General features: G+C 65.4%; 41 protein-coding genes and 1 pseudogene (1 of these 42 only partly in view). 12 read left to right on the top strand and 30 right to left on the bottom strand.

What is annotated here, in order from left to right:
• Positions 1 to 405 carry the 3' portion of a GNAT family N-acetyltransferase gene (locus HZR81_RS04660; protein ID WP_133456613.1) on the top strand. The gene continues 96 nt to the left of window position 1, outside the view, so the window shows 405 of its 501 coding nt (coding positions 97-501); its start codon lies beyond the left edge, outside the window; it ends in the stop codon at positions 403 to 405.
• Between the two features lie 15 nt (positions 406 to 420).
• Here the strand turns inward: HZR81_RS04660 and wrbA are convergent, their stop codons facing one another.
• Together wrbA and HZR81_RS04670 are read right to left on the bottom strand one after the other, a co-directional pair.
• Positions 421 to 1,020: an NAD(P)H:quinone oxidoreductase gene (gene wrbA, locus HZR81_RS04665; RefSeq protein WP_014820960.1), complete on the bottom strand. Its 600-nt coding sequence runs from the start codon at positions 1,018 to 1,020 to the stop codon at positions 421 to 423.
• Between the two features lie 83 nt (positions 1,021 to 1,103).
• The gene (locus HZR81_RS04670) at positions 1,104 to 1,802 is read right to left on the bottom strand and encodes a pirin family protein (protein WP_133456612.1); all 699 of its coding nucleotides are present in this window, start codon (positions 1,800 to 1,802) and stop codon (positions 1,104 to 1,106) included.
• A gap of 227 nt (positions 1,803 to 2,029) precedes the next feature.
• On the opposite strand from HZR81_RS04670, the gene HZR81_RS04675 reads away from it, so the two are divergent.
• Positions 2,030 to 2,371 (top strand): FKBP-type peptidyl-prolyl cis-trans isomerase, encoded by a 342-nt coding sequence (locus HZR81_RS04675; protein ID WP_003299726.1) that lies wholly within the window; start codon positions 2,030 to 2,032, stop codon positions 2,369 to 2,371.
• A gap of 46 nt (positions 2,372 to 2,417) precedes the next feature.
• Here HZR81_RS04675 and mdoH read toward each other — a convergent pair whose 3' ends face one another.
• From mdoH to HZR81_RS04705, 6 genes are all read right to left on the bottom strand, one after another.
• On the bottom strand, positions 2,418 to 4,994 hold the full coding sequence (gene mdoH / locus HZR81_RS04680) for a glucans biosynthesis glucosyltransferase MdoH (RefSeq protein WP_500127443.1): 2,577 nt from the start codon (positions 4,992 to 4,994) through the stop codon (positions 2,418 to 2,420).
• On the bottom strand, positions 4,987 to 6,513 hold the full coding sequence (locus tag HZR81_RS04685; RefSeq protein WP_208218692.1) for a glucan biosynthesis protein G: 1,527 nt from the start codon (positions 6,511 to 6,513) through the stop codon (positions 4,987 to 4,989). The genes mdoH and HZR81_RS04685 overlap by 8 nt, the downstream gene beginning before the upstream one ends.
• A gap of 183 nt (positions 6,514 to 6,696) precedes the next feature.
• Entirely contained in the window at positions 6,697 to 8,988 is a 2,292-nt protein-coding gene (gene bglX / locus HZR81_RS04690) for a beta-glucosidase BglX (protein WP_500127468.1), read from the bottom strand.
• Positions 8,989 to 9,084: 96 nt separating this feature from the next.
• A complete protein-coding gene (locus HZR81_RS04695) occupies positions 9,085 to 9,864 on the bottom strand; it encodes a PhzF family phenazine biosynthesis protein (protein ID WP_200599796.1) in 780 nt (259 codons plus the stop codon).
• Between the two features lie 144 nt (positions 9,865 to 10,008).
• Positions 10,009 to 10,719, bottom strand: a complete 711-nt coding sequence (locus tag HZR81_RS04700) for an LrgB family protein (protein ID WP_125896975.1) — start codon at positions 10,717 to 10,719, stop codon at positions 10,009 to 10,011.
• Positions 10,716 to 11,081 (bottom strand): CidA/LrgA family protein, encoded by a 366-nt coding sequence (locus tag HZR81_RS04705; RefSeq protein WP_125853363.1) that lies wholly within the window; start codon positions 11,079 to 11,081, stop codon positions 10,716 to 10,718. The genes HZR81_RS04700 and HZR81_RS04705 overlap by 4 nt, the downstream gene beginning before the upstream one ends.
• A 300-nt stretch (positions 11,082 to 11,381) precedes the next feature.
• On the opposite strand from HZR81_RS04705, the pseudogene ccoG reads away from it, so the two are divergent.
• Positions 11,382 to 12,799: pseudogene (ccoG, locus tag HZR81_RS04710) on the top strand (cytochrome c oxidase accessory protein CcoG).
• 34 nt (positions 12,800 to 12,833) lie between these two features.
• Entirely contained in the window at positions 12,834 to 14,240 is a 1,407-nt protein-coding gene (gene mapR, locus HZR81_RS04715; protein WP_500127469.1) for a GntR family transcriptional regulator MpaR, read from the top strand.
• A 9-nt stretch (positions 14,241 to 14,249) separates the two neighbouring features.
• On the opposite strand, the gene HZR81_RS04720 is transcribed toward mapR, so the two are convergent.
• From HZR81_RS04720 to HZR81_RS04730, 3 genes are all read right to left on the bottom strand, one after another.
• Complete coding sequence (locus HZR81_RS04720; RefSeq protein ID WP_500127444.1) at positions 14,250 to 15,590, bottom strand: sensor domain-containing protein; 1,341 nt, start codon at positions 15,588 to 15,590, stop codon at positions 14,250 to 14,252.
• A 136-nt stretch (positions 15,591 to 15,726) separates the two neighbouring features.
• Positions 15,727 to 16,521 (bottom strand): MBL fold metallo-hydrolase, encoded by a 795-nt coding sequence (locus HZR81_RS04725; protein ID WP_500127445.1) that lies wholly within the window; start codon positions 16,519 to 16,521, stop codon positions 15,727 to 15,729.
• 5 nt (positions 16,522 to 16,526) lie between these two features.
• On the bottom strand, positions 16,527 to 17,120 hold the full coding sequence (locus HZR81_RS04730; RefSeq protein WP_500127470.1) for a glutathione S-transferase family protein: 594 nt from the start codon (positions 17,118 to 17,120) through the stop codon (positions 16,527 to 16,529).
• Positions 17,121 to 17,271: 151 nt separating this feature from the next.
• Between HZR81_RS04730 and HZR81_RS04735 the strand changes: the two genes are divergently transcribed.
• Complete coding sequence (locus HZR81_RS04735) at positions 17,272 to 17,832, top strand: TetR/AcrR family transcriptional regulator (protein ID WP_500127446.1); 561 nt, start codon at positions 17,272 to 17,274, stop codon at positions 17,830 to 17,832.
• 32 nt (positions 17,833 to 17,864) lie between these two features.
• Here the strand turns inward: HZR81_RS04735 and HZR81_RS04740 are convergent, their stop codons facing one another.
• Both HZR81_RS04740 and HZR81_RS04745 read right to left on the bottom strand, forming a co-directional pair.
• On the bottom strand, positions 17,865 to 20,945 hold the full coding sequence (locus tag HZR81_RS04740; RefSeq protein ID WP_436785403.1) for an efflux RND transporter permease subunit: 3,081 nt from the start codon (positions 20,943 to 20,945) through the stop codon (positions 17,865 to 17,867).
• Between the two features lie 5 nt (positions 20,946 to 20,950).
• Positions 20,951 to 22,051: an efflux RND transporter periplasmic adaptor subunit gene (locus HZR81_RS04745; protein ID WP_500127447.1), complete on the bottom strand. Its 1,101-nt coding sequence runs from the start codon at positions 22,049 to 22,051 to the stop codon at positions 20,951 to 20,953.
• Positions 22,052 to 22,145: 94 nt separating this feature from the next.
• Here HZR81_RS04745 and HZR81_RS04750 point away from each other — a divergent pair, with 94 nt between their 5' ends.
• A complete protein-coding gene (locus tag HZR81_RS04750) occupies positions 22,146 to 22,781 on the top strand; it encodes a TetR/AcrR family transcriptional regulator (RefSeq protein WP_500127448.1) in 636 nt (211 codons plus the stop codon).
• 27 nt (positions 22,782 to 22,808) lie between these two features.
• Here the strand turns inward: HZR81_RS04750 and HZR81_RS04755 are convergent, their stop codons facing one another.
• The 7 genes from HZR81_RS04755 to ppc form a co-directional block, all read right to left on the bottom strand.
• Positions 22,809 to 23,585, bottom strand: coding sequence for a class I SAM-dependent methyltransferase (locus tag HZR81_RS04755; protein WP_500127449.1), 777 nt, complete (start codon positions 23,583 to 23,585; stop codon positions 22,809 to 22,811).
• Positions 23,586 to 23,656: 71 nt separating this feature from the next.
• Complete coding sequence (locus HZR81_RS04760) at positions 23,657 to 24,349, bottom strand: extensin-like domain-containing protein (protein WP_500127450.1); 693 nt, start codon at positions 24,347 to 24,349, stop codon at positions 23,657 to 23,659.
• A gap of 68 nt (positions 24,350 to 24,417) precedes the next feature.
• On the bottom strand, positions 24,418 to 25,275 hold the full coding sequence (locus HZR81_RS04765; RefSeq protein ID WP_500127471.1) for a DUF72 domain-containing protein: 858 nt from the start codon (positions 25,273 to 25,275) through the stop codon (positions 24,418 to 24,420).
• Between the two features lie 11 nt (positions 25,276 to 25,286).
• Positions 25,287 to 25,631 carry a hypothetical protein gene (locus tag HZR81_RS04770; RefSeq protein WP_500127451.1) on the bottom strand — a complete coding sequence of 115 codons (345 nt, stop codon included), beginning with the start codon at positions 25,629 to 25,631 and terminating at the stop codon, positions 25,287 to 25,289.
• Positions 25,632 to 25,695: 64 nt separating this feature from the next.
• On the bottom strand, positions 25,696 to 26,373 hold the full coding sequence (gene tsaB / locus HZR81_RS04775) for a tRNA (adenosine(37)-N6)-threonylcarbamoyltransferase complex dimerization subunit type 1 TsaB (protein WP_500127452.1): 678 nt from the start codon (positions 26,371 to 26,373) through the stop codon (positions 25,696 to 25,698).
• Between the two features lie 132 nt (positions 26,374 to 26,505).
• A complete protein-coding gene (adk, locus tag HZR81_RS04780; RefSeq protein WP_200595601.1) occupies positions 26,506 to 27,153 on the bottom strand; it encodes an adenylate kinase in 648 nt (215 codons plus the stop codon).
• 243 nt (positions 27,154 to 27,396) lie between these two features.
• Positions 27,397 to 30,036: a phosphoenolpyruvate carboxylase gene (gene ppc, locus HZR81_RS04785; RefSeq protein ID WP_500127453.1), complete on the bottom strand. Its 2,640-nt coding sequence runs from the start codon at positions 30,034 to 30,036 to the stop codon at positions 27,397 to 27,399.
• A 251-nt stretch (positions 30,037 to 30,287) separates the two neighbouring features.
• Between ppc and HZR81_RS04790 the strand changes: the two genes are divergently transcribed.
• The 3 genes from HZR81_RS04790 to lptF all read left to right on the top strand — a co-directional run bounded on the left by HZR81_RS04790 (position 30,288) and on the right by lptF (position 32,125).
• Positions 30,288 to 30,629, top strand: a complete 342-nt coding sequence (locus HZR81_RS04790) for a hypothetical protein (protein WP_063539977.1) — start codon at positions 30,288 to 30,290, stop codon at positions 30,627 to 30,629.
• A 270-nt stretch (positions 30,630 to 30,899) separates the two neighbouring features.
• Positions 30,900 to 31,292 (top strand): DUF4398 domain-containing protein, encoded by a 393-nt coding sequence (locus HZR81_RS04795; RefSeq protein ID WP_500127454.1) that lies wholly within the window; start codon positions 30,900 to 30,902, stop codon positions 31,290 to 31,292.
• A gap of 50 nt (positions 31,293 to 31,342) precedes the next feature.
• Entirely contained in the window at positions 31,343 to 32,125 is a 783-nt protein-coding gene (gene lptF, locus HZR81_RS04800) for an OmpA family protein (RefSeq protein ID WP_500127455.1), read from the top strand.
• Between the two features lie 68 nt (positions 32,126 to 32,193).
• Here the strand turns inward: lptF and HZR81_RS04805 are convergent, their stop codons facing one another.
• From HZR81_RS04805 to recJ, 10 genes are all read right to left on the bottom strand, one after another.
• On the bottom strand, positions 32,194 to 32,517 hold the full coding sequence (locus HZR81_RS04805) for a PA3694 family proteiin (protein ID WP_102840090.1): 324 nt from the start codon (positions 32,515 to 32,517) through the stop codon (positions 32,194 to 32,196).
• A gap of 64 nt (positions 32,518 to 32,581) precedes the next feature.
• Positions 32,582 to 33,328, bottom strand: a complete 747-nt coding sequence (locus tag HZR81_RS04810) for a TIGR00266 family protein (protein WP_270053479.1) — start codon at positions 33,326 to 33,328, stop codon at positions 32,582 to 32,584.
• Positions 33,329 to 33,386: 58 nt separating this feature from the next.
• Positions 33,387 to 34,046 carry a Bax inhibitor-1 family protein gene (locus HZR81_RS04815; RefSeq protein ID WP_500127456.1) on the bottom strand — a complete coding sequence of 220 codons (660 nt, stop codon included), beginning with the start codon at positions 34,044 to 34,046 and terminating at the stop codon, positions 33,387 to 33,389.
• A gap of 52 nt (positions 34,047 to 34,098) precedes the next feature.
• Positions 34,099 to 35,394, bottom strand: a complete 1,296-nt coding sequence (locus HZR81_RS04820; protein WP_110776403.1) for a flavohemoglobin expression-modulating QEGLA motif protein — start codon at positions 35,392 to 35,394, stop codon at positions 34,099 to 34,101.
• 90 nt (positions 35,395 to 35,484) lie between these two features.
• Positions 35,485 to 36,987: a lysine--tRNA ligase gene (gene lysS / locus HZR81_RS04825; protein WP_133456592.1), complete on the bottom strand. Its 1,503-nt coding sequence runs from the start codon at positions 36,985 to 36,987 to the stop codon at positions 35,485 to 35,487.
• Between the two features lie 63 nt (positions 36,988 to 37,050).
• A protein-coding gene (prfB, locus tag HZR81_RS04830) for a peptide chain release factor 2 (protein ID WP_100218733.1) occupies positions 37,051 to 38,146 on the bottom strand; the annotation gives its coding sequence in 2 pieces (ribosomal slippage) (positions 37,051 to 38,073 and positions 38,075 to 38,146; 1,095 coding nt in all).
• Positions 38,147 to 38,270: 124 nt separating this feature from the next.
• Entirely contained in the window at positions 38,271 to 38,987 is a 717-nt protein-coding gene (locus HZR81_RS04835; RefSeq protein WP_110776401.1) for a tellurite resistance TerB family protein, read from the bottom strand.
• Positions 38,988 to 39,029: 42 nt separating this feature from the next.
• Entirely contained in the window at positions 39,030 to 40,139 is a 1,110-nt protein-coding gene (locus HZR81_RS04840; protein ID WP_500127457.1) for an NADH:flavin oxidoreductase/NADH oxidase, read from the bottom strand.
• 93 nt (positions 40,140 to 40,232) lie between these two features.
• Positions 40,233 to 42,326 carry a molybdopterin oxidoreductase family protein gene (locus HZR81_RS04845; RefSeq protein WP_500127458.1) on the bottom strand — a complete coding sequence of 698 codons (2,094 nt, stop codon included), beginning with the start codon at positions 42,324 to 42,326 and terminating at the stop codon, positions 40,233 to 40,235.
• A 128-nt stretch (positions 42,327 to 42,454) separates the two neighbouring features.
• Positions 42,455 to 44,170: a single-stranded-DNA-specific exonuclease RecJ gene (recJ, locus tag HZR81_RS04850; protein ID WP_500127459.1), complete on the bottom strand. Its 1,716-nt coding sequence runs from the start codon at positions 44,168 to 44,170 to the stop codon at positions 42,455 to 42,457.
• A gap of 261 nt (positions 44,171 to 44,431) precedes the next feature.
• Between recJ and HZR81_RS04855 the strand changes: the two genes are divergently transcribed.
• The 3 genes from HZR81_RS04855 to HZR81_RS04865 are packed head-to-tail and all read left to right on the top strand — an operon-like array spanning position 44,432 to position 46,790.
• Positions 44,432 to 45,181 (top strand): 5-oxoprolinase subunit PxpA, encoded by a 750-nt coding sequence (locus HZR81_RS04855; protein WP_500127460.1) that lies wholly within the window; start codon positions 44,432 to 44,434, stop codon positions 45,179 to 45,181.
• A complete protein-coding gene (gene pxpB / locus HZR81_RS04860; protein WP_500127461.1) occupies positions 45,178 to 45,882 on the top strand; it encodes a 5-oxoprolinase subunit PxpB in 705 nt (234 codons plus the stop codon). Before HZR81_RS04855 ends, pxpB begins: the two co-directional genes overlap by 4 nt.
• Positions 45,879 to 46,790 carry a 5-oxoprolinase subunit C family protein gene (locus tag HZR81_RS04865; RefSeq protein WP_500127462.1) on the top strand — a complete coding sequence of 304 codons (912 nt, stop codon included), beginning with the start codon at positions 45,879 to 45,881 and terminating at the stop codon, positions 46,788 to 46,790. The genes pxpB and HZR81_RS04865 overlap by 4 nt, the downstream gene beginning before the upstream one ends.

Raw genomic sequence — 46,790 nt, forward strand, 5'->3', positions numbered from 1 at the left:
CGCGAGCACTTCGGCAAGGTCTTCGAGCCGCTGTTCGAAAGCGCCGGCTTCTATGTCTTCGAAGACGATGGCGTGGTGCAAGGCTTCTACAAGGTGCAACGCCATCTGGGCCGCGCCGCCCATGTCGCCTACCTCGGCACCCTGGCCGTCGCGCCCGAGGTGAGAGGCAGCGGCCTGGCGCGACGGATGATGCAGGAAGCCCTCGACAAGCTGGCCGCCAGCGGCATTCGTCGTGTGGAATTGACGGTGGAAGCGGACAACCCGCGGGCGATCGCCTTCTACGAGCGCTTCGGCTTCGTCCACGAAGGCACGCAGCGCGCTGCCTACAAGCGCAGCAGCGACGACGGCTTCGTCGACGAACTGATGTATGGCCTGTTGCTGGGACCCGGGCGGGTCCCAGCATAGGTACTGCGTCGTTCGTCAGCCCTTGAGCTTGCTGGTGATCTTCGCCACGTGCTCACCCTGGTAGCGTGCGATGGCCAGTTCCTTCTCCGAAGGCTGACGCGAGCCGTCGCCACCGGCGATGGTCGTGGCGCCATAGGGCGTGCCACCGTTGGTTTCGGAGATGTCGAAGAACTCGCTGATGCCATAACCGGTCGGCACGATGACCATGCCGTGGTGCGCCAGGGTGGTCCAGGTCGAGGTAATGGTCATCTCCTGCCCACCGCCGGTGCCGGTCGAGGCGAACACGCTGGCGACCTTGCCATGCAGCGCGCCCTTGGCCCACAGGCCGCCGGTGCGGTCGAGGAAGTTGCGCATCTGCCCGGACATGTTGCCGAAGCGGGTCGGAGTACCAAAGATGATGCCGTCGTAGTCCGGCAGCTCATTCGGATCGGCGATGTCGGCGGGCTGATCGACCTTGCCGCCGGCGTTGCGGAAGGCGTCTTCCGGCATGGTTTCCGGCACGCGCTTGATCGTCACCTCGACGCCGGGAACGCGGCGTGCGCCCTCGGCGACGGCATTGGCCATCGTTTCGATGTGGCCGTACATGGAGTGATAGAGCACGAGAATCTTCGCCATCTTGCTTTCCTCTTTCGGTGGGTGAGTCTGAATAACGTTGTGGATGGGATAACGCGCCAGGCGGGTCGTTCCGACGGTGGCCGTCAGAGCGACTCGACCAGGACGACTTCGCTGTCTTCCACGGCCCTGATGCTCAGCCGTGTTTCATCATGCACGGCCACGCCATCGCCGGCGGCAATCGCGAGTCCATTGACCTCGATCTGGCCGCTGGCCGGCACCAGGTACGCCCTGTGTCCTGCGGCAATGACGTAGTCGGCGCTCTGCCCTGCTGCAAGCGTAGCCGCTGCCAGCCTGGCTTCAGCACGAATCGGCAGCGCGTCGTCATCGCCGGGCAGACCACTGGCGAGCGTGACAAAGGCGCCGGCGCGCTCGCCGCTGGGGAACTGTCGAGTACCCCAGGCCGGCGGCAGCCCGGTCTGCTGCGGGTGAATCCATATCTGGAAAATGCGTGTCTCCACGTCCTCCAGGTTGTACTCGCTGTGCACGATTCCGGTGCCGGCACTCATCACCTGCACATCGCCGGCGACGGTACGGCCGCGGTTGCCGAGGCTGTCTTGATGGGTAATGGCGCCCTGGCGGACGTAGGTGATGATTTCCATGTCCCGGTGCGAGTGCGGTTCGAAGCCGGACTGCGGCGCGATGCTGTCGTCGTTCCAGACGCGAAGACGGCCCCAGCGCATGCGCTCGACGTCGTGATAATCAGCAAAGGAAAAGTGGTGGCGGGCGTTCAGCCAGCCGTGCTGCGCATGACCAAGCCGGGCATATGGACGTAGTTCGATCATCTCGCTCTCCGCAATTCGGGTCACCGGGACGACCCCGGCCAATGAAGGAGATGATCCATTCAATCAGATCGATAATGTTTGCAATTTTCAGCCAATAACTATCGATTCTGCCGATAGTTAAGCCGGGCAACTGGCATCGGTAAACCGGCACGACAGCCGGCCTCTTGCCCGAAGCGCGTTTACCTGCCACAAAGCGCTCCCTCTTTCAGCTTTCAGGAAGCGCACGAATGAACGATGAATTGCTGGTCGAAGACATTCAGCTCGGCGACGGCAAAGCGGTGGTCAAGGGCGCGCTGATCACCACCCAGTACCGCGGCACGCTGAGCGACGGCACGGAGTTCGACAGCTCCTACACGCGCGGCAAGCCATTCCAGTGCGTGATTGGCACCGGCCGGGTCATCAAGGGTTGGGACATCGGGCTGATGGGCATGCGGGTCGGCGGCAAGCGCAGGCTGTTCGTGCCAGCTCATCTGGGTTATGGCGAGCGCCAGGTCGGCGCGCATATCCCGCCCAATTCGGATCTGCATTTCGAGATCGAGCTGCTGGAAGTGCTGACGCGCGACGACTGATCAGCCTTTCTGGCGCCCCCTGCGGGCCGCCAGAAAGTCGCAGGTATCAGGCCTCGCCCGCGAGGTCCGGGCGCGCCACACCTCGAGGATACTGCTCCCGATAGCGCGCCAGCCAGACGGCCCCGGCCGGATCTTCCCAGGCGTGACGGTGCAGCAGCGCCATGCCGTCCGGATCGTTCAGCAGGCGCCAGCGCGCCGCCTCGGCATCCGCGCCATCGGGCCCGGCGGCCAGCGCCTTGCCCAGGCGCTGCTCGCGTAGATGTTCCGCCGACGGCACGACCTTGGCGTGACGCGCACGGGCCATGGCGCAGACCAGCGCGTTGTACAGCGGATCGACCACCGCGACGAGGAAGCCTTCGCGCAGCGCGTTGGCCTGGTTTTGCTGCTGGTACAGGTCGGTATTGGCCAGCTCGGTGGGCGGTGCGTATTCCTCCGGGATCAGGAACAGCTTGCTGCGCCGCGCAGCCAGGCCTAGACCGGTTCGGCTGGTGATCACCGAGACCGGCGCCGACAGGATCAGCGACACCACGATCGGCGCCAGCCACCAGAGAAAGGCTGCATCCAGCCAGGCGACCAAGGCCGTCCAGAGCACACCGATGACAATCTGCGAGCCGTGCCGGCGCAGCGCTTCGCCCCAGGGGGTGGCGTCGTCGCCGCGCTGCGGCGATTTCCACTGCACCGACCAGCCGAGGAACGCGGCGGTGACGAACACGCTGTGAAAGAGCATGCGCACCGGCGCCAGCAGCACCGAGAACAGCGTTTCGATCAGCATCGACAGCACCACCCGCAGCCGCCCGCCGTAAGCCTGGGCGCCCTGGATGCAGACCAGCAGCACACTGAGCAGCTTGGGCAGGAACAACAGCGTCATGGTCGCCGAGAACAGCGCGATGGCTTCCTGCGGATGCCAGCGCGGCCACAGCGGGTAGAGCTGGTTCGGCTGCAGGAAGTACTCCGGCTCCATCAGCGTATGGATCGCCAGCAGGCCGGTGGACAGCAGCAGGAAGAGGAACCACAGCGGCGCCGACAGGTAGGACATCACCCCGGTGAGGAACACCAGGCGATGCACCGTGTGCACGCCGCGCACCATGAACAGGCGGAAGTTCATCAGGTTGCCGTGACACCAGCGGCGATCGCGCTTGAGCTCGTCGAGCAGGTTCGGCGGCAGCTCTTCGTAGCTGCCCGGCAGGTCGTAGGCGATCCACACGCCCCAGCCGGCACGGCGCATCAGCGCGGCTTCGACGAAGTCGTGGGAAAGGATCGCCCCGGCGAACGAACCGGTGCCGGGCAACGGCGCCAACGCGCAATGCTCGATGAACGGCTTCACGCGAATGATCGCGTTGTGGCCCCAGTAATGCGATTCACCCAGCTGCCAGAAGTTGAGCCCGGCGGTGAACAGCGGACCGTAGACGCGCGTGGCGAACTGCTGCAGCCGCGCATAGAGGGTGTCCATGCCCGACGCCTTGGGCGCAGTCTGGATGATGCCGGCGTTGGGGTTGGCCTCCATCAGTCGCACCAGGCTGGTCAGGCATTCGCCGCTCATCACGCTGTCGGCATCCAGCACCACCATGTAGCGGTAGCTGCTGCCCCAGCGACGGCAGAAGTCGTCGATGTTGCCGCTCTTGCGCTTCACCCGGCGCCGACGGCGACGGTAGAAGATGTGGCCGAAGCCATCCACCGCACGGCACAGCTCGACCCAGGCCTTCTGCTCGGCGACGCAGGTATCCGGGTCGTTGCTGTCGCTGAGCACGAAGATGTCGAAATGCTCGAGCTCACCGGTTGCCTTGAGCGACTCGTAGGTCGCACGCAGCCCGGCGAACACACGCGGCACATCCTCGTTGGCGATCGGCATCACCAGCGCCGTACGCGCCTCGGCCGGTATCGCTTCGGTGCCGGGGCTGCTGGCCGAGATGCTGTAACGGTCCCTGCCGCGCAGCAGCTGGAAGAAGCCCATCAGCGCGGTCCAGAAGCCCACCGAGACCCAGCAGAACAGCAACGCGAAGAGCAGCAGGATGCTGGTCTGCACCACATAGGGAAGGATCTGCCGAGCCGACTCGGACAGCGGCTGGACGAACACTTCCTGCATGTCGACCAGGAACCAGCCCTGGTAAGGCAGCACCGCCTTCATCTGCCAGGTGGCGAAGGCGGTCTGGCCGAGCATCAGCACCAGCAGCGCCGCGCGGCGCAGGGCGGCAACTCGGCGCCAGCGTGCCTCGTCGAGCGGCTGCGGGCTGGGTTCGACCTTGCGCCGCGGGATCGCCCGACCCAGCAGCCGGCGCCAGCCGCGGCGCAGGATATTGGTATGCCAGGGCTCCGGGACCATGCGCGTACGCACGATCGGCGGGGTCGACTGCACATAGGCGCGCCCCTGATGATCCTCGGCGATCACGCCAGCGCGGTCGAACAGATCGCCCCAGCCCAGCCGCAGTCGCGCGACCACCGAGTCGAGCAGACGCCGCGACGGGCTGCGTTGCGCGCTGGTCTCGGCAGACAGTTCATCATGCAGCGCGAACAGGCCGCCCTGCTCCGCCGCCTGCCGGTATCTGGCCGGATCCTCGACTTCGTTCAACGCCAGGCCATCGCAATAGCTTTGCGTCAGGCCAGTCACTGCATGCTGCTCATTCATGGGGAGGAATCTGGTAGGTCCAGGTTTCGGAAAGGGTCTTGTCGCCATCGACCAGCGCTGCACGCATCTCGACCGGGCGCGCCGGGTCGCGCACCTTCACGCGCAGCGTCAGGCGCCAGCCCTTGGTGACGGTGTTGTAGCGCAGGCTGTTTTCCACCAGCTCGGCGTTGTCATCGACGCTGACGCGCGTGCTCACCGGCGCATCCTCGGCGAGCTTCTCCAGCACCGGCCCGACGAAATCCACGATCAATGCGGTGCTGCCGTCGGGCTGGCGGATCAGGTTGGCCTGCTTGACGTCGCCGGTGGAGATACGGGTCTGCTGCACCCACGCCAGCTCAGGATCGTGCAGGCTCGGCTCGTCCATGGAGAAGTGCAGGCGGTATTCCAGATCCAGCGACTGGCCGGGCTCAGGCTGCTTTTCCGGCGACCAGAAGGCGACGATGTTGTCGTTGGTCTCGTCAGGCGTCGGGATCTCGATCAGCTCGACGTGGCCCTTGCCCCAGTCGCCGCGGGTCTCGACCCAGCCGCTCGGGCGCAGCTCGTAGCGGTCGTCCAGGTCTTCGTAGCGGTTGAAGTCACGGGTGCGCTGCATCAGCCCGAAGCCGCGTGGGTTCTCCACGCTGAACGCACTCACGGCCAGCCGCTTCGGATTGTTCAGCGGGCGCCAGATCCATTCGCCATTGCCGGCATGGATCGCCAGGCCCTCGGAGTCATGCAGCTGCGGACGGAAGTTGGTGACATTGCTCGGCTGGTTGGCGCCGAACAGGAACATGCTGGTCAGCGGCGCAATGCCGAGCTTGCCGACCTGCTCGCGCAGGAACACCTTGGCCTGCACGTCCAGCGTGCTGTCCTTGCCCGGTGTCAGCACCATACGATAGGCGCCGGTGGCGCGCGGCGAATCGAGCAGCGCGTAGATCACCAGGTTGCGCCGGTCAGGCTGCGGCCGCTCGACCCAGAATTCGCGGAAACGCGGAAACTCCTCGCCGACCGGCAGCGCCGTGTCGATCGCCAGCCCGCGCGCAGAAAGTCCGTACCACTGCCCCTTGCCGATGACGCGGAAATAGCTGGCGCCGAGCAGGGTCATCACCTCGTCCTGCTTGTCCTTCTTGTTCAGCGGATAGAGCACCTTGAAGCCGGCGAAGCCCAGCCCGTCCAGCGAAGCCGGGTCGATGTCGACGCCGCCGAACTCGAACATCGAGGGGTCGTAGCGAATCTCGCGTACTTTCGTCGCGGTGATTTCATTGATGCGCACCGGCGTGTCGAAGTGCATGCCCTGGTGATAGAAGTGCAGATGGAACGGCGTCTCGACGTCCTTCCAGTAGGCATGTTCCGGGTTGAAGCGCAGGCGCTGGTAGTCGGCGAATGCCATCTTGCGGAAGTCGTCGGGCAGGTTGCTGACCGGCTCCTCGTAACGACTGGCTGCCAGCTCCTGCGCCCGCTTGGCCACATCATCCAGACTGAACGCCAGCGCACTGCCGGCCATCAGCATGCACAACCCACCTGCCAGCCCCGCCAGCATGCGCGCCGGATGGGCACCCGTCTTGCGTTGAAAAATGCGTAACACACCGCCTCCGAATTACACGTTTGTGCAGAGTTCGCTCTGCTTCGCTGTGGTGAATCGCCTGACTCCAGCCGTTGCGTCGCGCGCGGCGAGCGCGACGGCGATGCCGGACTGCATGCGGTTCGCCATACAGAAAACTTCTTACAACAGCTCGAAACGCGCGCTTTGCACGGCCCGGGAATCGAGCCCCAGCTGCACTTCGAATTCACCGGGTTCGGCCACGTAGTCGAGCCGGGCGTCATGGAACCTGAGGTCCTCCTCGCCCAGACTGAAGCGCACCACCCGCGTCTCGCCCGCCTCGAGGCTGAGCTTTTCGAAGCGTTTGAGCTCCTTGACCGGACGCACTGTGGAGCCGACCAGATCCTGCAAGTAGAGCTGCACGACGGTCGCACCGGCGCGCGCGCCGCGGTTCTTTACCGTTACGCTGACCTCCAGGCGCTGCCCACGTTTCAATTTGCGCTGGGAAAGTTGCGGTTTGGACAGTTCGAAATCGGTATAGCTCAGGCCATAGCCGAACGGGTACAGCGCGCCGTTGGGCTCCTCGAAATACTGCGAGGTGTAGTTGCCCGGGTGACCCTCGACATAGGGGCGGCCCAAGCGTGGATGGTTGTAGTAGGTGGGAATCTGCCCCACCGAACGCGGAAAGGAGATCGGCAGCTTGCCGGAGGGGTTGTGTGCGCCGAACAGCACGTCGGCAATGGCATTGCCGCCCTCGGTACCGGCGAACCAGGTTTCCAGCAGCGCATCGGCATGCTCCCTGATCCAGCCCAGCTGCAGCGGGCGACCATTCATCAGCACCACCACCAGCGGTTTGCCGGTGGCCACCAGGGCTTCGAGCAGCGCCTGCTGGCTGGCCGGCAAGGTCAGACTGGTCCGGCTGGACGATTCGTGGGACATGCCCCGGGCCTCGCCCAGGGCGGCGACAATCACATCGGCGTCGCGGGCTGCATCCAGCGCTTCGTCGATCATCGCCTGCGGCGACCGTGAATCCTGGACCACTTCCGGGCGGTCCCAGTTGAGGAAGTTCAGGTACTCGATCATGCCGGCATCGTCGGTGACGTTGGCGCCTCGCGCGTGGATGATCCGGCCGTCCTTGCCGACCGCTCGTTCTAGACCCTGGCGCAGCGTCACGGCCTGCGCCGCCACGCCGGCTGCCGACCAGCTGCCGAGCATGTCGACATGGGAATCGGCCAGCGGGCCGATTAGGGCGATGCGGGCATCCTTGCGCAGCGGCAGGGTCCGCTCACGGTTCTCCAGCAGCACCAGCGACTCGCGCGCGACCTGGCGGGCCGCCTCGCGATGCAGGCGACTTTCGGCATTGACCTCGGCAGGGTCGTCCGCCGCCCGGCCGATGCGGCGATAGGGATCATGGAACAGGCCGAGGTCGTACTTGGCGCCGAGGACGCGAGCGACCGCCTGGTCGATCAGCTCGATCGATACCTCGCCGCGCTCGACCAGGCCGGGCAGCTCCTGCAGATAGAGTGAATCGTGCATGCTCAGGTCGATGCCCGCCTCGATCGCCAGGCGCGCGGCCTCGCGGCCATCACGGGCCACGCCATGGCGCAGCAGCTCGTCGATGGCACCGTGATCGCTGATGGTCAGCCCGCGAAAGCCCCAGTCGTCGCGCAACAGATCACGCAACAGCCAGCGGTTGGCGCTGGCTGGCACGCCGTTGACTGTGTTCAGCGCCACCATCACGCCACCAGCGCCGGCATCGACCGCCGCACGGTATGGCGGCAGGTAGTCCTGGTACATGCGCTGCGGGCTCATGTCAACCACGTTGTAGTCACGGCCGCCCTCCACCGCACCATACAGGGCGAAGTGCTTGACGCTGGCCATCACGCTGTCCGCAGCGCTCAGGCGCTCGCCCTGATAGGCACGCACCAGCGTGCCGGCGATCTGCGATACCAGGTATGGATCCTCGCCGAAGCCTTCGGAGGTCCGGCCCCAGCGCGGGTCGCGGGTGATGTCGACCATCGGCGCGAAGGTCAGGTCGAGGCCGTCGGCACTGGCCTCGATGGCTGATACGCGGCCGCTCAGGGCGATGGCCTCCAGATCCCAGCTCGATGCCAGGGCCAGGCTGATCGGGAAGATGGTGCGATGACCATGAACCACGTCGTAGGCGAAAAAGATCGGGATGCCCAGACGGCTGCGCAGGGCCGCGTCCTGCATGGGGCGGTTGTCGGCTCGGGTCACCGAATTGAAGGTGGCACCGATGCGGCCGGCCGCGATCTCCTCGACGATGCGCTCGCGTGGCATGTCGCCACCGATGCTGATCAGCCGCAGCTGGCCGATCTTCTCCGCCAGGGTCATGCGCTCGAGCAGGGTCTCGATCAGTGCCTGTCGGTCGTCCAGCGGCAGCGCCGGCGGCGCCGCACAGGCGAAGGAGCCCATTGCGCTGGCAAGCAGGACAAACGGCAACAGCCTTTTCATCATCACAACCCATTCCCCTATCAACCGATCAGCCACACACAGGCACACCCATCGCGCCGGACATGAAGACCGATCGCCATGGGTTAGAGCGTTTTTTTAAAGTTCGATGGTGCCGTCGAGATACAGCACGGCCTGCCCGGCCACCATCACACGATCCGCTTCGACCCGGCAGTGCAGGATGCCCGTGCGCGCCGACGCCTGCAGCGCCACCAGTTCCTTGCGTCCCAGCCGCTCGGCCCAGTACGGCGCAAGCCCGGCATGGATGGAGCCGGTGACCGGGTCCTCGTCGCCGCCGTTGGCTGGCCAGAAATAACGGGAGGCGAAATCCTGCTCGCTCCCCGGCGCGGTCACTACCACATCCAGTGGCGCCAGCGTGCGCAGTGCCTGCAGATCGGGCGCCAGCGCGCGCACCTGGTGCTCGTCGCGATAGACGGCGAACCACGCCTGGCGATTGCGCAGCACCGCTTCCGGCTCGCACCCGAGCCCCTGCAACAACGCAGCCGGCGGCTCGGCAACGGGTTCCGGCGCACGATTGGGGAAGCTCATTTCCAGCAGACCGTCAGCCCGCCGCTGCACGGTCAGATCGCCCACGGCAGCGGCGCGAAAGGTCAGCGGCGCCTGGGCCAGCCCCTGCTCCAGCAGCACGAACGCACTGGCCAGCGTGGCGTGGCCGCAGAAATCGATTTCGGTGAGCGGCGAGAACCAGCGGATGTGAAAGGCCCCTTCCGCCTCGCGAACGAAGAAGGCCGTCTCGGAAAGGTTGTTCTCGGCGGCGATGGCTTGCATCAGCTCGTCCGCCAGCCAGGCCTGCAAGGGGATCACCGCCGCGGGATTGCCCCGGAAACGTTCAGCGGTGAAAGCATCGACCTGGAACATCCGCAATTTCATGGTTTGCACCCTGTGCACGGTCAAGCGACCGCCGCCTACTCTAACGGGCCTGACGGGGTGCTAGCCAGTGGCGCGTGAGGGCTGAAGGGCCCGGAATCCGTCCGTTTCATCTACTTGCGACGGCGCCGCACATCAGCCCAGGGCAAACGGCAGCAGCAACGCGATCAGAATGCCCAACAGACTCATGCCCAGCGCAGCGAAGGCGCCGCATTCGTCACCCTCCTCCAGCGCCCTGGCGGTACCGATGGCATGGGCGTTGAGGCCATAGCTCAGGCCGCGCGCGGCGGGATGCTCGACGCCTGCCCAGCCGAGAAGCAACGGTCCCAGCGCGGTGCCGATGACCCCGGTGAGCATGACGAATATCGCCGCCAGCGAGGCCAGGCCACCGAGTTGCTCGGCCACCAGCATGGCGATCGGCATGGTCGCGGACTTCGGCGCCAGGCTCATCAGCACCGGCAGCTCTGCGCCCAGCGTCCAGGCGATCGCCAGCGTCAGTACCACGCTGAGCACGCCGCCGACCGCCAAGGTGATGACGATCGGCCAGAACAGCTGCTGGATACGCTTGAGATGTCGATGCAGCGGCACCGCCAGCGCCACGGTGGCAGGCCCCAGCAGCATGGCGACCAGCGCAGCGCCGTCGCGGTAGCGCGCGTAGTCCAGGTCCACCAGGGTCAGCGTGCCAACCACCAATAGCATGCCCACCATCACCGGTTGCAGCACCAGCCAGCCGCTGCGGCGATAGAGCATCAGCGCCAGCTGAAAGGCGATCAGCGTAAGTGCCACGGCGAACAAAGGATGGACCACGACCGCCGCCCAGGCGGTGCGCCAATCGAGTAACGTCATGCCTGATCCTCCCGCTGGCGGTCGAGTCGGCTGATCAGCCGCTGCATCAGCCAGCCGCAGAACGGCACCGTGATCAGCAGCGACAACACCAGGCCGGCGGCGATCGCTGGCAGATCATCCAGCAGTGCGCCGGCGCTGGTCATGATGCCGGCGGCCGGCACGATCAGCAGCAGCGGCAGATACTGCAGCAGCAAGGCCGCGGTCTTCTCCAGAGACTCCGGAATGCTGCGGCGCAGCAGCAACAGGCCGAACAGCAACAGCATGCCGATGATCGGCCCCGGCAGTGCCGGCAGCAGCACCAGGTTGATCAGATTGCCGAGCAGCTGCAGCAGCACGAGCCAGGTCAGGCCTTGGAGAATCATCGGCGATGCTCCCTCGGCAGCATTGGATGAATCATGCGTTGGCTCCTCTTCATTCGGCAAAAGGCCTCGACTATGGCCGGCCTGGCGGCAACAGAACAGCATCAGATGCAGACAAAAAAAGCGGATCAGCCGATCCCGGCGGCTTCCGCTGATGCAGGTCAACGCCTAGCGATGCCTGCGTTCCGACAGCGCTGCCGCGCCCGATCTGATCCGTATTTAGCCGTCACATCTGAGTCTGTTATGCATGAGCCTTGACGGGGATCATCCGCCTCGCCTGAACTGCCTATGGGGCGAAAGCCAATGACCGACCGCATACCCGCGCGGATCATCGAAACCGTTGATCCCAGCCAGCCGATCCGCCTGACGCCCGCCCAGAGCGGCGGGCCCATCCACACGCGCAGTTTCAGCGGACGTTTCCGCAACCTGCGCCTGTTGGGCGGGGCCCTGCTGATGCTGCTCTACTTCGGCACCGTCTGGCTGAACTGGAACGGGCGCCAGGCGGTGCTATGGGACCTGGACCGGCAGCAGTTCCACATCTTCGGCGCCACCTTCTGGCCGCAGGATTTCATCCTGCTCTCGGCGATCCTGATCATCGCCGCGTTCGGCCTGTTCTTCATCACCGTGCTGGCCGGGCGCATCTGGTGCGGCTACGCCTGCCCGCAGAGCACCTGGACCTGGATGTTCATGTGGGTGGAAAAGATCACCGAAGGCGACCGCCTGCAGCGCATCAAGCTCGACGCCGCGCCCTGGTCCGCCACTAAGCTGCTGCGCCGTGCCGCCAAGCATGTGCTATGGCTGGCGATCAGCCTGGCCACCGCGCTGGCCTTCGTTGGCTATTTCACCCCGGTACGCGAACTGGTGACCGACCTTGCCCGCTTCGAGGTCGGTGCTACCACCGCCTTCTGGCTGCTGTTCTTCACCGCCGCGACCTACATCAATGCCGGCTGGCTGCGCGAACAGGTGTGCCTGCACATGTGCCCGTACTCGCGCTTCCAGAGCGTGATGTTCGACGCCGACACCCTTCTCGTCTCCTACGACACGGCCCGTGGCGAGAACCGCGGCGCCCGGCGCAAGGGCAGCGACCCGCGCTCGCAAGGCCTCGGCGATTGCGTCGACTGCACGCTGTGCGTACAGGTCTGCCCCACCGGCATCGACATCCGCGACGGCCTGCAGCTGGACTGCATCAGCTGCGGCGCCTGCATCGACGTCTGCGACAGCGTCATGGACCGCATGGGTTACGCCCGCGGCCTGCTGCGCTACACCTCCGAACGTGCGCTCAAAGGCGGCGCCACCGCCTCTTGCGCCCGCGCCTGGTCGGCTATGCCGTGGCGCTGACCGCCATGATTGCAGCCTTCATCTGGGCACTGGACGCGCGGCCACAGCTGCAGCTGGACGTCACCCGCGACCGCACGCTGTACCGCGAGAACATGCAGGGCCAGATCGAGAACATGTATCGCCTCAAGCTGATCAACAAGACCCAGCAGCCGCGCCGCTACGCGCTGGCATTGGACGGCGGCCCCTTCGAGCTGCAAGGCCCGCGCGAGATCAGCCTGGCACCGGGCGAGATCGCCGATCTGCCGGTCAGCGTGGCGCTGCTCGCCAACACCGATGGTTCCAGCCATGAGCTGCGTTTCCGAGTCAGCGACCTGGCCGAGCCGGACAGTCGGGTGAGCACACCGAGCACCTTCGTCGCCCCCATCGCGGCGCTACGCCAGTAGACTGGCCATGCCCAACCGCCACGGCCCGGACACGATGAAGCGTTACGAGAAATTCGCCGATGAGATTGCCGAACTGATCCGCAGCGGCGTGCTCGCCCCCGGGGAAAAGGTGCCCTCGGTGCGCCACGCCAGCCGCACCTATGGCGTCAGCCCGTCCACCGTGTTCCAGGCCTACTACCTGCTGGAAGACCGCGGGCTGATCCAGGCGCGGGCGCGTTCGGGCTATTTCGTCCGCGAACATGCCAAGCGCCCGCTTCACGAACCAGACATCAGCACCCGTCCGGCGGAAACCACCGAGGTGGGCGTCAGCGAGCTGGTTTTCTCCGTGCTCACCTCGCTGCGCGACCCGGCCACCGTACCCTTCGGTTCGGCGTTTCCCAGCCCCGAGCTGTTTCCCCTGCAACGCCTGGCGCGCTCGATGGCACAGAGCGTGCGCGACATGCCGGCACGCGAAGTGATCGCCGAGATGACCGCGGGCAACCCGGACCTGCGCCGGCAGATCGCCCTGCGCTACATGGTCAGCGGGGTGATGCTGCCGATGGACGAGCTGGTGATCACCACCGGTGCGATGGAAGCGCTGAACCTCTGCCTGCAGGTGGTGACGGAGCCGGGTGACCTGGTGGCGATCGAGTCGCCGGCGTTCTACGCCACGCTGCAGGTGCTGGAACGGCTCAAGCTCAAAGCGGTGGAGATTCCCGTCCACCCGCGCGAAGGCATCGATCTGGAGATTCTCGCCGATCGCCTCGCGCACCTGCCGATCAAGGCCTGCTGGTTCATGAGCAGCCTGCAGAACCCGCTGGGCGCGAGCATGGGCGAGGCGAAGAAGCAGCTCTACGATCTGCTGCAGCGCCATCAGGTGGCGCTGATCGAGGACGACGTCTACGCCGAACTGTACTTCACCCGCGAGCCGCCCAAGCCGGTGAAGAGCCATGATCGCGAAGGCCTGGTGATGCATTGCGGTTCGTTTTCCAAGAGCCTGGCGCCCGGCTACCGGGTCGGCTGGGTCGCCGGCGGGCGCTACGCCGAGCAGATCACCCGGCTCAAGCTGATGACCACCATCTCCCCTTCCGTGCCGGCGCAAGCCGCCATCGCCGACTACCTGCAGCATGGCGGCTACGACCGCCACTTGCGCAAGCTGCGTCACGCGCTGGAGATGCAGCAGGACGCGATGCTCGCCTCCGCGGCCCGCCATTTCCCGGCGAGCACGCGGGTTACGCAGCCCAGTGGCGGCTACTTTCTCTGGTTCGAATTTCCCGAGCAGGTGGACTCACTGCAGCTGCTGCAACTGGCGCTGGCCCAGGGTATCAGCCTGGCGCCGGGGCCGATCTTCTCGGCGACCCAGCGCTTCCGCAACTGCGCGCGGCTGAACCATGGCCATCCATGGGACGCCCGCAGCGAGCAGGCGATGGAGCTGCTGGGCAGGATGCTGAAGTCCTTCTGAGCGTCAGACTCAGGCGCAATCCACCGGTAGCTGCCCGCCGCCGCTCTTCATCAGGTACATGCGCTCATCGGCCTGCTTGAGCAGCTGCGCCTCCACTTCGCCGTCCTCCGGGTAGAGGGCGATACCAATGCTCATGCCGATCTCCAGGCTGTGTCCGGCAATCGGCAACGGCGCCTCGAAGGCGTCGCGGATCTTGGCCACCACCCGCTGGGCGTCCTCCGCGTCGATGATGCTTTCCAGCAATACCACGAACTCGTCACCGCCCAGCCGCGCCACCGTATCGGTGTCCCGCACGCAACCGCCGAGGCGTTCGGCGACGGTCTGCAGCAGCTGATCACCGCCGCCATGCCCGTAGGTGTCGTTGACCTGCTTGAACCGGTCCAGGTCTAGGTAGAGCAAGGCGATGCGCCCGCCGTTGCGCCGCACCCGTGCCAGGGCCGTGTCCAGGCGATCGCGAAAACAGGCGCGGTTCGGCAGGCCGGTGAGTTCGTCGTACTGTGCCATTCGGTGCAGGCGCGCATACAGCTGCTTGCGCTCGATTGCCGTGACCACCTGCATCGAGACGAACTGCAGCAGCTCCTGATCCTTCTCGGTGTAGGGCGCCGCGGTGCTCTTGAGCAACAGGACGCCGATCACGCCCTCGCTAGAGTTGAGCGGCACACCCAACCACCAGGCGTGGAGATCCCCGTCACCGAGCGGGAGCGCCAGCGCACGCATCGAGTCGGCGTTGAAGCGCAACGCTTGTGCGCCATGCAGAACGGAAAAACACAGAGACGCCGCAGGCTCCGCCGGCAGAGCAGTCGCGTCGAGCGCCAGCGCCTGGTAGGGATAGGCGAGTTCGCCGCTGGCAGTATTGCGGATGGCGACGATGAAATCGTCCACCGGCAGCAGCTGGGCAATGGTCTGATGAATCTGCTGATACAGCGCGGCCAGATCTTTCGCGCCATGCGCCGCTTCGGAAATGGAATAGAGCGCCGCCTGCATCGCTTCGGACTGCTTGCGCTGGGTGATGTCACGCGCCACGCCGATGCGCAGCTTGTTATCGGTCGACCAGCAGGCCGACCACATGATGTGCACGACACCGCCGTCCTTGCGCACGTAGCGGTTCTCGAAGTGCAGCAGCGGCTGATCGGCCATGACCTCCTTGGCGGCCGCCAGGGTCCGGGCGCGGTCTTCGGGATAGACCATCTCGATCATGCGCTTGCCGACCATCTCCTGCGGCGTATAGCCGAAGATGCGCTCGCAGGCGGCGCTGGCGTAAACGAAGTTGCCCTGCGCATCGACAACGCAGATCGCATCCAGTAACAAATCGACGACACTTGCCAGGGGCTCGCAGCTATCCGTCTTCACAGCGGCAGACCTACTTCGGCCATTGGGCGCAGGCCGGACGATCGACGCTTTCGCAACCGTGTGAACGCCCGTGCCATGCTTTTAGCATCGCCTAAATCGGTGACGGCCGCGCTGTTTTTTTCTTCCTGCTCGCACTTCATTGCACCCAACGCGGATAGAAGCCGAGCGCGGCCTGGATGTCGGCATCGCGCAACGCCGCCACACCCTGTGGCGCACTGCCCTGCTGCCCCCGGCGGTCACCGCGGAAGAAGAATCGACGGCCGTCGGCCAGGGTCAGGTACAGGCCGACCGCACCGTGCTCGGTCAGCGCGACCAGTACCAGCTGCCCGTCACCGAACAGATCGAGACTTTGCCCGTGCCCGAGATAAGGCCGCGCCTCGAATTGCAGGGGCTGCCAGTCGATCGGATGGCGGAACTGGCTCGGCAGTACCGCCGGAGGTGTCGCCGTACGCAGGTAGTCGAGGCTGTCCGGGCTGGCCAGCACCGGCACGCCTGGGAAGTCGGCCAGCCCCGAAGCATGCTCCCAGCGCACGCAGCCCAGCACTATACGGTCGATGTCCAGCCCGTCCCGCTCCAGCTGGTCGCGTGCCGGTTGCACCTCGCCGTAGCGCTTGATCCGCCACGGCAGCTCGGCGTCCAGCTGCGTATCGATCTGCCGCCCCAACCCGGTACCGAACAGCAGACGGGTGCCGCGATGCTCGATCAGAATGGCGATGTGCTGGGTCCGTGGCTGAGGCTGCCAACCGCCGCGGCGCAGCAGGAAGTCGCCACTTTCGCTCTGCGCCGTCTTCAACAGACTGAAACGCAACCCTTCCGCTACGGCATTGGCCGAAGCCACCGCACCCAGCAGCGCAACCAGCAACATTGCGACGACTCGCCCGGCCCGCTGCTGGATGCGCTCGCCGAGCGTCCACACTTTGCGCATGTTCATGACGGCTACAACCCGGGCATGCCGACATAGCCGGGCAGCGCGCGGATGCGCCCGAACCAGGCCTGCAGCGACGGATATGCCTGCAGATCGAGCCCGCCGTCGCCACCGAGCGCGACATTCGGGTAGACGGCAACGTCCGCGATAGTCGGCGCCCCCGTCTGCGCCAGCCAGGCATGCTGCGCGAGGTGCCGTTCGAGCGTGCGCGAGGCGCTGGCGGCGCGCGCCTGGGCCAGCGACTCGTCGATCGGCCGGCCGAACAGCTTGCCCAGACGCAGCGTAGCCGGACCGTGCTGCACCTCGTTGGCAGCGAAGCTCAGCCAGCTGGCGATGCGGCCCTGGGTCTCGGCGTCCCGCGGGTACCACTCAGGGGCATAACGCTGGGCCAGATAGACCAGGATCGCCTGGGAATCCTCGAGACGGAATTCGCCATCCTCGAGCACCGGAATCTGCCCGCGCGGGTTGATCGCACGGAACGCCGGCTGCTTGTGCTCGCCCGCCAGCAGATTCACCGGCAGACGCTCGACCGGCTTGCCGATCAGGCTGAGGAACAGGCGAACCTTGTGGCAATTGCCGGACAGCGACAGGTCATGGAGCTTCATGGTGTTGTCCTCTTCATTGATGTGCTTGGTCATTGGGCACGACTGGATAATAGACAGACCTGTCTGTACACTTCAAGCACCCACGAAGGAACTGCCAGCTGGAGCGAGGGACGAGCGCTCCCGCATAATGGTCGAACCGCAGGAGGTATCCATGGCATCGAACAAGCGCGACCAGCTGCTCAACACCGCAGAGAATCTGTTCTATCGCGAGGGTTATCACGCCACCGGCATCGACCGCATCCTGGCCGAGTCCGGTGTGGCCAAGATGACCCTGTACAAGCACTTCAAGTCCAAGGACGAGCTGATCCTCGCCGTGCTGGACGCCCGTCACGAGCTGATGCTGGCGCGCCTGCGCGAGCGCGCCGGCAAGCTGCCGCCGCGCGAGGCGCTACTGGGCGTTTTCGATGGGCTGCACGGGATGATCCATGGCAACGGCGCCTTCTGCGGCTGCCTGTTCATCAACGCTGCGGCCGAATATCAGGACCGTGAGCACCCCATCCATCGGCGCTCGGCGGCCTACAAGGCGGAGCTGCAGAGTCATCTGCGCGAACTGCTGGAACGGTTGGATGCCCCCGAGCCGCTGCGGCTGGCGCGGCAGCTGCAGTATCTGCTCGAAGGGGCGCTTAGCATGGCGCACATCGAGGGTCCAGGCGAGCAGGCGCTGGACGCCAAGGCCGCCGCCGAGTGCCTGCTGACCGCCGCAGGCATCTGAGCGCGCCGGTCAGGCGCGCCCGATAAACACCGTCAGCCGGCGCTCGCCTCGTCTTCGCGAACCCGGAACCAGGCCGCGTACAGCGCCGGCAGGAACAGCAGCGTTAGCGCCGTGGCGACGATCAGCCCGCCCATGATCGCCACCGCCATCGGCCCGAAGAAGATGCTGCGCGATAGCGGAATCATCGCCAGCACCGAGGCCAGCGCCGTCAGCACGATGGGTCGGAAGCGCCGCACCGTAGCCTCGACGATAGCGCTGAAACGCGCCTGCCCAGCACCGATATCCTGCTCGATCTGATCCACCAGGATCACCGAGTTGCGCATGATCATTCCCGACAGCGCGATGGTACCGAGCATCGCCACGAAGCCGAACGGCTGGCCGAACAGCAGCAGGAACAGCGCCACCCCGATGATGCCCAGCGGCGCCGTGAGGAACACCATGGCCGAACGCGAGAAGCTCTTGAGCTGCGCCATCAGCAGGGTCATCACGACAATGACGAACAGCGGCAGGCCGGCATTCACAGAACGCTGGCCGCGCTCGGAATCCTCCACCGTGCCGCCGACTTCCAGCAGGTAGCCACTGGGCAGCTGCGCGCGGATATCGGCCAGGGTCGGCTCGATCTGCCGAACCAGTGCGGCAGGTTGCTCATCGCCGTAGACATCGGCGCGCACGGTGACCGTCGGCAGGCGGTTGCGGTGCCAGATCACGCCTTCCTCGAAGCCGTACTCCAGCGTCGCCACCTGCGATAGCGGTACGCTGCGGCCGCTCTCGGTGGGAATCGCCAGGCTCGGCAGCATGGACAGCTCCAGCCGCTCACGCTCGGTGCCGCGCAGGAGGATCTCGATCAGCTCGTTGTCTTCACGGAACTGGCTGACCCTGTTGCCGATGAAAGTCCGCCGCAGAAAGCCGGACAGCTCCGCGGTACTCACCCCCAGCGCACGAGCGCGATCCTGATCGACGTTCAGGCGGACCATCTTGCTTGGCTCCTGCCAGTCCAGATGGACGTTGGCCACATGCGGGTTCTCGCCCACCTTGGCGGCGACCTGCCGCGCCAGCCCACGCACCACATCGATGTGCTCGCCGGTGACACGGAACTGCACCGGATAGCCCACCGGCGGGCCGTTCTCCAGCCGCGTGACGCGACCGCGCAGAGTCGGGAAGTCCTCACGCATGCGCTCGATCAGCCAGCTGCGCAGGGCCTCGCGGGACTCGATGCTGTCGGCCAGCACGACGAACTGGGCGAAGCTGGTTGCCGGCAGCTGCTGATCCAGCGGCAGGTAGAAACGCGGCGAGCCGGTGCCGACATAGGCCACGTAGTTGTCGATGCCAGCCCGTTCCTTGAGCAGCTGTTCCAGCCGCGCCACCTCCGCTTCGGTCGCCTTCAGCGAGGCGCCTTCGGCCAGCTTGAGGTCCACCATCAGCTCCAAACGGCCGGAGGCCGGGAAGAACTGTTGCGGCACCAGGCGGAACAGCACCACCGCGGCGGCGAAGATCGCCAGGGTGAGCAGGATGACGGTCTTGCGCCGGCGTACGCAGAAGGTGACCACGCGCCGTACGCGCTGGTAGAACGGCGTGGAGTAGGGATCGTGTCCCTCGCCCATTCCGCCGTGCTTGTGCGCAGTTTTCTTGGCCATGTCCGGCAGCAGCTTCTCCCCAATCAGCGGCACGAACATCACCGCAGCGATCCAGGAGGCGATCAGCGAGATCGCCACCACTTGGAAGATCGAGCGGGTGTACTCGCCGGTGCTGGAGTTGGCCGTGGCGATGGGCAGGAAACCCGCCGCGGTGATCAGCGTTCCGGTCAGCATCGGAAAGGCCGTACTGGTCCAGGCGAAGCTGGCGGCACGTAGCCGGTCATAGCCCTGTTCCATCTTGATCGCCATCATCTCGACCGCGATGATCGCGTCGTCCACCATCAACCCCAGCGCCAGCACCAGCGCGCCGAGGGAAATCTTGTGCAGGCCGATGTCCAGGTAGTTCATGGCAGCAAAGGTCATCGCCAGCACCAGCGGAATCGACAGCGCCACCACCAGGCCGGTGCGCACCCCGAGGGAGAAGAAGCTCACCAGCAGCACGATCACCAGCGCCTCGATCAGCACCTTGACGAACTCACCGACGCTGGTCTTCACCGCCGCCGGCTGGTCCGAGACCTTGCGCAGCTGCATGCCGGCCGGCAGTTCCTGCTGCAGGCGAGCGAACTCCTGCTCCAGTGCCTCGCCGAGCACCAGGATGTCGCCGCCGCTCTTCATCGACACGGCGAGGCCAAGGGCAGGCTCGCCCATGAAGCGCATCCGCGGCGCAGGCGGGTCGTTGAAACCGCGGTGCACTTCGGCCACATCACCGATGCGGAACGTGCGCCCGGCGACGCGGATGGGAAAATCGCGAATTTCCTTGACCGTCTCGAAGCTACCGGTGACGCGCAGCTGCACCCGATCGCTGATGGTCTCGACGAAACCGGCGGCGGTCACCGCGTTCTGCGCCTCCAGCGCCTGGCGCACGGCTTCCAGCGGAACACCGAGGGTGGCCAGCTTGACGTTGGACAGTTCGATCCAGATTTTCTCGTCCTGCAGGCCGATCAGCTCGACCTTGCCAACGTTCTTCACCCGCTGCAGTTGCAGCTGAATGCGGTCGGCGTAGTCCTTGAGGATCGCGTAGTCGAAACCTTCACCGGTCAGCGCGTAGATGTTGCCGAAGGTGGTGCCGAACTCGTCGTTGAAGAACGGCCCCTGTACGCCCGGTGGCAGCGTGTGGCGAATGTCGCCGATCTTCTTGCGGATCTGGTACCAGAGGTCGGGGATGTCCTTCGAGCGCATCGAGTCTCGTGCCATGAAGGTGACGTTGGACTCGCCCGGCCGTGAGAAGGAGACGATGCGCTCGTACTCGCCGGTCTCCATCAGCTTCTTCTCGATGCGTTCGGTGACCTGGCGTGAAACCTCTTCGGCCGTCGCGCCCGGCCACTGGGTCTGGATGACCATGGCCTTGAAGGTGAACGGGGGGTCCTCGCTCTGCCCGAGCTTGCTGTAGGACAGCGCACCGACGAGGGCCAGCAGCAGCATCAGGTAGACGACGATCTGTCGGTTCTGCAGCGCCCAGGCGGAAAGATTGAAGCGCATCGCGGTTACTCCTGGGCAGCCAGCTCGACGGGGCGGTTGTGGCGATCGACCGGCCGCACCGGCTGGTTGTCGCTGAGCATCTGCCCTCCGGCCAGCACGATCCAGTCATCGGCAGCGAGCCCTTCAAGCACCGGCACCAGCTGCTCACCGAACGCACCGGTACGGACCTCGACACGCTCCACGGTGGAGTCGGGTCTGAGCCGCCAGACGTACGCCCTGCCCTGTTCGGCGCTGAGTGCGGAGAGCGGCACCGCCAGAGCAACGTCGCCGTCACGGCGGATGCTCACCAACGCGCTTTGGCCCAGCTCGGCCGGCACATCCTGCTCGGTGAAGGCGACGCGCGCGGAATAGGTCCGTGACTGCGCGTCGGCGGCCGGCGAGAGCTCGCGAATCTGGCCGCGGTACTGCCGGCCCGGCTGCGACCAGAGCTCGACCTCCACTTCCTGGCCGATCCGGTAGCGCTCCAGCGACTGTTCCGGCAGATCGATGGCGACTTCGCGCTCACCATCGGCCGCCAGCACGAAGGCCGTCTGCCCGGCCGCCACCACCTGCCCGACTTCGATGCGACGCTGGGCGATCAGGCCATCGCGGGTGGCACGCAGCACCGCGTAATCGACCTGGTTGCTGGCCACGTCGAACTCGGCCCGAGCCTGTTGCAGACGGGCCGCAGCAGCGCGGTAGGCGTTGTCTGCATTGTCGAATTGCGACTGGCTGACCAGCTGGCGGCCGAGCAGCGCCTGATAGCGATCGTATTCCGCCTTGGCCACCCGCAGGTTGGCTTCCGCGGCGGCGACCTGGGCGCGCATGCCGTCCAGCTGCAGGCGCACGTCCTGCGGGTCGAGGCGCGCCAGCGGCTGGTCCTTGCGCACCCGATCGCCGGCCTCCACCAGCCGCTCGACGACCTTGCCGCCGATACGGAACGCCAGCTCAGGCTCGTAGCGCGCGTGCACTTCGCCGGGATAGCTTTCGCGTGCCTCGCTGGCCGGTTGCGGATGCACGACCATGACCGGCCGCGGTAGCTGCTCTGGCGGCTCGCCATTGCCACAGGCGGTCAGAGTGAGCGCTAAACCAAGCACGGAGGCGAAGGACAGGACATGTCGGAACACGATGAAGGTCTCTCTGTCGCGAAGCGGATTGGAATACTTATACTGCGCGGTATAGTAAAAATAGCGTACCAGCCAGTCCACTATTAAAACGCCCATGATCGAAAGTCATTCTCCATCCCCCGGTCCCGGCCGCCCGAAGGACCCCGCCAAGCGCGAGGCGATTCTCGCCGCGGCGCAGGTACTGTTCCTCGGCAATGGCTACGAGGGCAGCAGCATGGAAGCCATCGCCAGCGAAGCCGGGGTTTCCAAGCTCACGCTGTACAGCCACTTCAAGGACAAGGAGGCGCTCTTCAGCGCCGCCGTGAAGACCACCTGCGAGACACGCTTGCCGAGGCGGCTGTTTCAGGTGGAGGCGGACTGCGATATCGAGAAGGTGCTGCTGGCGATTGGCGGCGCCTTCAATGAACTGGTCAACAGCCCCGAGTCCATCGGCCTGCATCGGGTGATGGTGGCGATGGCGACGCAGAATCCGGGGCTGGTGAAGATGTTCTTCGATGCCGGCCCGCAGCAGCTGCTGCTGGATCTGCAACAGCTGTTCGGCCAGGCCGACGCGCTCGGCCTGCTACGCATCGACGACCCGCTGCGTGCAGCCGAGCATTACTGTTCACTGATCAAGGGCGCGCAACACTTTCGCCTGCTGGTTGGCTATGCCGAAGCACCGAGCCAGGCGGAAAGTGATCAGCACGTGGAGGATGCGGTGGGCGTCTTTCTGCGCGCCTACCGCGGCTAAGCCCGGCGCAGCGTCGTCTGCCCGGTTTCAGGCCTGCAGCTTCTTCTTCGGGTAGATGTCGTAGCGGCTGGACTTGCCTTCCAGACTGTAGCCGGGCTTGGCGCCATCAATGGCCGGCGCCTTGCGCGGGCGCTTGACCACCACCCGGTGGCTGGCCAGCTCCAGCGCGGCGGCAAGCAACGCCGGCGCGTCCAGGTCGTCGCCGACGAAGGGTCGGAACAGGCGCATCTCTTTCTTCACCAGCGCACTCTTGTCACGGTGCGGGAACATCGGGTCGAGGTAGACGACCTGCGGCGGCTCGCCCTGCCAGTGCTGCATCAATTCGATGGCGTTGCCCTTGAGCAAGGTCATCCGCGCGGCGATTGCCCCCACCTCGGTGTCTGCTGCCGCGCGACTCAGGCCATCCTCCAGCAGCGCGGCAATCAGCGGCTGGCGCTCGATCAGGCTGACCTCGCATCCCAGCGTTGCCAACACAAAGGCGTCGCGTCCGAGGCCGGCGGTGGCATCCAGCACCCGCGGCCGGATACCGGGCTGAACGCCCACGGCTTTGGCGATCATCTGCCCGCTGCCACCACCGAACTGGCGCCGATGCGCCGCCGCCCCCTCAACGAAATCCACCCGCACCGGCCCCGGCGCCTGCGCCTCGAGCAGCTGCAGCTGCAAACCGGCCTCGCCCACCTGCAGCGCGAACTCGGCCTCGGCCAGCTCCTGCGGCAAACCGAGGCGCTGCGCCCATTGGCCAGCGGCTGCGGCGAATGACGGCGCGAGCGGCTCGACCCGAACCAGAGGATTGCTTGCGGACATGGGGGCCCCGAGGACGATTCAAAGCGGCGCATTGTGCCAGAGCGGGCCTGCGGACGTCTGGGCTAGCGCACCTAACGGCACATGCCGAAACCGCCCATATCCACATGGAAGTGATCGTGATGGGCCGCGTTGTATTCCGGCCCCAGCGTCACGTTGAAGGCCTTGCAGGCCGCATCCCGTACCTGACGCAGGAAGCGCGCCTTGTCGCCCTCGCCCTGCCAGTCCCGCGCCACCGTGATACGCGTGCCGTCCTGCAGATGAAAGCCGGCCAGATCCAGCGCATTGGCACTGGCATGCTGGCTACGGCGATTGCTGCGGGCGATGTTGCGGCAGGCGAAGCTGCCGAAATGATCGATGCGCACCACCGGCTGGCCGAACACAGCCTGCGCGGCCGGCTGCAGGCCGTGCATCTCGAACATCGCATAGGCGGCCGCCAGTGGACAGGTGGCCAGAAACGGCCCGTTGAAACGCACGTCCGAACCCTGCACCCGCACACTGTTCTGCACCGGGCAGCCAGGTTCCGGCGTGCTGTTCGGCACGGCGGCGTAACGCAGCGGTGCCGTGGCCTGCGCCTGTTCGCAGAGGGAGCGATCCTGTTGCAGGCGGCGAAGCTTGAGCGAGGTCAGTAGGTTCGGCGGCTCGCGAATATCCAGCGGCGCCCAGGGATTCCAGCGCGGCGGGATATCGATCAGCTGCTGCTGCACCGCCAGCACGAAGCCGGCCAGCAGCGTCAACAAAAGGAGGAAGAATCGGCCGAAGGTCATACCCTATGGGCAACGACGCAGCGGCGAAGTTGAACGCGGTGTTTTACAAAACTGGTCAGGCGGCCCGTTCAGTCCAACAGCGACAGCTGCGGCGCCTGGCGGACGGCGGCAAGCGCTGGCATGCCGGGCAGCCGCTCGCTCAGCAGCTGGTGGAAGCGCATGGCCAGTTCCGGTGCGCGGTGGTTGTCCGGCGTATGCAGATAGACGTGCGGCGTCTTGCCCGCCTCGATCCAGTCCGCCACCTTGGCCAGCCAGGGTGCGAGAAAGGGATCGTTGGCTTCCAGCTGCGGATGCCCCACGAACCGCAGCTGCGGCGAATCGCTGAACGCCACCGGCCGCACCGGCAGACGCGGCTTCTTGCTCTGCGCATGCAACAGCGCCGGATCGCTTGAGCGGCAGCTGAACAGCGCCCGACTGTCGAGACAGATGCGCTCCACGCCGCGATCACGCAGCAGCCGATTGAGCGCCCGCTCGCCGTCACCCTTGTCGAAGAAGGCCGGATGGCGCACCTCGATGGCCAGCGGCGCCGCGAAGCCTTCGATGAAGGCGGCCAGTTCTGCAAGCCTGGCCGGACCCACGCTGGCCGGCAGCTGCAGCCAGAACGGCGTCACCCGCCGCCCCAGCGGCTGCAACAGGCGCCGGAAGGACTGCGCCGCGTCCAGCGCTGCATGCAGATTCTCGGCCTGGCTGATCTCCCGGGGAAACTTGGCGCAGAAGCGAAAATCGTCCGGCATCTGGCTGGCCCAGCGCTGAACCTTGTCATCTGACGGCCAGGCATACAGCGTGGTATTGCCTTCGACCGTGTTGAACACCGCGCAGTACTCGGCCAGGAACTCGGACGCCGGCGTACCCGGCGGGTAGAGCGAGCCGAGCCAGGCGCTCTCGTTCCAGGAAGGGCAACCGAGAAAATAGGGAAACTGCGGCAGAAGAAAGCGCCTCAGGCGTAAAGGTCGAGCCCGAGCACCTCGGTGCCGTCGAGATCCACGGGCATGCTGGCGGTGCTGGTATAGCTCGCCAGGGCCAGGGCAACCCGACTGGAAAGCGGCCGCTCGGGCTGCGGCTCGTCATAGCGGAAGGCGGCGTAGCGCTCCACCAGCGCACTGGAGTTGACCCGCTGTTGCGGGCGATCGGCCTGGGGCTGATAGTCTTGCCCGGTGCGCGAATCGACACCGCGCTGAGCCTGTGCGGCCCGCTGCGTTTCCCCATAGCTATCCGCCGCCCTGCCGGTACGGGCAGAACGATCCGTTGCATAGGGGACAGGGAGGAAGCTATCGACGCGCATCATTGGACTCGATCAGAGGCCCGGCGACTCTAACGGGCGGCCATGGCTTTGGCAACGGCTCGCGTCATTTGATCCCTTTCGGCGTCGCGACGTTGTCGCGCAGGTACACCGGCTGGGCCTGATCGGCCTCCAGCGCCTCGCCACGCTGCCAGGCAAACGCAGCCAGGCGCAGCAGGTCTTCGGCGTGGGGCAACAGGGCGGCGTCGCAGCCCTGCACCGCCACCGGTATGCGCTCGGCATAGCCCCAGCCAGTGCCGGCGCCGAACCAGTCGCCGTCCGCAGCGCGCGGCAGAACGGCCTGCTCGGGCGGAAGCACGGCCTCGCTGCCGACCAGCCGCATCTCCCCGCTCTGCTCGCGGTAACAGCCCCAGTAGACCTCGTCCATGCGTGCGTCGATGGCCGCGGCGACCTGCGTCGTGCCCTGTTCGCGCCAGGCCCGCTGCGCGATGGTTGCCAGCGTGGACACCGGCAGCACCGGGCGCTGCAGAGCGAACGCCAGCCCCTGCACCACGCCGATGGCGATGCGCACGCCCGTGAAGGCGCCCGGTCCGCGCCCGAAGGCGATGGCATCCACAGCCGACAGCGCGACGCCGGCTTCGCCGAGCAACGCCTGCACCATCGGCAGCAGACGCTGGGCGTGCAGGCGCGGAATCACCTCGTAGTGACTCGCTACCTTGCCGTCATGCAACAGCGCGACTGAGCAGGCTTCGGTGGCGGTATCCAGGGCCAGCAGCGTGGTCATCAGGGCATTCCGATCGGTAAAAAAGGCGCAGATTCTAACGCATTCAAGCGCCGGGTTGCGGTGCCCAGCCAGAAACGAAAATGCCCGTATCCAAGGATACGGGCATTGATCGAAGCGTGTCGCTCGGCGCGATCAGCTAAGAGCGGCGAACACCTTGGCGGTGATTTCGTCCACGGAACCGACGCCTTCGATGCAACTGTATTTCGGCGTGCCTTCGGCGGCGGCCAGGCTCTGGTAGAAGTCCACCAGCGGCTTGGTCTGCGCGTGGTAGACGGACAGGCGATGACGCACGGTCTCTTCCTTGTCGTCTTCGCGCTGGATCAGGTCTTCTCCAGTCTCGTCGTCCTTGCCGGCAACCTTCGGCGGATTGTGCTCGGTGTGATAGACGCGACCGGAAGCCGGATGCACACGACGACCAGCGATACGGCCAACGATCTCTTCATCATCCACGGCGATTTCGATCACGTTGTCGATGCGCACACCGGCTTCCTTCAGCGCTTCGGCCTGCGGAATGGTGCGTGGGAAACCGTCGAAGAGAAAACCATTGGCGCAATCGGGCTGAGCGATGCGCTCCTTGACCAGGTTGATGATCAGGTCATCGGACACCAGACCGCCAGCATCCATCACGCTCTTGGCCTTGAGGCCTAGTTCGGTGCCGGCCTTGACAGCCGCACGCAGCATGTCGCCCGTGGAGATCTGCGGAATACCGAATTTTTTGGTAATGAAGCCTGCCTGGGTACCTTTGCCGGCACCGGGCGCTCCCAGCAGAATCACACGCATGGATGAGTCCTCGATTTTCTTGGAAGGGGGCGATCGCCAGCGGGCCGGTGCGGCTCGTCGCTGTCGAATCAAAAATTCTGGTTTGCCGCCATGCGACAAAAGGTTGAACACGATACACAGCGCACCGGGACGGCACAAGCCGTCCCCAAAGCGTCTATCACCCTGCATAAATCGCGGAATTGGTAGCCGGGCGACCGGGCTGTCAGGGTAGCTGTATGCCCGCCGATCCGCTCGCCGGACACCTTAACCGGTGTTGCGCAGCCCAGCGGCGATACCCGCCACGCTGACCAGCAAGGCTTGCTCCAAAGGGCTCTCGGCCGGGCTCTGGCAATTTCGCGAACGCGCCAGCAACTCGATCTGCATCAGGTGCAGCGGATCCAGGTAAGTGTTGCGCAGACTGAACGCCTCCTGGGTCTTGGGGCTGTGATCGAGCAGATCTGACTGGCCGGTCATGCTCAGCACCGCACCGATGACCTGCGACAATCGGTCACGCAGATCGCCGCCCAGCGAAAGCAGCTCAGGTTGCACCAGCCGCTCGTCGTAGCGCCGAGCGATGTCGGCGTCGGCCTTGGCCAGCACCATCTCCAGCATGTCGATGCGTGTGCTGAAGAATGGCCAGCGCGCACGCATCTCGGCCAGCCTTTCCGCCTCGCCGCGCTCCAGCGCACGATGCAGGGCGTGCTCCCAGCCCAGCCAGGCCGGCAGCATCAGTCGGGTCTGGGTCCAGGCGAAGATCCAGGGGATCGCCCGCAGGCTCTCCACGCCGCCTTCGCGGCGCTTGGCTGGGCGGCTGCCCAACGGCAGGCGGCCCAGCTCAAGCTCAGGCGTGGCCTGGCGGAAATACTCGACGAACATTGGATGCTCACGCACTACGCCGCGGTAGGCGCTGACCCCATCCTCGGCCAGGCGATCCATGGTTTCCCGCCAACCGGCTTCAGGCAACGGTGGTGGCAGAAGCGTCGCTTCCAGCACGGCGGCGAGGTACAGATTCAGATTCTGCTCGGCGATATCCGGAAGCCCGAACTTGAAGCGAATCATTTCGCCCTGCTCGGTCGTACGGAACCGCCCGTCGACCGATCCCGGCGGTTGCGAAAGGATCGCTGCATGCGCCGGGCCGCCCCCACGCCCGACGGTGCCACCACGGCCGTGGAACAACAACAGCTCCACGCCGTGCTCGCGACAGACGTCCACCAGCTGCTCCTGAGCGCGGTACTGAGCCCAGGCTGCCGCCGTGGTGCCGGCATCCTTAGCCGAATCGGAGTAGCCGATCATCACTTCCTGCGGTCCGTGCAGGCGCTGACGGTAGCCGGGCAGAGACAGCAGACGGTCGATGATCGGCGCGGCGTTGTTCAGGTCATCAAGGGTTTCGAACAGCGGCACCACGCGCATCGGACGCTGCAGGCCCGCCTCCTTGAGCAAAAGCTGCACGGCGAGCACGTCGGAGGCCGCATGCGCCATGGAAATCACATAGGAGCCCAGAGAAGTGGCAGGCGCCTCGGCGATCACCGCGCAGGTAGCCAGCACTTCGGCGGTATCGGCTGACGGGTGATAGTGGGCCGGCAACAATGGGCGGCGGTTGCCCAACTCCTGCTGAAGCCATTCCAGCCGACGCTGCTCGTCCCACTGCTGGTAGTCGCCCAGGCCCAGATAGTCGGTGATCTCGGCCAGCGCAGCGGCATGGCGAGCGGCATCCTGGCGGATATCCAGGCGCACCAGGAACAGGCCGAACACGGCAAGCCGACGCAGGCAATCGAGCAAGGCGCCGTCGGCGATCATGCCCATGCCGCAGGCATGCAGCGAGCGGTAGCACAGTTCCAGCGGTCGCCGCAGCTGCGCGCAATCCTGCAGCACGTCTGCCGGCGCTGGCTGGCCGTGCTCGATGGCGGCCCGCGCCCAGTCACGGGTTGCCCGCAAGCGCTGACGCAGTGGCTTGAGCAATACGCGGTAGGGTTCGGGCGACTCCCCCGTCTGGCGTAGCAGCTCGTCACTGGCCGCGCTCATCGACAGCGCCGTGATCAGCCCCTCGATCTCCCGCAGGTACAGGTCGGCGGCGACCCAGCGTGCCGTCAGCAGAACTTCGCGGGAGACCATTGCGGTGACATTGGGGTTGCCGTCGCGGTCGCCGCCCATCCAGGAAGCGAAGCGAATCGGTGCTGCCTCCAGCGGCAGGTGCAGGCCGGTCAGTCGGCGCAGCGTGGCATCGGTCTGGCGCAGGACATTGGGTACGGCCTTCCACAACGAGTTCTCGATCGCCGCAAAGCCCCACCTGGCCTCTTCCACGGGCGTCGGCCGGTTGCGACGGATTTCCTCGGTGTGCCACACCTCGGCGACCAGACGCTGCAGCTGCAGCTCGATCCGGGCCAGCTCGGCGGCCGAGAGATCGGTGTGGTCGCGTGCCGCCAGCTGCTCGGCGATGGCGTCGTACTTCTGGATCAGGGTGCGCCGCGATACCTCGGTCGGGTGGGCTGTCAGCACCAGCTCGATATCCAGCCGGCTGACCTGGCGGGCGAGAAACTCGTCGCCGTGGCCGGCCGCCTTCAGGCGTTCGAGCAGATCGGGGAAGACGCTCGCCTCGAACGGCGCAGGCTCACTGGCTGTACGGCGACGGACCTGGTGATACTGCTCGGCGATGTTGGCCAGGTTGAGAAACTGGTTGAACGCCCGGGTCATCGGCAGCAGCTCGTGCTCGTCCAGGCTGTCCAGCGTCTCTGCCAGCTGCTGCGCGCCCTCGGCCGATCCTCGCCGGGCGGCCTTGGCCCCCTTGCGAATGCGCTCGATCTTGTCGAAGAACTGATCGCCGTGCTGGGCACGGATGGTATTGCCGAGCAGCTCGCCGAGCAGATGCACGTTGTCGCGCAGGCGCGCATCGATGATTTTCGCCATGACCTTTGCTCCTCCCGCCAATACGGCCAATGAGTTTCGCGAGCCTCGCCAGTCTTGCACGACCGATTCGCCGCTATGCATCAGACGCTTCGCTGGGCAAACGATCCTGAACGGCTACGCTGAAATTATCTCCAACCAGAGTGCCCACCACGCAGCGCCATGACAAGGCATCAATGGCTAGCGCGCGTGGGCATGCAAGCCCAGTCATCACCGCTATCACCGCTCGTGCGCGCGGGCATTAAGGAGTAACCATGAGAATTTCCGAGCTTGTCAGTCATTGGGAGCGCGACGCCAAGGGCCGCATGAGCCATACCACCTACAGCATCCCCCTGGATGTCGAGAGCGCGGCACGGCTGGCCGCCCTGGCCGAGATGTATCCCAAGCGCAGCACAGAGGCGCTGCTCGGCGAACTGGTCGGCGCCGCCCTCGAAGCGGTCGAGACCAGCCTGCCCTATGTACGCGGCACGCATGTGATCGCCACCGACGAACAGGGCGACCCGGTCTATGAAGACGTGGGCCCCACTCCGCGCTTTCTCGAGCTGTCGCGCAAGCACCTCAAGCGCATGCTCGACGAGCCAGACGCAGACAGCTGAGTCATCGGTCGCTGCTAGCGGCCGCGAGCGCGCAGCGCCGGCGGCCGCACTCCCCTCTGCCGCGCGGAATCCCGCGCGGCTCCGCCCTCGCTACACACTTCACCCCCTTGCCGTTTCGCTGACGACCGCTCTAGCCCGCCAATTCGACGGAACGTTTGACGCCGTGTGACCTCACAAAAATATGTCCCGACATCGGTAGTGCACTAATCAGCCCACTGCCCGGCCAGGGACGGTAGCTATCCGTTAAGCAATTCGAACTGGAGACTGACCATGAACAAAGCTGTCGCAACCCACGCTTCGAGATTCCAGCTACCCAAGCTTGCAGCCATTGCATTGGGCGGCCTGCTGCTGACGGCCTGTGCGGGCAACCCACCGACCGAGCAGTTCGCAGTGACCGGATCGGCAGTGCGCAGCGCGGTCAGCGCGGGCGGCACCGAGTACGCCGCCGTGGAGATGCGTGCCGCGCAGGAAAAATGGAAAGAGGCCGAGCTGGCCATGCAGAAGGAAAACTACGAACAAGCCCGCAAGCTGGCCGAACAGGCCGAATGGGATGCCCGCGTTGCCGAGCGCAAGGCCGAAGCGGCCAAGGCGCAGAAGGCCGTTGAGGACGCACAGCAGGGAATCCGTGAGCTGCGCGAGGAAAGCATGCGCAGCGTTCGCTGAACCCGCATCAGGTTCGACATTCCGTTTATTGCACAAAGGATGAATTCGTCATGCACAAGCTCGTAACCCTACCGACTCTTCTGGCTCTGAGCATTGGCCTGGTGGCCTGCGCCAACCAGCCCAATCAGAACCTCGAAGAAGCCCGCAGCAGCTACTCCGCGCTGCAGGCCGACTCGCGTGCCAACAAGTTGGCCGCGCTGGAGACCCAGGATGCCGGCACCATGCTGGACAAGGCCAACAAGGCCTATCTGAACGATGCGGACGAGGAGACGGTGGACCAGCTGGCCTACCTGACCAAGCGCCGCATCGAGCTGGCCGAACAGACCATTGCCCTGCGCAGCGCCGAAGAGGAGCTGGGCAAGACTTCGGCACAGCGCGCCGAGGCGCGCCTGGAAGCGCGCGAGGCGCAGATTCGCAAGCTGCAGGAAGACATGCAGGCCAAGCAGACCGAACGCGGCACGCTGGTGACCTTCGGTGACGTGCTGTTCGACCTGGACAAGGCCGAACTGAAACCCGCCGGTATGCGCGGCATCCAGAAGCTTGCTGAGTTCCTGAACGAGAATCCGGAGCGCAAGGTGGTGGTCGAGGGTTATACCGACAGCACCGGCTCCGACTCTTACAACCAGCAGCTGTCCGAGCGCCGCGCCCAATCCGTGCGCCGCGCATTGACCCACGCGGGCGTCGACCCACAGCGCATCCAGGCGGTGGGCTATGGCGAGCAGTACCCGGTTGCGAGCAACGACTCGCCGTCCAGCCGCGCGATGAATCGCCGCGTCGAGGTGACCATCTCCAACGACGACAAGCGCGTCGCGCCACGCTCGTCGATGGAGTGACCGTGAAGCATGGGCATCGCGCACTGATGCCCAGTCCCTTTTGCAGCCCGTCGCCCTGACGGGCTGTTCTATTTGCTCTCCTGCGGCGCGTCCTGACCCATGCAGCGCACTGCCCGCTTCCTGTTGTCCACCAGCACGCCGGTCAGGCCCTTCTGCTCAGTATCGAACAGTACCAGCACACCATCGATGCACTGAGCCACCTGCGACGCCGGCTTCAGCGATACCCGATAATCCTCGCCCGGTATGGTCTTGAGCATGGTGAAGTCCGCCAGCAACAAGGCATCCTCGGGCTTGGCGACATGCACGTAGCCGTAGTAGCTGAGCACCCCGACCGTCCCGATGACGGTGCCGACGGCGGTGAGGATATAGGGGATCAGATTACGTTCGGACATGGATAATCTCGGCAGGACAAAGTCAAAAGCGGATTGTGACAAATCTGGCGCGCTGCGAGTCGCCTCATTTTCCACCGGCACGGGTTTCGCCGCGGGCCTGGTAGGTCGCCTCGTAGACCCGTTCGGCCAGCCGCGAGAACGGCAGGCTCTGGATCCAGACGCTGCCGGTGCCCTTCAGGGTCGTCAGCAGCAGCCCTTCGCCGCCGAACAGCATGCTGCGCAGCCCACCGGCCAGCTGGATGTCGTAGTCGATGCCCTGGGTGAACGCGACCAGGCACCCAGTGTCCAGGCGCAGGGTTTCGTTGTTCAACTCCTTGCGGATTACCGTTCCGCCGGCATGTACGAAGGCCAGCCCATCGCCATCCAGACGCTGCAGGACGAAACCTTCGCCGCCAAAGAAGCCGGCACCGATGCGCTTGCTGAAGCTCACCCCGATCCGCGTGCCGAAAGCGGCACAGAGAAAGGAATCCTTCTGGCAGATCAGCGTGCCGCCTACCGCGGCGAGGTCCACCGGCACCACCGTACCGGGATAAGGCGCCGCGAAGGCCACACGCGACTTGCCTTTGCCTTCATTGGTGAAATGGGTGAGGAACAGCGACTCGCCGGTGATCATCCGCTTGCCCATGCCCCACAGCTTGCCGAGCACACCGCTCGCCGAGCCATCGCCCATGCGTGCTTCGAAGCGCACGCCATCGGTCATGTAGTTCATCGCGCCGGCCTCGGCGATCACCGTCTCGCCGGGGTCGAGGATGATCTCCACGCTCTGCGCGGATTGTCCGAGGATTTCGTATTCGAGTTCGTGACTGGTCACGGCGAGCTCCTGGTCCTGTGATTGCAGCGCGGCGAGAGCGGCCTCGGCCGGCCCTCGCCTACTTGCGCCCGAGAATGCGCAGGATACGCAGGAACAGGTTGATGATGTCCATATAGAGCGCGGCGGCGCTGTCGACGGCATTGTCCAGGGTCTTGGGGATCTGGTTCGCCCGCCCCCAGTCGACGCCCACATAACCGCAGAAGATCAGCACCACGATCCAGTCGATCACGCCATGGTGGATGCCAAGGATGAACAGCTCGACCAGTTCGACGACGATCACCAGCAGCAGCGCCACCGTCAGTGCGCTGGCGATGCTGGCGAAGAAGCGCGGAAACAGCGTGCCGAGCGCCATCATGCCCAGGGTGACCAGCGCGGTGATACGGATCGCCTCGTGCACCAGCGCGCTGTCGTAGCGGCTGACCACCAGGTTGACGATCAGCCCGAACGGCACCACCACCAGGTTGTAACCGAGGAAACTGACCCAGGGCTTGTTCGAACTGTGAAACAGCCATGCGCCGGTCAGGCAGCTGGCGAAGTAGCCACCGAAGAACAGCCAGGGATGGATGCTGCGAATGGACTCGACCGGAATGTTGCCGACCATCCACCAGTTGACCCAGAAGCCCCAGCAGAGGGTCAGGCCGATGACGAGGTTGTAGGCGCCAGCCGAGAGGGTACGGTCCAGTGGGCTGGACTGACGGGCAAAGACGGAGTTTTCCATGTCGTTACGCTTCCTTGCGTGATGATTGATTCGGGGCCTGCGCCGAGTCGGTTCAGAGGATGTTGGCGTAGTCCGCTTCGATACGATCGAGGCTCAGGTGGTTGAGGAAGTTGGAGAAGCACATCCAGGCCGACAGCGCATTGAGGTCCTGGAACTGCTGCGGCAGGTACTTGGGCGGGGCGACCATGCCCTCGTCCACCAGCTGGCGCAGCGTGCGCATGTCCTCCAGCGTGGTCTTGCCGCAGAACAGCAGCGGGATCTGCTCGAGCCGGCCTTTACGCACGGCGAGCTGGATGTAGTTGTAGATCATGATGAAGCCCTTGAGGTAGGACAGGTCCTTGGTGAAGGGCAGGCCATCGGGGGTCGAGCCGCGGAACACGCGGCTGGCGTTGCTGTAGCTCTCGTCGTCGCCATAGCCCTGCTCGCGGAAGAAGGCGAAAACATCGAGGAAGTCTGCGCCCTCCTCGGCCATGTGGATGGCGCGGGTGCGGTTGGTCAGCTTGCGCAGGCGCGTCGGGTAGGAGGCGAAGGCAATCACCTCCATCAGGATTGCCAGGCCTTCCTGAGTGACCGTGGAAGACGGCGGCCCCTTGGCCAGGAAGGTGCAGATCGGCTGGTTCTGCCCGTTGAGCGTGGTGCCGACGTGCACCAGCCCTTCGTGGACTTCCAGTGCGCGTACGTCACGCTCGTTGAACAGCGCGTCGCTGCGGATCTTGATGTAGTCGGCACCGGCCGCAGCGTCGGCGAGGATGCCGTCGGACTCGAAGACGCGGATCACGCCCTCGCCTTCGCCGAACACCACATCCAGGCGCTTCTGCAGCAGCTCCACGGCCTGCGGCGCGGTGAGATTCTTCGGCTCGTCACGCAGGTCGCCGCGGTCGGCGATGTTGTTCAGGTAGTCGGAGAGCATCAGGCCGAGGTCGGCCAGGGTCGGGTCGCCCGCGTGGAAGGCGTCGGACGCCGCGCCGTAGAGCTCCTGGGAGATCATGCCGAAGTCCGGCGTGCCACGCGCCTCGAGCATGCGGATGACCATGCGGTATTCCTTGCACATGCGCCGCATGATCTGCCCGACCGGGTTGAACTGGCCGAGCTGACGGGTGATGTCGCGCTCGATGTCCTGGAATTCCTGCTTCTTCGCGCTGGAGTCGAAGGCCAGCGGGCGGCCTTCGTAGTAGCCGCGATCAATCTTCGGCAGCTCGCGGCCCTTGGCGGCGAAAAAGCCCTGGCGGGTATTCTCGTCCCACTTCACTGCGTCCAGCACGCGCACCGGCGTCTGCGCCTCGACGATGCGGTCGGACAGCCCGCGCACGATGGTCTGATACTCGTCCAGGTTGTTACGGCTGTTCATCGGTCCCTCTTCACGGATGACCCGTACCCTTGAGGTTATACCCGCGGCGGCCAAGGCCGGCACACTGCAGGTCGGTTGACGCTCAGTGGATCAGAGTTCCGGACGCATGTGCGGGAAGAGGATCACGTCGCGGATCGACGGCGAGTTGGTCAGCAGCATCACCAGACGGTCGATGCCGATGCCCTCGCCAGCGGTCGGCGGCATGCCGTATTCCAGCGCACGAACGAAGTCGGCATCGAAGTGCATGGCCTCGTCGTCACCAGCATCCTTATCGGCCACCTGGGCATGGAAGCGCTCGGCCTGATCCTCGGCATCGTTGAGCTCGGAATAGGCGTTGGCGATCTCGCGGCCGCCGATGAACAGCTCGAAGCGGTCGGTGACGTTGGGGTTGCGATCGTTGCGCCGGGCCAGCGGCGAAACCTCGAACGGGTACTCGGTGATAAAGGTCGGCTGTTCCAGCTTGTGCTCGACCAGCTCCTCGAAAATCATCACCTGCAGCTTGCCCAGGCCTTCGTGACCGAGCAGCTTGGCGCCCGCCTTCTTGGCGATGGCACGGGCCTTCTCTAGATCATTGAGATCGGCGGCCGAGATTTCCGGGTTGAACTTGAGGATGGAGTCGAACACCGACAGGCGCGCAAAGGGCTCGCCGAAGTGGAACACCTTGTCGCCATAGGGCACGTCGGTGCTGCCGAGCACGGCCTGGGCCAGCTCGCGGAACAGCTCCTCGGTCAGGTCCATGTTGTCTTCGTAGTCGGCATAGGCCTGGTAGAACTCGAGCATGGTGAACTCGGGGTTGTGCCGGGTCGAGACGCCTTCGTTACGGAAGTTGCGGTTGATCTCGAACACGCGCTCGAAGCCCCCGACCACCAGACGCTTGAGGTAGAGCTCCGGTGCGATGCGCAGGAACATCGGCATGTCCAGCGCGTTGTGATGGGTCTCGAACGGCTTGGCCGCGGCGCCGCCAGGGATGGTCTGCAGCATCGGCGTTTCCACTTCGAGGAAGTCGCGCTCGGCGAGGAACTTGCGGATGTGGGCGATGACCTGGGAGCGCACGCGGAAGGTCTCGCGCACTTCCTCGTTGACCATCAGGTCGACGTAGCGCTGGCGATAGCGCTGCTCGGTGTCGGTCAGGCCGTGGAACTTGTCCGGCAGCGGGCGCAACGACTTGGTCAGCAGGCGCACGTTGTTCATGTAGACGTAGAGGTCGCCCTTGCCCGAACGCGCCAGGGTGCCCTCGGCTGCGATGATGTCGCCCAGGTCGAAGTGCTTGACCGCCTCGACCTGCTCGGCCGGCAGGGTCTTGCGATCGACGTAGACCTGGATGCGCCCGCTCATGTCCTGCAGCACCATGAACGGCCCGCGGTTGAGCATGATGCGCCCGGCGACCTTGACCGGAATGGCCGCCGCTTCCAGCTCTTCCTTGGTCTTCTCCGCGTACTGTTTCTGCAGGTCGCCTGCATAGCGGTCGCGACGGAAGTCGTTGGGGAAGGCATTGCCCTGCTCACGCACGGCAGCAAGCTTTTCCTTGCGCTGGGCAATCAGCTTGTTTTCTTCCTCTTGGATGGCGTGCTGGTTCAGCGGTTGTTCGCTCATTGCGGGTCGTCCCGGTCAAATCGTTTCAATGGGGTGCTTGCGGCTTGAGGCGTGCGGCTGCGCTCAGAGCCCCTGTTTGAGGCTGGCTTCGAGGTACCCGTCGAGGTCGCCGTCGAGCACCTTCTGGCAATCGCTGCGTTCCACGCCGGTACGCAGATCCTTGATGCGCGAGTCGTCGAGCACGTAGGAACGGATCTGGTGGCCCCAGCCGATGTCCGACTTGCTGTCTTCCAGCGCCTGAGAGGCGGCGTTGCGCTTCTGCATTTCCAGCTCGTACAACTTGGCCCGCAGCATCTTCATGGCGGTATCCTTGTTCGCGTGCTGGGAACGTTCGTTCTGGCAGGCCACCACGGTATTGGTCGGCACGTGGGTGATACGCACTGCCGAATCGGTGGTGTTGACGTGCTGACCACCGGCACCAGAGGAGCGGTAGGTGTCGATGCGCAGGTCGGCCGGGTTGATCTCGATCTCCACCTTGTCGTCGATCTCGGGCGATACGAATACCGCCGAGAACGAGGTGTGGCGACGGGCGCCAGAGTCGAACGGACTCTTGCGCACCAGGCGGTGCACGCCGATCTCGGTGCGCAGCCAGCCGAAGGCGTATTCGCCCTTGATGTGTACGGTGGCGCCCTTGATGCCGGCGACCTCACCCTCGGACAGCTCGACGATCTCGGCGCTGAAGCCGCGTTTGTCGGCCCAGCGCAGGTACATGCGCAGCAGGATGTTGGCCCAGTCCTGGGCCTCGGTACCGCCGGAGCCAGCCTGGATATCGAGGTAGCAGTTGTTGGGGTCCATCTCGTGGCTGAACATGCGGCGGAACTCGAGCTTCTCGAGAATTTCGCGCAGGCGCTCGACTTCGGCCACGATGTCGTTCACGGCGCCTTCGTCGTTTTCTTCGGCGGCCATTTCCAGCAGGTCGCGCGAATCGGCCAGGCTACCGGTCAGGTCGTCGATGGTTTCGACGATCTGCGCCAGGGTAGCGCGTTCACGGCCCAGGCTCTGGGCGTATTCGGGCTTGTTCCAGACGTTCGGGTCTTCGAGTTCGCGGTTTACTTCGACGAGACGATCATGCTTCTGATCGTAGTCAAAGATACCCCCGAATTGACTGGGTGCGCTCGGACAGGTCCTTGATGCTGTTGAGGATCGGGTTGATTTCCATAGGTAGGCAGCTCTCAATCGGACGGTGCAAAAGCCGGCGATTATAACTCAGCCAACCCGTGCTGACAGCCCGCTGGGCGTGCCGGCAGACTGTCAGGAAACGGATTTGCCCTCATGATGGCTGGTCAGGCACTGACACCACGTACCTGGCTTTCCAGTTCGCCTTTGAGTTGCGGATCGAGCTGCAGGCAGCGAGCCAGTTCGTCGAGGTAGGCACGCTCCATGAAATGCTCCTCGTCGACCATCAACACGCTGGCCAGGTACATCTCCGCAGCCATCTCCGGGGTGCTGGCGGCACTGGCCACGTCGGCCGGGTCCAGCGGCTTGTTCAATTCGGCCTCCAGCCACTGCTGCAGATCAGCATCGGCCAGCTTGCCCAGCTCCGCCTCGATCAGTTGACGCTCTCGGGCATCGACATGGCCGTCGGCCTTGGCTGCTGCCACCAGTGCCTTGAGAATGCCCTGGCTGTGGACCTCGACCTCTGCCGGCGGCAGGCGATCGATGGTCTGTGGCGTCTGCTGCTGCGTCCCGCCCTGCTGTGCCTGCCAGTTGCTGTACGCCTTGTAGGCCAGCACCCCGAGTGCCGCCAGACCGCCGTAGGTCACCGCCTTGCCGCCCATCTTGCGTACCTTGCGGTTGCCCAGCAGCAGGCCCATGGCACCGGCTGCCAGCGCGCCGCCGCCGGCGCCCGACAGGGCATTGCCGAGCGAACCGCCGCCAACGCCGGAAAGCAGGTCGCTCAAACCGCCTTTGCCAGGTTTGCCACCTGCACTGGATTGCTGCTTCTGCAGCAGGTCCTGACCGGACCTGAGCAGTTGATCGAGAAGGCCACTGGTTTTCATCGAAGTCCCCAAAAGGATTGGATCAGGATTGAACAGCAGTGCTCAGTCGAACGACTCGGGCACCTGACGGATCGGCGTGTCGCGATGGGCGGCACGCACGTACTGCGCCGGCCAGGCCACCGACCCGTCGCGCAGGTATTCGGCGGCATGCAGCGGCCAGTACGGGTCGCGCAGCAGTTCGCGGGCGAGCAGGATCAGGTCGGCCTGGCCGGTACGCAGGATGTGTTCGGCCTGCACCGCCTCGGTGATCATGCCGACCGTACCGGTGGCGATACCCGCCTCCTTGCGCACGCGCTCGGCGAACTGCGTCTGGTAGCCCGGCCCGACTGGAATATCGGCGTTGGCCGCGGTGCCGCCCGACGACACGTCGATCAGGTCGACGCCGACATCCTTGAGCCGCCGTGCAAGCTCGACCGTTTCGTCTGCATTCCAGCCATCATCGACCCAGTCGGTCGCCGAAAGACGGACGAACAGCGGCAGTTGCTCGGGCCAGACCTGGCGCACCGCAGCGGTGACCTCCAGCAGCAGGCGGATACGGTTGTCGAACGAGCCGCCGTAGCGATCCTGGCGCTGATTGGATAGCGGCGAAAGAAACTGATGCAGCAGGTAGCCATGGGCCGCATGTACCTCGGCAACCTTGAAGCCGGCTGCCAATGAGCGCTCGGCCGCCTCGACGAACGCCTGCACGACGCCCGCGATGCCGGCGTCGTCCAGCGCCGTCGGCACGGCATGTTCAGGCGAGAAGGCAATGGTCGAAGGGCCGACCGGGGTCCAACCGCCAGCGGCGATGGGCACGCTGCCATGCTTGCCGAGCCAGGGCCGCCACGTACTCGCCTTGCGCCCGGCATGGGCCAGCTGCACGCCGGCGAACGCGCCCTGCGCCTCGATGAAGCGGGTGATACGGCGTAGCGGCTCGACATGCTCATCGGACCAGATGCCGAGGTCGTCCGGCGAAATACGCCCCTCAGGGCTGACCGCCGTCGCCTCGACGATCACCAGTCCGGCGCCACCGACGGCTCGACTGCCCAGATGCACCAGATGCCAGTCGTTGGCCATCCCCGCCTTCGCCGAGTACTGGCACATGGGCGATACGGCAATCCGGTTGGGCAGTTTGAGCTGGCGCAGGGTAAGCGGCTGGAAAAGCTGGGACATGTCGGCCTCTACTGTCATGGATGCGGGTTGGACACCCATCAGTAGAGACCATTTCCGCGCCCGTGCCCAGCCCGAGGCTGGCGAAGCCGCTCGTCAGGCGGCGCTGACCTGCACCGGCACACCGTTGAGCGCGGCGTTGCCGGAAACGTCCAGCTGGCGCTCGTCGGTCAGGTCGTTGCTGCTGGCGCCCGGTTGCTGTCGCGCGATATCCAGCTGCACGCCCGGCCGCGCATGGCCCCAGCCGTGCGGCAGGCTGACCACGCCGGGCATCATCTCCTCGCTGGCCAGCGCCTCCACCTCGACCACGCCGACCCGCGAATGCACGCGCACCCGCTGGCCATCCTGCAGCGCCCGCGCCGCCATGTCGGTCGGGTGCATCAGCAACTGATGACGCGGCTTACCCTTCACCAGGCGCTGGTAGTTGTGCATCCAGGAGTTGTTGCTGCGTACATGGCGGCGGCCGATCAGCAACAGCTCGTCGGCACCCGCCTGGGGCTGCGCAGCGAAACGTTGCAGATCGTCCAGCATCAGCGCCGGCGCGGCCTGGATGCGCTTGTTCGGCGTTTTCAAGCGCCGCGCCAGATTCGGCTTGAGCGGCCCGAGATCCAGCCCGTGGGGATAATCCTCCAGCGCTGCCAGGCTCAGCTTGCGCTCGGACTTGTCACCATAGGGCCCATGGCGCAGCGCCAGGTCCATCATCTGCTGCGGCGGCATGGTCGGCTTGAGCTCGACGCCCACCCGCCCGGCGTAGGCCTCGGCCAGGCCGATAAAGATTTCCCAGTCATGCAGCGCGCCCTCGGGCTTGGGCAGCACCGGCTGGTTGAAGCGGGTGACGTTGCGCACGGCGAGCAGATTGAATGTCGCGTCGTAATGGTCGTGCTCCAGCGGTGCGGTCGGTGGCAGGATCACATCGGCATAGCGGGTCGTCTCGTTGATGTAGAAGTCCACGCTGAGCATGAACTCCAGGCCATCCAGCGCCTGCTCCAGCTTGCGGCCGTTGGGCGTGGAGAGCACCGGGTTGCCGGCCACGGTGATCAGCGCACGCACCTGCCCTTCCCCAGGCTCAAGCATCTCTTCGGCCAATGCCGCTACCGGTAGTTCGCCGCCATATTCGGGCAATTGCGACACCCGACTACGCCAGGCGTCAAAATGGCCGCCCTTGGTGGTCTCCACCAGATCCACCGCCGGCTCGGTGCACAGCGCGCCACCGACCCGATCGAGATTACCGGTGACCAGGTTGATCAGCTGCACCAGCCACTGGCAGAGCGTGCCGAACGCCTGGGTCGAAACGCCCATGCGGCCGTAGCAGACTGCCCTGTCCGCCGCCGCGAAGTCCCGCGCCAATTGGCGGATCTGCTCGGCAGGAACACCGCAACGGGCGCTCATCGCTTCTGCCGTAAAGGCGGCGATCGCCGTGCGCACCTCCTCGATGCCGTCCAGCGGCAGTTCGCTGGCACGCGTCAGGCCTTCCTCGAACAGGGTGTTGAGCAGGCCGAACAGCAGCGCCGCGTCCTGTCCGGGGCGCACGAACAGATGTTGATCGGCGATGGCCGCGGTCTCGCTGCGGCGTGGGTCGACCACCACCAGCTTGCCGCCGCGGGCGCGGATCGCCTTCAGCCGCTTCTCCACATCGGGCACGGTCATGATGCTGCCATTGGAGGCCAAAGGGTTGCCGCCGAGAATCAGCATGAAATCGGTGTGATCGATGTCCGGCACCGGCAGCAGCAGGCCATGGCCGTACATCAGGTGGCTGGTCAGGTGGTGCGGCAGCTGGTCGACCGAGGTCGCGGAGAAGCGGTTGCGCGTTTTCAGCAAGCCGAGGAAGTAGTTGCTGTGGGTCGTCAGACCGTAGTTATGCACACTCGGGTTGCCTTGGTAGATGGCCACGGCATTGCTGCCGTGCCGCTCGCGGATCTCGGCCAGGCGCTCGGCGACCAGCTCGTAGGCCTCGTCCCAGCTGATGGCCTGCCACTCTTCGCCGCAGCGGCGCATGGGGTGGCGCAGGCGATCGGGGTCGTTCTGGATGTCCTGCAGCGCCACTGCCTTCGGACAGATATGGCCGCGGCTGAAGCTGTCGAGGGGGTCGCCCTTGATCGAAAGGATGCGCTCGCCTTCGGTCTGGATGGTCAGGCCGCAGATGGCTTCGCACAGATGACAGGCACGGTGATGGACGCTGATGTCGCTCATTTCGGGTTCCCGCATGGCGCTGTTGTTGTCTCGCCACTCTAGGCGCGGCGGCGGCAGGCAACAATCGAACGTTCCGGCGGGGAATGCCAGCCGATTCAGCCGGCCTATCGTCGGCTGGCATGCATCGGTCAGCGCGGGGCGATATGCGCCACCATCAGCTGCACGCTTTCCTGGCCGCGATACTCGTTGACGTCGAGCTTGTAGGCCAGCTCCGCCCAGCGCACTGTCGGGTTCGGCCAGATTTCGCGGTCGACGTTGAAGGCGATACCGTCCAGCGTCAGCGATCCGCATTCGCTCTTGAGCACAAGCTTGAGATGGCGCTCACCGACGATACGTTGCTGCACCAGCTGGAACACGCCATGGAACATCGGCTCGGGAAAATGCTGGCCCCAGGGTCCGGCGTTGCGCAGCGCACGCGCCAGCTCCAGATGGAATTCTTCGACGCTGAGCTGGCCGTCGGTGAGTAGCCGACCGGTGAGATCGTCCTCGCACAGCTGGCGGCGCACTTCGGCATCGAAGGCCGCGGCGAAGGCACCGAAGTTGGCTTGTGGCAGCGACAGCCCGGCCGCCATGGCGTGCCCGCCGAACTTGCTGATCAGGCCGGGATGCCTGGCGGCGACCGCATCCAGCGCATCACGGATATGAAAGCCCGGCACCGAGCGCGCCGAGCCCTTGAGCAGCCCGTCGCCAGCATCGGCGAAGGCGATGGTCGGGCGGTGGTAGCGCTCCTTGAGGCGCGAAGCCAGGATGCCGATCACGCCCTGGTGCCAGTCCGCCTCGAACAGACACAGGCCGAACGGCAGGTCCTCCAGTGGCAGATCCTTGAGCTGCGCCAGCGCCTCGCGTTGCATGCCCTGTTCGATGGCCTTGCGATCCTTGTTCAGCTCGTCGAGCTGGGTCGCCATGTCGCGCGCCAGCGCCTCGTCCTCGCAGAGCAGGCACTCGATGCCCAGCGACATGTCATCCAGTCGACCGGCCGCATTCAGTCGCGGCCCGAGAATGAAGCCAAGGTCGGTAGAGGTGATGCGTCGATGATCGCGCCCGGCAACCTCGAGAATCGCCCGCAACCCCGGCCGAGCCCGCCCCGCGCGAATTCGCGCCAGGCCCTGATGGACGAGGATGCGGTTGTTGGCGTCCAGCGGCACCACGTCGGCGACGCTGCCCAGCGCCACCAGATCGAGCAGCTCGGCCAGGTTCGGCTCGGCCCAGCCCTGACGGGCGAACCAGTTCAGCTCACGCAGCCGCGCGCGCAGGGCGAGCAGCACATAGAAGATGACGCCAACCCCGGCGATGCACTTGCTCGGGAAGGTGCATTCCGGCTGGTTGGGATTGACGATGGCATCGGCCGCCGGCAGTTCGTGGCCCGGCAGATGGTGGTCGGTGACCAGCACCTTGAGCCCTGCCGCCTTCGCCGCCGCGACGCCATCGACGCTGGAGATGCCGTTATCCACGGTCACCAGCAGTTCGGGCTCGCGCTGCAAGGCGACGGCGACGATTTCCGGGGTCAGGCCGTAGCCGTACTCGAAACGATTGGGCACCAGGTAATCGACGTGGGCGGCACACAGCTGGCGCAGTCCGAGCACGCCGACCGTGCTGGCCGTAGCGCCATCGGCATCGAAATCGCCGACGAACAGGATGCGCTGGCGCTTTTCCAGCGCCTCGACCAGCAGCTCGACTGCCGCATCGATGCCCTTGAGCTGCTTATAAGGAATCAACCGCGCCAACCCCTTGTCCAGCTCCTCCGCGCAAGTCACGCCACGGGCCGCGTAGAGGCGCTGCAGCAGCGGCGGCAGCTCGCCAAGGTCTGGCAGCTGCTCGGGCAGGGGGCGGGGTTCGATACGCATGGGTTCCGGTCTCGGTCATAACGGATTGAGGGCGTGAACTGCTTGCCCTGCGGGCCGCCTGCGAAGCAAAGGGACTCAGCGGATCGGAACGGATCATGACCTGGCTCCGCCGGCTTGGCCGACGAGGCGGGCAAGCATACAGCAATGTCGAATCCGGCACTCGTGCAGGCTGCCGGCGCTATGTCGGATAATCTAACGCAACCACGGCGCCTGGCCATCCGCTACACCGCTGCGCATCGACCATTCGAAGGAGCCTTCCAAATGGGACGCCTGTTATTGAACTGCGACATTGGCGAGAGCTTCGGCGCCTGGACGATGGGCCTCGACGCCGAAGTGATGCCGCTCATCGACTGCGCCAACATCGCTTGCGGCTTCCATGCATCCGATCCGCAAGTCATGCGCCGCACGGTTGCACTCGCACAACGGCATGGCGTGCTCATCGGCGCACATCCGGGCTATCCGGATCTGGTCGGTTTCGGCCGTCGCTCCATGGCCTGTACGCCTGCCGAAGTGGAGAACATGCTGCTCTATCAGGTCGGCGCGCTCGAGGGGATTTGCCGTGCCGAAGGAACCCAGGTCCGCTACGTCAAGCCTCACGGTGCGCTGTACAACGACATGATGCGTGAGCCGGAGCTGCTACGGGCTGTGATGGCAGCGATCAAGGCCTACAGCGACAGCCTGCCGCTGATGCTGATGTCCACTCGTGACAACAGTGCCAGCCAGGCGATGGCTGCGGAGATGGGCATCACCCTGTGGTTCGAGGTTTTCGCCGACCGCGCTTATGACGACGCCGGCATGCTGGTGAACCGCAAGCTGCCAGGCGCGGTTCACCATGACAGCGACAGGGTGGCCGACCAGGCCCTGCGCCTGGCTCGCGGCGAGGCCCTCACCACCCACGATGGCGGCACCTTGACCCTGCAGGCCGACACGCTGTGCGTGCATGGCGACAATGCCGCTTCCATTCTCGCCGTGCAGCGCATTCGCCAGTCCTTACAGGCGATCACACCGTGAAGCCGCAAATCGAGGTGGTCGGCGTCGATTGCTTGATGCTGCGACTTTTCGACCAGATCGACGAAGGCAACATGCCCTGGCTGCTCGCCGCCAGGGACCGCATCGAGGAGGCCTTCGGTACCGCGCTGATCGACCTCGTGCCCTCCTACACCACACTCCTCGTCCACTATGACCTGAACCTGCTCGATGATCGCCAGGCGCGCGGCCTGATCGCTACCACCCTTGATGGCCTGCGCCCGGCAACGACCCGAAGCGGCCGCCTGCACGAGATCCCGGTGTGGTATGACCGCCACGTCGGCCCTGAGCTGGAATACCTTGGCGAGCGCAGCGGGTTGGGCGTCGGCGGGGTCATCGAACTACACAGCGCGCATGTTTACCAGGTGTTCGCCCTCGGGTTCGCGCCGGGCTTCGCCTTCCTCGGACTGGTCGATGAGCGGCTCGCCAGCCCGCGCCTGGCCACACCGCGCAAGCAGGTACCGGCTGGCAGTGTGGGTATCGCCGACCGGCAGACCGCGATTTATCCGGCGCAGTCACCGGGCGGCTGGAACCTGATCGGCCGCAGTCCGACGCGCCTGTTCGACCGCGAGTCCGACCGCTACAGCCTATTGCAACCTGGCGACCGGGTACGTTTCGTCGCGGTCGAGCGCACCGAATTCATCCGCCTGGGCGGCGACGACAGCCCGTTCGAGGCCGCGCCATGAGCCTGGTCGTCGAGCAGGCCGGCGCACTCGCCAGCATTCAGGACCGTGGGCGTTTCGGTGTTCGCCACCTCGGGGTGACCCAGGGCGGCGCGGTGGATTGGCTCTCTTGCGCCTGGGCGAACTGGCTGCTCGGCAACCCTCTTGCCGCGCCGGTGGTGGAGGTGACCCTCGGAAACTTCCGGCTACGCGCCGAGACCGATGCCCGCCTCGCCATCTGTGGCGCCGATCTCGGCGCAACGCTGGACGGCCAGCCCATCGCACCGGGGCACGCCTTCACGATCAGCCGGGGCCAGCTGCTGACCTTCAGCCAGCCACGTCATGGCGTCCGCGCCTATCTAGCCGCTCCGGGCGGCTTTCAGGCCCCGCGAGTGCTGGGGAGCTGCGCAACGGTGAGGCGGGAGCAGATGGGTGGGCTCGCAGACGACGGGCGCGCGCTGCGCGTGGGCGACCGCTTGTGCTGGCAGGGCCACGCTGCCGTCTCGAGGGAACTGCCAGCACAAGCGATAACGGCGCTGTCCGGCGGTGTCCTTTCAGTGGTGCCAGGGGCACAGATCGCCGCCTTCAGCGGGACGAGCCTGTTTGCGGCATTCAATGGCGAGTGGGTCGTCGATCAGCGCGCCGATCGAATGGGCGTCCGCTTGCTCGGCCCGACGCTTCATTGCAAGGCTTCGTCGATGGTTTCCGAAGGAATTCCGCTGGGCGCGATTCAGGTTCCGGCCGACGGCCAGCCGATCATTCTGCTCAACGACCGCCAGACAATCGGCGGCTATCCCCGGCTCGGTGCACTGACACCCTTGGCTGTGGCGCAGCTCGCGCAGTGCCTGCCAGGCAGCGTGATCCGCCTCAGACCTGTCTCGCTGGAGGCTGCGCAGCGCGAGCAACGGTCGCTGCTCAACCAATGGCGCTAG

It is taken from the genome of Pseudomonas sp. LM13, from assembly GCF_041381355.1.
Taxonomy (GTDB): Bacteria; Pseudomonadota; Gammaproteobacteria; order Pseudomonadales; family Pseudomonadaceae; genus Stutzerimonas; species Stutzerimonas frequens.

Excerpts from the sequence above, each read along its gene's own strand:
- mapR (WP_500127469.1), top strand. The coding sequence starts at position 12,834 with ATGAAGCGTTACGAGAAATTCGCCGATGAGATTGCCGAACTGATCCGC.
- HZR81_RS04725 (WP_500127445.1), bottom strand. The coding sequence starts at position 16,521 with ATGAACATGCGCAAAGTGTGGACGCTCGGCGAGCGCATCCAGCAGCGG.
- adk (WP_200595601.1), bottom strand. The coding sequence starts at position 27,153 with ATGCGTGTGATTCTGCTGGGAGCGCCCGGTGCCGGCAAAGGTACCCAG.
- HZR81_RS04730 (WP_500127470.1), bottom strand. The coding sequence starts at position 17,120 with ATGAAGCTCCATGACCTGTCGCTGTCCGGCAATTGCCACAAGGTTCGC.
- HZR81_RS04670 (WP_133456612.1), bottom strand. The coding sequence starts at position 1,802 with ATGATCGAACTACGTCCATATGCCCGGCTTGGTCATGCGCAGCACGGC.
- recJ (WP_500127459.1), bottom strand. The coding sequence starts at position 44,170 with ATGCGTATCGAACCCCGCCCCCTGCCCGAGCAGCTGCCAGACCTTGGC.
- wrbA (WP_014820960.1), bottom strand. The coding sequence starts at position 1,020 with ATGGCGAAGATTCTCGTGCTCTATCACTCCATGTACGGCCACATCGAA.
- HZR81_RS04795 (WP_500127454.1), top strand. The coding sequence starts at position 30,900 with ATGAACAAAGCTGTCGCAACCCACGCTTCGAGATTCCAGCTACCCAAG.
- HZR81_RS04755 (WP_500127449.1), bottom strand. The coding sequence starts at position 23,585 with ATGTCCGCAAGCAATCCTCTGGTTCGGGTCGAGCCGCTCGCGCCGTCA.
- HZR81_RS04740 (WP_436785403.1), bottom strand. The coding sequence starts at position 20,945 with ATGCGCTTCAATCTTTCCGCCTGGGCGCTGCAGAACCGACAGATCGTC.
- HZR81_RS04790 (WP_063539977.1), top strand. The coding sequence starts at position 30,288 with ATGAGAATTTCCGAGCTTGTCAGTCATTGGGAGCGCGACGCCAAGGGC.
- HZR81_RS04820 (WP_110776403.1), bottom strand. The coding sequence starts at position 35,394 with ATGAACAGCCGTAACAACCTGGACGAGTATCAGACCATCGTGCGCGGG.
- HZR81_RS04770 (WP_500127451.1), bottom strand. The coding sequence starts at position 25,631 with ATGCGCGTCGATAGCTTCCTCCCTGTCCCCTATGCAACGGATCGTTCT.
- HZR81_RS04700 (WP_125896975.1), bottom strand. The coding sequence starts at position 10,719 with ATGACGTTACTCGATTGGCGCACCGCCTGGGCGGCGGTCGTGGTCCAT.
- HZR81_RS04845 (WP_500127458.1), bottom strand. The coding sequence starts at position 42,326 with ATGAGCGACATCAGCGTCCATCACCGTGCCTGTCATCTGTGCGAAGCC.
- HZR81_RS04815 (WP_500127456.1), bottom strand. The coding sequence starts at position 34,046 with ATGGAAAACTCCGTCTTTGCCCGTCAGTCCAGCCCACTGGACCGTACC.
- lysS (WP_133456592.1), bottom strand. The coding sequence starts at position 36,987 with ATGAGCGAACAACCGCTGAACCAGCACGCCATCCAAGAGGAAGAAAAC.
- HZR81_RS04840 (WP_500127457.1), bottom strand. The coding sequence starts at position 40,139 with ATGTCCCAGCTTTTCCAGCCGCTTACCCTGCGCCAGCTCAAACTGCCC.
- HZR81_RS04835 (WP_110776401.1), bottom strand. The coding sequence starts at position 38,987 with ATGAAAACCAGTGGCCTTCTCGATCAACTGCTCAGGTCCGGTCAGGAC.
- HZR81_RS04760 (WP_500127450.1), bottom strand. The coding sequence starts at position 24,349 with ATGACCTTCGGCCGATTCTTCCTCCTTTTGTTGACGCTGCTGGCCGGC.
- HZR81_RS04735 (WP_500127446.1), top strand. The coding sequence starts at position 17,272 with ATGGCATCGAACAAGCGCGACCAGCTGCTCAACACCGCAGAGAATCTG.
- HZR81_RS04675 (WP_003299726.1), top strand. The coding sequence starts at position 2,030 with ATGAACGATGAATTGCTGGTCGAAGACATTCAGCTCGGCGACGGCAAA.
- mdoH (WP_500127443.1), bottom strand. The coding sequence starts at position 4,994 with ATGAATGAGCAGCATGCAGTGACTGGCCTGACGCAAAGCTATTGCGAT.
- HZR81_RS04705 (WP_125853363.1), bottom strand. The coding sequence starts at position 11,081 with ATGATTCTCCAAGGCCTGACCTGGCTCGTGCTGCTGCAGCTGCTCGGC.
- HZR81_RS04685 (WP_208218692.1), bottom strand. The coding sequence starts at position 6,513 with ATGCTGGCGGGGCTGGCAGGTGGGTTGTGCATGCTGATGGCCGGCAGT.
- bglX (WP_500127468.1), bottom strand. The coding sequence starts at position 8,988 with ATGAAAAGGCTGTTGCCGTTTGTCCTGCTTGCCAGCGCAATGGGCTCC.
- lptF (WP_500127455.1), top strand. The coding sequence starts at position 31,343 with ATGCACAAGCTCGTAACCCTACCGACTCTTCTGGCTCTGAGCATTGGC.
- ppc (WP_500127453.1), bottom strand. The coding sequence starts at position 30,036 with ATGGCGAAAATCATCGATGCGCGCCTGCGCGACAACGTGCATCTGCTC.
- HZR81_RS04695 (WP_200599796.1), bottom strand. The coding sequence starts at position 9,864 with ATGTTCCAGGTCGATGCTTTCACCGCTGAACGTTTCCGGGGCAATCCC.
- HZR81_RS04805 (WP_102840090.1), bottom strand. The coding sequence starts at position 32,517 with ATGTCCGAACGTAATCTGATCCCCTATATCCTCACCGCCGTCGGCACC.
- HZR81_RS04865 (WP_500127462.1), top strand. The coding sequence starts at position 45,879 with ATGAGCCTGGTCGTCGAGCAGGCCGGCGCACTCGCCAGCATTCAGGAC.
- HZR81_RS04855 (WP_500127460.1), top strand. The coding sequence starts at position 44,432 with ATGGGACGCCTGTTATTGAACTGCGACATTGGCGAGAGCTTCGGCGCC.
- tsaB (WP_500127452.1), bottom strand. The coding sequence starts at position 26,373 with ATGACCACGCTGCTGGCCCTGGATACCGCCACCGAAGCCTGCTCAGTC.
- HZR81_RS04750 (WP_500127448.1), top strand. The coding sequence starts at position 22,146 with ATGATCGAAAGTCATTCTCCATCCCCCGGTCCCGGCCGCCCGAAGGAC.